This window comes from Kitasatospora sp. NPDC041917, from assembly GCF_055589745.1.
In genome coordinates, this window is record NZ_JBVJBI010000043.1 from 1 (window position 1) to 55,817 (window position 55,817).

At 72.7% G+C, this 55,817-nt stretch carries 57 protein-coding genes and 2 pseudogenes (1 of these 59 running past the window's edge); 21 read left to right on the forward strand and 38 right to left on the reverse strand.

The features are described 5' to 3' along the window. The coding region (locus ACZ6EM_RS33625; RefSeq protein ID WP_465774056.1) for an amidohydrolase family protein at positions 1–392 on the forward strand (392 nt) is incomplete at its 5' end. A gap of 72 nt (positions 393–464) precedes the next feature. Here the strand turns inward: ACZ6EM_RS33625 and ACZ6EM_RS33630 are convergent. Next, positions 465–1,484 carry a carbohydrate-binding protein gene (locus tag ACZ6EM_RS33630; RefSeq protein ID WP_452181002.1) on the reverse strand — a complete coding sequence of 340 codons (1,020 nt, stop codon included), beginning with the start codon at positions 1,482–1,484 and terminating at the stop codon, positions 465–467. Between the two features lie 157 nt (positions 1,485–1,641). Beyond that, positions 1,642–3,429: a GGDEF domain-containing protein gene (locus ACZ6EM_RS33635; RefSeq protein WP_401053107.1), complete on the reverse strand. Its 1,788-nt coding sequence runs from the start codon at positions 3,427–3,429 to the stop codon at positions 1,642–1,644. Between the two features lie 362 nt (positions 3,430–3,791). Between ACZ6EM_RS33635 and ACZ6EM_RS33640 the strand changes: the two genes are divergently transcribed. Then, complete coding sequence (locus tag ACZ6EM_RS33640; protein WP_387695577.1) at positions 3,792–4,328, forward strand: flavin reductase family protein; 537 nt, start codon at positions 3,792–3,794, stop codon at positions 4,326–4,328. 12 nt (positions 4,329–4,340) lie between these two features. On the opposite strand, the gene arfB is transcribed toward ACZ6EM_RS33640, so the two are convergent. Next, positions 4,341–4,775, reverse strand: coding sequence for an alternative ribosome rescue aminoacyl-tRNA hydrolase ArfB (gene arfB, locus ACZ6EM_RS33645; protein WP_401053109.1), 435 nt, complete (start codon positions 4,773–4,775; stop codon positions 4,341–4,343). 99 nt (positions 4,776–4,874) lie between these two features. On the opposite strand from arfB, the gene ACZ6EM_RS33650 reads away from it, so the two are divergent. Both ACZ6EM_RS33650 and ACZ6EM_RS33655 read left to right on the forward strand, forming a co-directional pair. Further along, on the forward strand, positions 4,875–5,372 hold the full coding sequence (locus ACZ6EM_RS33650; RefSeq protein ID WP_380554233.1) for a hypothetical protein: 498 nt from the start codon (positions 4,875–4,877) through the stop codon (positions 5,370–5,372). Positions 5,373–5,506: 134 nt separating this feature from the next. Further along, positions 5,507–6,082, forward strand: a complete 576-nt coding sequence (locus tag ACZ6EM_RS33655) for a TerD family protein (protein ID WP_359909342.1) — start codon at positions 5,507–5,509, stop codon at positions 6,080–6,082. Between the two features lie 85 nt (positions 6,083–6,167). Here the strand turns inward: ACZ6EM_RS33655 and ACZ6EM_RS33660 are convergent, their stop codons facing one another. The 7 genes from ACZ6EM_RS33660 to ACZ6EM_RS33690 all read right to left on the reverse strand — a co-directional run bounded on the left by ACZ6EM_RS33660 (position 6,168) and on the right by ACZ6EM_RS33690 (position 12,719). After that, positions 6,168–7,313: a hypothetical protein gene (locus ACZ6EM_RS33660; RefSeq protein WP_465774057.1), complete on the reverse strand. Its 1,146-nt coding sequence runs from the start codon at positions 7,311–7,313 to the stop codon at positions 6,168–6,170. 145 nt (positions 7,314–7,458) lie between these two features. Continuing rightward, positions 7,459–7,947: a DUF3180 domain-containing protein gene (locus tag ACZ6EM_RS33665; protein ID WP_401044619.1), complete on the reverse strand. Its 489-nt coding sequence runs from the start codon at positions 7,945–7,947 to the stop codon at positions 7,459–7,461. Positions 7,948–8,154: 207 nt separating this feature from the next. Next, complete coding sequence (gene folK / locus ACZ6EM_RS33670) at positions 8,155–8,754, reverse strand: 2-amino-4-hydroxy-6-hydroxymethyldihydropteridine diphosphokinase (RefSeq protein WP_359909351.1); 600 nt, start codon at positions 8,752–8,754, stop codon at positions 8,155–8,157. Between the two features lie 43 nt (positions 8,755–8,797). Continuing rightward, the gene (gene folB / locus ACZ6EM_RS33675; protein ID WP_359909425.1) at positions 8,798–9,157 is read right to left on the reverse strand and encodes a dihydroneopterin aldolase; all 360 of its coding nucleotides are present in this window, start codon (positions 9,155–9,157) and stop codon (positions 8,798–8,800) included. A gap of 246 nt (positions 9,158–9,403) precedes the next feature. After that, positions 9,404–9,883 carry a nuclear transport factor 2 family protein gene (locus tag ACZ6EM_RS33680; protein ID WP_359909353.1) on the reverse strand — a complete coding sequence of 160 codons (480 nt, stop codon included), beginning with the start codon at positions 9,881–9,883 and terminating at the stop codon, positions 9,404–9,406. Between the two features lie 28 nt (positions 9,884–9,911). After that, a complete protein-coding gene (folP, locus tag ACZ6EM_RS33685) occupies positions 9,912–10,793 on the reverse strand; it encodes a dihydropteroate synthase (RefSeq protein ID WP_401044615.1) in 882 nt (293 codons plus the stop codon). Positions 10,794–10,877: 84 nt separating this feature from the next. Next, a complete protein-coding gene (locus tag ACZ6EM_RS33690; protein ID WP_465774058.1) occupies positions 10,878–12,719 on the reverse strand; it encodes a phosphatidylglycerol lysyltransferase domain-containing protein in 1,842 nt (613 codons plus the stop codon). 353 nt (positions 12,720–13,072) lie between these two features. On the opposite strand from ACZ6EM_RS33690, the gene ACZ6EM_RS33695 reads away from it, so the two are divergent. Next, on the forward strand, positions 13,073–14,251 hold the full coding sequence (locus ACZ6EM_RS33695) for an alpha/beta hydrolase (RefSeq protein WP_401044609.1): 1,179 nt from the start codon (positions 13,073–13,075) through the stop codon (positions 14,249–14,251). Between the two features lie 149 nt (positions 14,252–14,400). Continuing rightward, positions 14,401–15,189 (forward strand): ferritin-like domain-containing protein, encoded by a 789-nt coding sequence (locus ACZ6EM_RS33700; protein WP_465774059.1) that lies wholly within the window; start codon positions 14,401–14,403, stop codon positions 15,187–15,189. A 25-nt stretch (positions 15,190–15,214) separates the two neighbouring features. Here the strand turns inward: ACZ6EM_RS33700 and folE are convergent, their stop codons facing one another. From folE to dacB, 6 genes are all read right to left on the reverse strand, one after another. Continuing rightward, the gene (gene folE / locus ACZ6EM_RS33705; RefSeq protein WP_359909368.1) at positions 15,215–15,820 is read right to left on the reverse strand and encodes a GTP cyclohydrolase I FolE; all 606 of its coding nucleotides are present in this window, start codon (positions 15,818–15,820) and stop codon (positions 15,215–15,217) included. 106 nt (positions 15,821–15,926) lie between these two features. Continuing rightward, complete coding sequence (ftsH, locus tag ACZ6EM_RS33710; protein WP_401044602.1) at positions 15,927–17,981, reverse strand: ATP-dependent zinc metalloprotease FtsH; 2,055 nt, start codon at positions 17,979–17,981, stop codon at positions 15,927–15,929. Between the two features lie 226 nt (positions 17,982–18,207). Then, complete coding sequence (gene hpt / locus ACZ6EM_RS33715; RefSeq protein WP_280685463.1) at positions 18,208–18,762, reverse strand: hypoxanthine phosphoribosyltransferase; 555 nt, start codon at positions 18,760–18,762, stop codon at positions 18,208–18,210. A 71-nt stretch (positions 18,763–18,833) separates the two neighbouring features. Then, a complete protein-coding gene (tilS, locus tag ACZ6EM_RS33720; RefSeq protein WP_452178477.1) occupies positions 18,834–19,961 on the reverse strand; it encodes a tRNA lysidine(34) synthetase TilS in 1,128 nt (375 codons plus the stop codon). Positions 19,962–20,244: 283 nt separating this feature from the next. After that, on the reverse strand, positions 20,245–21,417 hold the full coding sequence (locus ACZ6EM_RS33725; protein ID WP_401044596.1) for a zinc-dependent metalloprotease: 1,173 nt from the start codon (positions 21,415–21,417) through the stop codon (positions 20,245–20,247). A 108-nt stretch (positions 21,418–21,525) separates the two neighbouring features. Then, positions 21,526–23,163 carry a D-alanyl-D-alanine carboxypeptidase/D-alanyl-D-alanine endopeptidase gene (gene dacB / locus ACZ6EM_RS33730; protein ID WP_465774060.1) on the reverse strand — a complete coding sequence of 546 codons (1,638 nt, stop codon included), beginning with the start codon at positions 23,161–23,163 and terminating at the stop codon, positions 21,526–21,528. A gap of 76 nt (positions 23,164–23,239) precedes the next feature. On the opposite strand from dacB, the gene ACZ6EM_RS33735 reads away from it, so the two are divergent. Further along, the gene (locus ACZ6EM_RS33735; RefSeq protein WP_188300447.1) at positions 23,240–23,731 is read left to right on the forward strand and encodes an inorganic diphosphatase; all 492 of its coding nucleotides are present in this window, start codon (positions 23,240–23,242) and stop codon (positions 23,729–23,731) included. A 240-nt stretch (positions 23,732–23,971) separates the two neighbouring features. Continuing rightward, positions 23,972–24,124, forward strand: a pseudogene (locus ACZ6EM_RS33740) (hemin ABC transporter ATP-binding protein); the annotation flags it as partial. 91 nt (positions 24,125–24,215) lie between these two features. Here the strand turns inward: ACZ6EM_RS33740 and ACZ6EM_RS33745 are convergent. From ACZ6EM_RS33745 to ACZ6EM_RS33755, 3 genes are all read right to left on the reverse strand, one after another. Further along, positions 24,216–24,425 (reverse strand): dodecin, encoded by a 210-nt coding sequence (locus tag ACZ6EM_RS33745; RefSeq protein ID WP_359909395.1) that lies wholly within the window; start codon positions 24,423–24,425, stop codon positions 24,216–24,218. A gap of 140 nt (positions 24,426–24,565) precedes the next feature. Beyond that, on the reverse strand, positions 24,566–25,525 hold the full coding sequence (locus ACZ6EM_RS33750; protein WP_401054190.1) for an asparaginase: 960 nt from the start codon (positions 25,523–25,525) through the stop codon (positions 24,566–24,568). Between the two features lie 72 nt (positions 25,526–25,597). Then, positions 25,598–26,218, reverse strand: coding sequence for an RsiG family protein (locus ACZ6EM_RS33755; protein ID WP_380546920.1), 621 nt, complete (start codon positions 26,216–26,218; stop codon positions 25,598–25,600). A gap of 630 nt (positions 26,219–26,848) precedes the next feature. On the opposite strand from ACZ6EM_RS33755, the gene dtd reads away from it, so the two are divergent. Further along, positions 26,849–27,289, forward strand: a complete 441-nt coding sequence (gene dtd, locus ACZ6EM_RS33760) for a D-aminoacyl-tRNA deacylase (RefSeq protein ID WP_224283110.1) — start codon at positions 26,849–26,851, stop codon at positions 27,287–27,289. 7 nt (positions 27,290–27,296) lie between these two features. On the opposite strand, the gene ygfZ is transcribed toward dtd, so the two are convergent. From ygfZ to ACZ6EM_RS33775, 3 genes are all read right to left on the reverse strand, one after another. After that, positions 27,297–28,259: a CAF17-like 4Fe-4S cluster assembly/insertion protein YgfZ gene (gene ygfZ, locus ACZ6EM_RS33765; protein WP_359909431.1), complete on the reverse strand. Its 963-nt coding sequence runs from the start codon at positions 28,257–28,259 to the stop codon at positions 27,297–27,299. Between the two features lie 19 nt (positions 28,260–28,278). Beyond that, positions 28,279–28,743: a Fur family transcriptional regulator gene (locus ACZ6EM_RS33770; protein ID WP_359909404.1), complete on the reverse strand. Its 465-nt coding sequence runs from the start codon at positions 28,741–28,743 to the stop codon at positions 28,279–28,281. 116 nt (positions 28,744–28,859) lie between these two features. After that, the gene (locus ACZ6EM_RS33775; RefSeq protein WP_359909407.1) at positions 28,860–29,462 is read right to left on the reverse strand and encodes a heme-binding beta-barrel domain-containing protein; all 603 of its coding nucleotides are present in this window, start codon (positions 29,460–29,462) and stop codon (positions 28,860–28,862) included. 347 nt (positions 29,463–29,809) lie between these two features. Between ACZ6EM_RS33775 and ACZ6EM_RS33780 the strand changes: the two genes are divergently transcribed. Next, a complete protein-coding gene (locus ACZ6EM_RS33780) occupies positions 29,810–30,172 on the forward strand; it encodes a DsrE family protein (RefSeq protein ID WP_359909410.1) in 363 nt (120 codons plus the stop codon). A 15-nt stretch (positions 30,173–30,187) separates the two neighbouring features. Here the strand turns inward: ACZ6EM_RS33780 and ACZ6EM_RS33785 are convergent, their stop codons facing one another. The 7 genes from ACZ6EM_RS33785 to ACZ6EM_RS33815 form a co-directional block, all read right to left on the reverse strand. Next, on the reverse strand, positions 30,188–30,460 hold the full coding sequence (locus ACZ6EM_RS33785; protein WP_359909413.1) for a DUF3099 domain-containing protein: 273 nt from the start codon (positions 30,458–30,460) through the stop codon (positions 30,188–30,190). Between the two features lie 73 nt (positions 30,461–30,533). Further along, positions 30,534–30,824 carry a DUF1416 domain-containing protein gene (locus ACZ6EM_RS33790; protein ID WP_030059605.1) on the reverse strand — a complete coding sequence of 97 codons (291 nt, stop codon included), beginning with the start codon at positions 30,822–30,824 and terminating at the stop codon, positions 30,534–30,536. Between the two features lie 53 nt (positions 30,825–30,877). After that, positions 30,878–31,711, reverse strand: coding sequence for a sulfurtransferase (locus tag ACZ6EM_RS33795; RefSeq protein ID WP_380354414.1), 834 nt, complete (start codon positions 31,709–31,711; stop codon positions 30,878–30,880). A gap of 233 nt (positions 31,712–31,944) precedes the next feature. After that, a complete protein-coding gene (locus tag ACZ6EM_RS33800; RefSeq protein WP_353652343.1) occupies positions 31,945–32,025 on the reverse strand; it encodes an Ms5788A family Cys-rich leader peptide in 81 nt (26 codons plus the stop codon). A 265-nt stretch (positions 32,026–32,290) separates the two neighbouring features. After that, a complete protein-coding gene (locus ACZ6EM_RS33805; protein WP_359909419.1) occupies positions 32,291–33,022 on the reverse strand; it encodes an LmeA family phospholipid-binding protein in 732 nt (243 codons plus the stop codon). Between the two features lie 193 nt (positions 33,023–33,215). Then, positions 33,216–34,739 (reverse strand): hypothetical protein, encoded by a 1,524-nt coding sequence (locus tag ACZ6EM_RS33810; RefSeq protein ID WP_465774061.1) that lies wholly within the window; start codon positions 34,737–34,739, stop codon positions 33,216–33,218. Positions 34,740–34,744: 5 nt separating this feature from the next. Then, positions 34,745–35,038, reverse strand: a complete 294-nt coding sequence (locus tag ACZ6EM_RS33815) for a MoaD/ThiS family protein (protein ID WP_401052647.1) — start codon at positions 35,036–35,038, stop codon at positions 34,745–34,747. 718 nt (positions 35,039–35,756) lie between these two features. Between ACZ6EM_RS33815 and ACZ6EM_RS33820 the strand changes: the two genes are divergently transcribed. The 5 genes from ACZ6EM_RS33820 (at position 35,757) to ACZ6EM_RS33840 (ending at position 41,405) form a co-directional block, all read left to right on the forward strand. Then, positions 35,757–36,488, forward strand: coding sequence for a response regulator transcription factor (locus ACZ6EM_RS33820; protein ID WP_380546926.1), 732 nt, complete (start codon positions 35,757–35,759; stop codon positions 36,486–36,488). 148 nt (positions 36,489–36,636) lie between these two features. After that, complete coding sequence (locus ACZ6EM_RS33825; protein ID WP_387695514.1) at positions 36,637–37,695, forward strand: LacI family DNA-binding transcriptional regulator; 1,059 nt, start codon at positions 36,637–36,639, stop codon at positions 37,693–37,695. A gap of 115 nt (positions 37,696–37,810) precedes the next feature. Continuing rightward, a complete protein-coding gene (locus ACZ6EM_RS33830) occupies positions 37,811–39,076 on the forward strand; it encodes a S1C family serine protease (RefSeq protein WP_465774062.1) in 1,266 nt (421 codons plus the stop codon). Positions 39,077–39,144: 68 nt separating this feature from the next. Beyond that, positions 39,145–39,915, forward strand: a complete 771-nt coding sequence (locus tag ACZ6EM_RS33835; RefSeq protein WP_359915066.1) for a response regulator transcription factor — start codon at positions 39,145–39,147, stop codon at positions 39,913–39,915. Next, on the forward strand, positions 39,912–41,405 hold the full coding sequence (locus ACZ6EM_RS33840; RefSeq protein ID WP_465774063.1) for a HAMP domain-containing sensor histidine kinase: 1,494 nt from the start codon (positions 39,912–39,914) through the stop codon (positions 41,403–41,405). Before ACZ6EM_RS33835 ends, ACZ6EM_RS33840 begins: the two co-directional genes overlap by 4 nt. 62 nt (positions 41,406–41,467) lie before the next feature. On the opposite strand, the gene ACZ6EM_RS33845 is transcribed toward ACZ6EM_RS33840, so the two are convergent. The 6 genes from ACZ6EM_RS33845 to ACZ6EM_RS33870 all read right to left on the reverse strand — a co-directional run bounded on the left by ACZ6EM_RS33845 (position 41,468) and on the right by ACZ6EM_RS33870 (position 49,098). Continuing rightward, on the reverse strand, positions 41,468–43,267 hold the full coding sequence (locus tag ACZ6EM_RS33845) for a bifunctional metallophosphatase/5'-nucleotidase (RefSeq protein ID WP_465774064.1): 1,800 nt from the start codon (positions 43,265–43,267) through the stop codon (positions 41,468–41,470). Positions 43,268–43,462: 195 nt separating this feature from the next. Continuing rightward, on the reverse strand, positions 43,463–44,812 hold the full coding sequence (locus ACZ6EM_RS33850) for an ATP-binding protein (RefSeq protein ID WP_359915075.1): 1,350 nt from the start codon (positions 44,810–44,812) through the stop codon (positions 43,463–43,465). A gap of 94 nt (positions 44,813–44,906) precedes the next feature. After that, positions 44,907–46,481, reverse strand: coding sequence for an SCO6880 family protein (locus ACZ6EM_RS33855; protein ID WP_401049720.1), 1,575 nt, complete (start codon positions 46,479–46,481; stop codon positions 44,907–44,909). Between the two features lie 7 nt (positions 46,482–46,488). After that, on the reverse strand, positions 46,489–47,763 hold the full coding sequence (locus ACZ6EM_RS33860; protein ID WP_465774065.1) for a hypothetical protein: 1,275 nt from the start codon (positions 47,761–47,763) through the stop codon (positions 46,489–46,491). Further along, positions 47,753–48,568, reverse strand: a complete 816-nt coding sequence (locus ACZ6EM_RS33865) for a hypothetical protein (RefSeq protein ID WP_465774066.1) — start codon at positions 48,566–48,568, stop codon at positions 47,753–47,755. Before ACZ6EM_RS33865 ends, ACZ6EM_RS33860 begins: the two co-directional genes overlap by 11 nt. Before the next feature lie 179 nt (positions 48,569–48,747). Then, positions 48,748–49,098: a hypothetical protein gene (locus tag ACZ6EM_RS33870; RefSeq protein WP_359914191.1), complete on the reverse strand. Its 351-nt coding sequence runs from the start codon at positions 49,096–49,098 to the stop codon at positions 48,748–48,750. Positions 49,099–49,346: 248 nt separating this feature from the next. Between ACZ6EM_RS33870 and ACZ6EM_RS33875 the strand changes: the two are divergent. Both ACZ6EM_RS33875 and ACZ6EM_RS33880 read left to right on the forward strand, forming a co-directional pair. After that, a pseudogene (locus ACZ6EM_RS33875) lies at positions 49,347–50,354 on the forward strand (C40 family peptidase); the annotation flags it as partial. A 385-nt stretch (positions 50,355–50,739) separates the two neighbouring features. Further along, positions 50,740–51,462, forward strand: coding sequence for a phosphatase PAP2 family protein (locus tag ACZ6EM_RS33880; protein WP_359914186.1), 723 nt, complete (start codon positions 50,740–50,742; stop codon positions 51,460–51,462). Between the two features lie 49 nt (positions 51,463–51,511). Here ACZ6EM_RS33880 and ACZ6EM_RS33885 read toward each other — a convergent pair whose 3' ends face one another. After that, positions 51,512–51,703 carry a hypothetical protein gene (locus ACZ6EM_RS33885; protein ID WP_380546947.1) on the reverse strand — a complete coding sequence of 64 codons (192 nt, stop codon included), beginning with the start codon at positions 51,701–51,703 and terminating at the stop codon, positions 51,512–51,514. 133 nt (positions 51,704–51,836) lie between these two features. Here ACZ6EM_RS33885 and ACZ6EM_RS33890 point away from each other — a divergent pair, with 133 nt between their 5' ends. After that, entirely contained in the window at positions 51,837–52,736 is a 900-nt protein-coding gene (locus ACZ6EM_RS33890; RefSeq protein ID WP_401047811.1) for an SCO4651 family lipoprotein, read from the forward strand. A 217-nt stretch (positions 52,737–52,953) separates the two neighbouring features. Next, positions 52,954–53,142, forward strand: a complete 189-nt coding sequence (locus ACZ6EM_RS33895; RefSeq protein ID WP_359914178.1) for a hypothetical protein — start codon at positions 52,954–52,956, stop codon at positions 53,140–53,142. Between the two features lie 93 nt (positions 53,143–53,235). Here the strand turns inward: ACZ6EM_RS33895 and ACZ6EM_RS33900 are convergent, their stop codons facing one another. Further along, positions 53,236–53,604, reverse strand: coding sequence for a metal-sensitive transcriptional regulator (locus ACZ6EM_RS33900; RefSeq protein WP_401047808.1), 369 nt, complete (start codon positions 53,602–53,604; stop codon positions 53,236–53,238). Positions 53,605–53,963: 359 nt separating this feature from the next. On the opposite strand from ACZ6EM_RS33900, the gene ACZ6EM_RS33905 reads away from it, so the two are divergent. Continuing rightward, the gene (locus tag ACZ6EM_RS33905) at positions 53,964–54,584 is read left to right on the forward strand and encodes a DUF47 domain-containing protein (protein WP_359914173.1); all 621 of its coding nucleotides are present in this window, start codon (positions 53,964–53,966) and stop codon (positions 54,582–54,584) included. A 5-nt stretch (positions 54,585–54,589) separates the two neighbouring features. Beyond that, positions 54,590–55,585: an inorganic phosphate transporter gene (locus ACZ6EM_RS33910; RefSeq protein WP_401047805.1), complete on the forward strand. Its 996-nt coding sequence runs from the start codon at positions 54,590–54,592 to the stop codon at positions 55,583–55,585. 159 nt (positions 55,586–55,744) lie between these two features. Here ACZ6EM_RS33910 and pstB read toward each other — a convergent pair whose 3' ends face one another. Further along, positions 55,745–55,817 carry the 3' end of a phosphate ABC transporter ATP-binding protein PstB gene (gene pstB / locus ACZ6EM_RS33915; protein ID WP_359914169.1) on the reverse strand. Its footprint extends 704 nt past the window's final position, so only the last 73 of its 777 coding nucleotides appear in the window; its start codon lies off the right edge, out of view — the gene reads right to left on this strand; the stop codon is at positions 55,745–55,747.

A 55,817-nucleotide genomic window follows, 5' to 3' on the forward strand; every position in this document is an offset into this window, starting at 1 on the left:
GCGCGAACCGGGTCGCCCTGATCACCGACGCGATGGGCGCCGCCGGCATGGGCGACGGCCTCTACCCCCTCGGCCCCCTCCAGGTCCAGGTCAAGGACGGCGTGGCCCGGCTGGTCGAGGGCGGCGCGATCGCCGGGTCCACCCTCACCCTGGACGTGGCGTTCAAGCGCTCGGTCACCGTCAACGGGCTGAGCCTGAACCAGACCGTCGAGTCGCTGTCCGCCACCCCGGCCCGGCTGCTCGGCCTGAGCGACTCGATCGGCTCGCTGGAGACCGGCAAGCTCGCCGACCTGGTCGTGGTCGACTCCGGGAGCTACGACCTGGTCGCCGTCATGCGCCGCGGCCGCTGGGTGCTCGGCGGCGAGACGTTCCGGCCCGTGAAGGCCGACTGAGCGACGCCCGGAACGCGACGCGGCCGCCCGTCCCCCTCGGGGGCGGGCGGCCGCGTCGCGTCCGCGGTGGCGTCAGCCGCTCGGCTCGATGGTGATCTGGTCGATCAGGATCGGCCCGGAGGGCACCGTGAAGGTCACCGAGTTCGGCCCGGCCTGGAACTGCGGGAGTATCCAGGTGGAGAACCAGGCGGCGGTCTGGTCCTTGGGGGGCGCCCCGTAGACCTTGTAGGTCACCCCGCTCGGCCAGTCCTTGCCGTTCACCGCGGCCCCGCCCTTGATGTCCGCGCCCGAGTAGTTGTAGTGCACGCTCAGCTTGTACGTCCCGGCCGTGGCGATGTCGCCGGTCCAGGTCACCGAACCGCCCGGCTGGAGCGTCAGGTAGCTGCCGTCGGCGGACTTGGCGCCCTTGACGCTGTTGCCGGACGGCGCGTTCTGCGCCTGGAGCTGGCCCGCGTCCACGCTCGTCGGCCCGGAGATGGCGGTGGCGCTCGACGTGGGGCCGGCGCTCGCGTTCGTGGCCGTCGGCGCCGGGCTGTTGGGGGCCGGCGGGGCGGTGGTCGCGGTGCCGCCCTTGGTGTTCTTGGTGTCGTCCGGGTCCCCGGTGGAGAGCGCTATGCCGGCGCCGATCGCTATCGCAGCGACCACGGCGACCGCGCCGATCACCGCGCCCTTGCTCCGGCCGCTGCTGCGCGGCTCCTCCCCCGGCTGCGGCCGGGAGTGCTCCGCGTAGCGGGTCTGCTGGGTGGGCGCGGCACCGTACTCGGGCTGCTGCGGCGATCCGGGCTGACCGCCGTACGGGGCCTGCGGCTGACCGCCCGGGTACCCCTGCGGCGGCATGCCCTGCTGGCCGTACGGCTGCTGCTGCTGTTGCTGCGCCCGCTGCGGATAGCCGTACTGCGCGCGCCCGACCTCCATCGGGCGGCTGTACGACGTGCGCGGGACCCCCTGCTGCGGCTCGGCCGGCTGCCCGGTGGAACCGTCGGCCGGGCGGTAGAGGTAGCCGAACGGGTCGTCGTCCTGCGGGGCACCGCCCCCCTGGCCCTCGGGCACTCCGTTGCTGCCGGCGGTCGTCACGGTGGTCTGCTCCCCCATCCGGTGCGCCGCCTGCTGCGGGCGGCGCAGATCATGGACGCTGTCGTACCGGGAACCCTACCTGTCGTATGTGACGGCGGGAAAAGACCCCTTGACAACTCGCGGGTAACCCGGGCCGACCTGGGCGGACCCGAGCCCGCACCGGCCGTCCGCCGGCTCAGCCCGCGCGCCGGTGCGAGCGCTCGCCGCGCGCACCGCGCACCGCCCCGCCCCGGGCCCGCTTCTCGTCGTACATCCGCTCGTCGGCGGTGTGCAGCACCTCCTCGATGCTCATCCCGCAGCCGGCCCAGCCGACCCCGAGGCTCACCCCCACCCGCATCGCCCGTCCGTCGATCCGCATCGGCGGGATGATGGCGCCCCGCAGCCGGTGGGCGAGGTCCTTGGCCTCCTCACGGCCGATCCCGTCGGCCAGCACCACGAACTCGTCACCGCCGAGCCGGGCCACCGTGTCACCGTCCCGGACGGCCTGGCTCAGCCGCCGGGCCACCTCGACCAGCACCGCGTCGCCCGCGTTGTGACCGAACCGGTCGTTGATCGACTTGAATCCGTCCAGGTCGCAGAAGAGCACCGCGAGCCCCTTGTCCACCGCCGCCGCGCCGCCTGAGCGGAACGGCGCCGACCAGGCTTCGCCGCCCGGCCCGTACTCGGCCGGGACCACCGCGTGGACGTGCTCCCCGTAGCCCGGGCCGAGCCCGCTCGGCAGGCCCTCGGGCAGTCCGTAGCCGTGCACCGGCCCGGCGTACGGGTCCGCGCCCTCCAGCCGCCCGTGCGCCGTGTGCGCGCTGTAGGAGTCGGCCGGGTAGCCGTACGGCTGCGGGTAGGCCGCCTCGACCTGGCCGGCCGCGGCGCCGACCGGCTGCGGCTGGGCGCAGAGCCGGCGGGCCAGCCGGGTCTTGAGCTCGGCGCCGTTCGGCAGCCCGGTGAGCGCGTCGTGGCTGGCCCGGTGGGCGAGCTGGAACTCGTGCCGCTTGCGGTCCTCGATGTCCTCGACGTGGGTGAGCAGGAAGCTCGGGCCCTCGGCCGCGTCCGCGACGATCGAGTTGCGCAGGCAGACCCACTGGTAGCCGCCGTCCCGCCGGGACAGCCGCAGCTCCGCGCGGCCGCTCTCGGCGCTGGTGCGCTCCAGCAGCGCCCGGTCCTCGGGGTGCACGAGGTCGGCGAAGCTCTGCTGCCGCAGCACCGCCCGGGGCCGGCCGAGCAGCCGGCAGAGCGCGTCGTTGACCCTGGTCAGCTGGCCGCGCCCGACGCCGTGCAGCTCGGTGATCGCCATCCCGCTGGGCGCGTACTCGAAGGCCTGGCGGAAGCTCTCCTCGCTGGCCCGCAGCGCCTGCTGCTCCTTCTCCAGGCGGGCCAGCGCGCGTTGCATCTCGGCCCGCAGCCGGGCGTTGCCGATCGCGATGGAGGCCTGCAGGGAGAACATCTCCAGCGCCTCGCGGGTCCACGCCCCGGGCCGCTTGCCGCTGCGCGGGCGGTCCACCGAGAGGACGCCGAGGAGGTCGCCGCCTGCGCTGTACATCGGGGCGAGCAGCCCGTCTGCGGGGTGCCAGTCGTTGGCGTACACCGGCAGCGGGCTGTCCCCGATCCAGCGCGGGATGTCGCTGGCGACGGCCCAGCCGCGGTCGTACGGCAGGAAGCGCAGGGTGCCCCAGTGGTCGCTGACGCCGAGCAGCCGGTCCCAGGACTCCCGGGAGCCGACCTGGCCGAGCAGCACGGAGGGGCCGCCCATCGGGCTCTCCTCCAGCTCCCAGACGGCCGCCACCACGAGGTCGCCGTCCGGCCGGACCAGGCTGACGGCGGCGGCGTCGAAGCCGAGCCCGTGCACCGCGCCTTCGACAACGGCCTGGAGCGTGCCAGCGAGGCTGCGGGCAGCGTTGAGGTCCGCCACGACCCGGTGCAAGGTGCGGAGGGTCGCGAGACGGACGTACGGCTCCGACTCGGCTTCCATGCGGGGGCTCCCCGGCTGCTTCGGATAGTTCTTGATTGGTTATCGTCCGATTGCCAGAAGAACTGAATCACAGGGAGCACAGCGCTCGGCACGCTCGGTCAGCAATAGGCCATCACTTGTGACTTAAATCACACGACACTAATGCGCCCTTAATCAGTTCATCTGTCCCATAGCGGGACATAAAGCGCTATCGGCACATTTCTGGTGGTCGACCGCATGGGCCCCGGACTGAAGCCGACTGGGCCCGCCGGTCCGGCCGCTTCACTCCTGAGGGTGAGTTCGGCCACCGGGCGCAACCCTTCGGCCGGAGCGCCGGTCCTACGACCAAGGCCCGATGCCGTTCCTCCCGGGTGACGACTACCGTGCGGTACGTGTACCCGTCCCCGCAGCCCGAAGCTGCCCCCCACGCCACGCCCGACGAGTTCCGGGCTGCCCTCTCCCAGCTCGCCGCCGGCGTGAGCCTGGTGACCGTCCACGACCCGGAGGACGGCGAGGACGTCGGCATGACCGCCACGTCCTTCCTCTCGGTGTCACTGGAGCCGCCGCTGGTACTGATCTCGGTCCGCGAGGACTCCCGGATGGACGAGGTGCTCTCCCGGACGGACACCTGGGCGGTCTCGGTGCTGACCGAGGGACAGAAGACGCTCGGCTCCCGGTTCGCCATGAAGGGCCGGCTCAGCGACCGGCTGCTGTTCGCGGACACCCCGCACCGACGCGGCCCGCGCACCGGCGCACCGCTGATCGACGGCGCGCTGGCCACCGTCGAGTGCCGCACCGAGCAGCGGATACCCGCCGGCGACCACACCCTGCTGCTCGGCCGCGTCCTGGAGGCCGTGGTCCCCGACCCGGCCGGCCGCCCGCTGCTCTACTTCCGCGGCGGCTACCGCACCCTCGGCTGAACCGCCCGCCGGCTACTCGCCGCCGCGCGGCGCCCGGCGGCCCTGCTTCAGTTCGGAGCGGAGCCGCTTGTTGGTCAGCCGCCGCTCGACCGTCCCCCGGCTCGGCCTGGTCGCCCGCCGGGCCTTCGGCGGCGGTGCGCACGCCTCGCTCAGCAGCGCCGACAGCCGGGCCGCGGCCGCCTCCCGGTTGCGCCACTGCGAGCGGAACTCCGAGGCCTGGACGACCAGCACCCGGCCGTCCACCAGCCGGCCGGCCAGCCGCTCCAGCGCACGCTCGCGCCACACCTCGGGCAGCGCCCCGGTCGATGCCAGGTCGAAGCGCAGCTCGGCCTTGGAGTCGGAGGTGTTGACGTGCTGGCCGCCGGGGCCGGAGGAACGCGAGAAGCGCCAGACGAGCTCGGCGTCGGGGACGACCACCGACCCCCGTACGCGGATGGGCTCGGACATGCGTCCATCATCCCGCGCCCGGCCCGCCCGGTCACCCGGTTATCGGTACGCCCCCGCGCCCGCGCACCCGGTTACCCCGATCCGCCCCGAGCCCCGACAATGGCGTACGTGATCGAGCTCGGCTACTCCCTCTCCAACCGTTTCCCCGACCCCCCGCAGACGGACTACCGCACCGCGTCGGTGCACGCCCTGCGCTACGACCTGTTCTGCGGCGACGTCTACCTGGACGGCGAGGGCTCGGACCTGTCCACCGCCTGGGGCTGGGTTCCGGTGCTCGACTTCGCCTGGGCGCTGTGCGACGTCGCCGAGCTCCTGGACCGCGACCCGGACGGCGGCCGGGCCGCCCGGGTGCAGACCGCCGACCTCGACTTCACCCAGAACACCGAGCTGCTGCGCTTCGCCCGCCGCTTCAACTGGGTCGAGGTCACCGCCACCTGGCTGCCGGACGAGCCGCCGGTGGTGGTCCGCCACGGCGAACTGCGGCGCGAGGCCCGGGACTTCCTCCAGGACACCCTGGCCGACCTCTTCGACATGCACCCCGGCCTGGCCGACAATCCGAACATCTGGACTCTGCAGGGCCGGTTCCGGCGGATCTGACACCGGCTTTGCCCGGGCTTTGCCCTCCGATTGGCGCCCGCGAAGAATTCACGCTTCCTGCGGAACCAAGCCGCCGGAGTATTGCGTTGTCCCGGGAAAAAGCGCACGAAGCGAACGAAGGGACTGCAATCGTCATGCCAGTGAGCCTCTCCAAGGGTGGCAACGTCTCGCTGACCAAGGAGGCCCCCGGTCTGTCCGCGGTCACCGTCGGCCTGGGTTGGGACGTCCGCACCACGACCGGCGCCGAGTTCGACCTCGACGCCAGCGCGATCGTCCTGAACGCGGACGGCAAGGTGCTGTCCAACGCCCATTTCGTGTTCTTCAACAACACCAGCACGCCGGACAACACCGTCGTGCACACCGGTGACAACCGCACCGGTGAGGGCGCGGGCGACGACGAGGCGCTCAACATCAGCCTGTCCGGCCTGCCGGCCGAGGCCGTCAAGATCACCTTCCCGGTCACCATCTACGACGGCGTCGCCCGCGGCCAGAACTTCGGCCAGGTCCGCAACGCCTACATCCGCGTGGTGAACGCGGCCGGCGGCGCCGAGATCGCCCGCTACGACCTCTCCGAGGACGCCGCCACCGAGACCGCGATGATCTTCGGCGAGCTCTACCGCAACGGCGCGGAGTGGAAGTTCCGCGCCGTCGGCCAGGGCTACGCCTCCGGCCTGGCCGGCATCGCCCAGGACTTCGGCGTGCAGATCTGACGCACCCGCGGGAAACACCGCGGCGCGGGAAGTCGGTCCGTCCGACTTCCCGCGCCGCGGTTCTCGTTTCCGGGGCCCGGTCGCCTCAGCGCGAGGCGCGCAGCTCCGGCAGCTCGATCAGCTCGGTCTCGTCCTCCGGCGTCAGGTCCACCACGGTCGGCTCGCCCTGTTCGGGCCGCTCGGCCGGCTCCGCCGCCCGGGCCTCGGCCTCGGCCTTCGCGGCCACCGCCTCGTCGCCCACCACGTCCGCCAGGTCGGCGCGCTCCCCCAGCTCGGCGACGCTGCCCACCGCCGGCGCCGGGGCCGCCGGGCGCGCCGGAACGGCCGAGCCGCGGCCGAAGAAGCTGAAGCCCTGCCCGCGCGTCTGCCCGGACTGCGCCGGCCGCGGCCGCTGCCGCTCCCCCGGCGCGGGCGCCGCGGCGGGCACGGCCGGAGTCCCGCCGAGCTGACCGACCGTCGCGGTCAGCGCCGGACGCACCGGCTCGGGGCGCACCGGCTCGGGGCGCACCGGCGACTGGGCGACCGGGGCCTGCCCCGGAGTGGGCACCGAGGGCGCCACCGGAGCCGGTACGGCCACCGGTGCGGGCACCGCGACCGCCGGAACCGCCGGGACGGCCGTGCCGACCGCCGGCTCCGCCGCACGCGCCCGCAGGGCGAGCTCCGCACCCGCCGTACGCGCCCGCTGCGCCTCCTGCTCCGCCGCGCGGCGCTCCAGGTGCCGCAGCACCGACGCCGCCCGCACGTACGCGGCCGGGCTGGCCGGGTGCTTCGGACGGCTCGCGGCGAGCGCCCGCTGGGCCGCCTCGGCCTCCTTGAGCGCCTGCTCGGCGACGGTCACGGCCCGCTCGCGCAGCAGCCGGGCGATCTCGGTCTCGGCCTTCGCCAGCCGTGACTTCTCCGCCGTCAGCCGCCGCCCGAACCGGGTGGCCCGCTCCTCGGCGACCTCCGCCGCGTACTCGGCCTCGGCCAACTGCTCCTCGAACCGCTCCTCGGCGCGCATCCGCTGGGCCGCGGACATCTCGGCGGCCGCCCGGGCCGCCTTGTCCCGCTGGCGCAGCAGCAGCGCGAAGCCGAGCGTCGCGATCACCGCCGCGACGCCCACCGAGCGCACCAGGATGGTGTCCTGACTGAAAAGCAGAGCGGCCAGTGCGGCGACCAGCAGTACGCCGGTGGCGGTGGGGGGGAAGGCCCGGCCGAGGACGGAGGAATGACGGTGGCGTCCGCGAGACATGTCCAAGAAACTAGCGTGCGAATTGGGGCCGTGTCAGCCCAGGGTCCCCTTCCGCCCTTGACAGGGTTCGGTTCTTACCGCACGTGCCCGGATTCTCACCCAAGATCACGAGGAAAGGGCCGCTCAGCGACGCCTCAGCGACACCTCAGCGGTGCGAGGCCGCCTGACCGCCCGGGTCGTCGTGGTTCTCCGGCAACTTGCACACGTGCTGGATCCAGAGCGCCGCCGCTATCACCGCGGCCCCCGCCAGCACCGCGAGCCCGGCCGTCACGGCCTGGTCCTTGCGGGCCGACACGTCCAGCTCGCCCAGCAGGTAGATCCCGGCCCCCGCGTAGACGCCGGTGACCACCGCCGAGACCAGCGCGCTGGCCTGCCCCAGCACCACCGCCCGGGCCGCCAGCAGCGGGTCGACCCCCTTCGCCCCGGGCTGTCGCTCGCGCACCGCCTTCAGCCGGGCCCGCAGCGACAGCGCGGTCGCCAGCAGGATCACCGCCACCGCCGCCAGCACCACCGGCGCCGCGGCGGGCACGGCCGGCAGCGTGTCCACGGAGGCCCACAGCTTGGCGCCGGCCCAGGACAGCGCCGTCGTGGCGGCGGTGATGCCGATCAGCAGGCGGAGGCGAAGCAGCTTCACTCGGAGGAGGTCCTTCCCGGGTACCAGAACCGGCCGCCCGCCCGGTGGCCCGGCGCGGCGACGCCAAGCCACCGTACCGGGCCCGGCCGGGCGGACACCCGCGCGAACGACGGACACCTACTCGTACGGCCGGGCCCCCGGTCGAGTTCCCCGGGCGACGGCTGGGCCGTCGGCCCGGCTGTCGGCCCTCCGAGCCCGGCCCCGGGCCTACTCCGGCAGCGTCAGCCGGATGTCCTCGCGGCGCTTCACGCCCTGCGCGTCCGGGCCGCCCAGCGCGGTCAGCAACGCGTCCACCCGCCCGTGCCCGGGCACCTCGGCCTCCGGCTGGGCGTCCAGCCAGGGAGCGAGCACGAAGGCCCGCTCGTGCGAGCGCGGGTGCGGCAGCAGCAGCTGCGGGTCGTCGCTCAGCACGCCCTCGTAGGCCAGGATGTCGACGTCCAGGGTGCGCGGGCCCCAGTGGACGGTCCGCACCCGCCCGAAGGCGTCCTCGATGGCGTTACCGCGCTCCAGCAGGTCCCGCGGGGGCAGCGAGGTGCGCAGCACCACGACCGCGTTGTAGTAGTTCGGCTGCTCCTCCGGCCCGCCGACGGCCTCCGTCTCGTACACCGCGGAGACGGCCTTGATCCTCAGCCCCGGGGTGTCGGCGAGCGCGTCGACGGCGCCCTGGAGGGTGTCCAGCCGGTTGCCCAGGTTGCTGCCGAGCGCGACGACCGCGCAGCGCTGGCTGTGCAGCGTGGTGTCGACGGAGTCCACCCGGTCCTCCAGGTCGAACGCGTTCGGCGTAGCGGTCTGGTCGCTGGTGCTCATCGGAAAACGTCCTCTACATCGGATACCGGGCGCGCGGTGGGGGTCATGCGCGGCCCCGGTGGATGGTCACGGTCACGTCGTCGAACGGCACGGTGATCGGGGCGTCCGGCTTGTGCACGGTGACCTCGACCTCCTCGACCGCTTCGTGCTTGAGGCACTGGTCGGCGATGCGCTGGGCCAGCGTCTCGATCAGGTCGACCGGCTCCCCGGAGATGATCGCGGTGACCTCCTCCGCCACCAGCCCGTAGTGCGCGGTGCGGGTGAGGTCGTCTCCGGCCGCGGCGGGGCGGGTGTCCAGGTACAGCACCAGGTCGACCACGAAGGTCTGCCCCTCGACGCGCTCACGCTCGAAGACGCCGTGGTGGCCCCGGGCTCGCAGCCCCCGCAGGGTGACGCGGTCCAGCAAACGAATCACTGCTCCCAGTCGGACGGGCCCCACCCGGCGAAAGGCACGGACGGGCAGGGCGAAGGCGGGCAGCACGCCCGCCACTCCGTTTCGAATCTACCCGCGAGCACGGACAACGCCTGACCGTCCTACCCGGCACGAACCGACGCCACGCGCACCGATATGGCGATTGACGTGAACGTTCGGTGACCACTCGGAAATTCCCGGCGACTTTTCGGCACGGCATTTCCGCGGCCGCCGGAATCAGCTCTCCTCGTCGTCGTCCCCGCTGGTCAGAACGGGTGAACCGTGATGCGACCAGAGCTTCCACCCGGCCGGGGTACGGCGGAACAGATTCGTCGACACGACCTTTCCGCCGACCAGCGGTCCGAGCTCCCCCTCCTCCTCCGACTCGCCGCCGGACAGGATGTTCTCGGTGCACGTGACAAGGGCCACATCACCGTGCACCTCGGCCTCGACATCGGTCAGGAAGAACTGGATGTACTCCGTGTTCATCATGATCAGCATGTACGACCTGGTCACCTGCGCCCGGCCGCGGAGCACCGGCCAGCCCGGGTGCACGCACACCACGCCGCCCTTGTCGTCGGCGTCGGCGGCACCCAGCCAGGCCTCCTCGACCGCTTCCAGGTCCCCCCGTTCCAGCGCCTCGTAGAGCCCCCTGTTCGCCGCGAGCACGGCCTCCAGGTCCGCCTCGCGCGCCCGCCCGGCCGTGCCGCCGCTCAACCTGCCGTCACCTGTCACAGACCCTCCCTCACCCCAACCGCGCCGCGTGCTGCCAGGCCGCGACCACCCGGACGGCGTCCGCCGTGCCGGACACGTCGTGCACCCGCACCGCCCAGGCTCCGGCCCGGGCTGACAGCACCGACACCGCGGCCGTCGCGTCGTCGCGCTCCCGGGCCGGGCGCAGTTCCCCGGTTGCCGGGTCGGCGAGCAGCGTACCCAGGAACCGCTTGCGCGAAGCCGCCACGAGCACGGGACGGCCGAGCGCGGTGAGCGCGTCCAGCCGGCCGAGCAGCGCCCAGTTGTGCTCGGAGGTCTTGGCGAAGCCGAGCCCCGGGTCGAGGATCAGCTGGTCCTCCTTGACCCCGGCCGCCAGCAGCGCGTCCACCCGGTCGGTCAGCTCGGCGACCACGTCCCGCACCACGTCGTCGTAGACCGCCGTCGCGTACATGTCGGCGGACTGCCCGCGCCAGTGCATCACCACGAAGGGCGCGCCGGTCTCGGCGACCACCCGGGCCATCGCCGGGTCGGCGAGGCCGCCGGAGACGTCGTTGACGATCGCGGCACCGGCCTCGACGGCGCGCTCGGCGACCGTGGCGCGCATGGTGTCCACGGAGACCATCACCCCGGCGTCGGAGAGCTCGCGCACCACCGGGAGCACCCGGCGCAGCTCCTCCTCCTCGGACACCCGCTGCGAGCCCGGCCGGGTGGACTCGCCGCCGACGTCCACCAGGTCCGCGCCGCGGGCCCGCAGCGCGAGGCCGTGCGCGATCGCCTTGGCGGGGTCGTGCCACATCCCGCCGTCCGAGAAGGAGTCGGGCGTGACGTTGACCACGCCCATCACGGCGCAGCGCTCCAGCCGCGGCAGACCGGCCGGCAGGGAGAAGGACGGCGAATCGTTCATGTTTCCCATTATCGAACGGGGCCCCCGCCGAGGATGCTCGGCGGGGGCCCCGTTCCGTGTCGGCGGGCCGGCCCCGGGGGGCGGTGACGGGCCTCAGGCGGCCTCGGTGACCTCGCGGGTCGACGGGACCGGCATCAGCCCCTCGCGCTGGCGCCGGCGGCCGAAGCGCGGCATGCCGAGTGTGATGAAGGCCTCCGCCTGCATCGCGGCGAAGCCGATCCGCGGCAGGTCACGGGTGCTCGGGAAGACCAGGAAGCGCGGCTCCCACTCGGGCTGGAACTTGGCGTTGAACTTGTACAGCGACTCGATCTGGAACCAGCGCGACAGGAAGACCAGCAGCCCGCGCCAGGCGCGCAGCACCGGGCCGGCGCCGATCCGCTCGCCGCGGGCGAGCGCCGAGCGGAACATCGCGAAGTTGAGCGACACCCGGCGCACGCCCATCGCGGGCACCGCCTGCAGCGCGGCGACGATCAGCAGCTCGTTCAGGCCCGGGTCGGCGGCGCGGTCGCGGCGCATCAGCTCCAGCGAGATGCCGTCCGGCCTCCAGGGCACGAAGTGCAGCACGGCCTTCAGGTCGTCGCCCTCCTCGCCCTCCTCCGGGGCCTTGTGGGCGGTGACCACCACGCAGTCGTCGTCCAGCGGGTCGCCGAAGCGGCCGAGGGCCATCGAGAAGCCGCGCTCGGTGTCGGTGCCGCGCCAGCGGGCGGCGGCGTCGGCGATCCGGTACTTCTCCTCCGCGGTGAGCTCGGAGACCCGGCGCACCTGGCAGGAGTAGCCGTTGCGCTCGATCCGCTTGACCATCTGGCGCACGTTGCGCATGGCCCGGCCGGAGAGCGAGAAGGAGGCGGTGTCCACGATCGCCTCGTCGCCCAGCTCCAGCGCGTCCAGGCCCGCCTCGCGGGTCCAGACCTCGCCGCCGACCTCACTGCACCCCATCACGGCCGGCACCCAGGCGTGCTCGCGGGCCTCGGCCATGAACACCTTGATCGCGCCGGGCCAGGCCTCGACGTCGCCGACCGGGTCGCCGGAGGCCAGCATCACGCCGGAGACCACCCGGTAGGAGATCGCGGCCTTGCCGGTGGGCGAGAACAGCACGCTCTTGTCGCGGCGCAGCGCGAAGTAGCCGAGCGAGTCCCGCTCGCCGTGCCGCCCGAGCAGCTCGCGGACCTTCTCCTCGTCCTCCGCGGTCAGCTCGGGCTTCGGCTTGCCCGGGCGCAGCGCCAGGTAGGCGGTGGTGAAGGCGGTCAGCAGGCCGAGCCCGCCGAGCAGGTAGGCGACCAGGTCGGACATCCGGACGTTGTTGTACCGGACCGGGCCCTCGAAGCCGAACAGCCCGTACCCGACGTGCTGCAGGCGCTCGGCCAGGCCGGGGTGGCCGATCTCGTACTTGGTCCGGGTGCTCACGATCAGCAGGCCGAGCAGCACGCTGAGGACGCCCATGACGACCAGGTTGACCAGCGCCCGCCAGCGGGTGCGCGGGTCGGCCTTGGCGTAGAACTCACGCTGGTGGACCAGCATCACGACGAGGAGCACCAGCGAGACGACCGCCGGGCCGATCTGGTGCCAGCGCACGATGTGCAGTCCGGCGCTGACCGGCAGCAGCACGCAGACCGCCCGCCAGGCCCGCCGCTTGCGGCGGCGCAGCGCGTGCGCCAGCGGCACCAGCAGGATGCCGACCATCAGCGCGCCGACCGCCGCCAGGCTGGTGGTGCCGCCCGGCAGCTGCCCCGCGAAGGTGTGCACCTTGGTGTGCCGGAGCTTGGGGAACACCGCGCTGGCGATGTCCACGAGCCCGATCAGGAGACAGGCGTAGCCGACCGCTCCGGGGAGCCAGGCCCTCGGGACGGCGGACGCCTGGTTGCGCAGCGTCTGCAGGCCGCGGCGACGGCGCGGCGGCTGCTCGGGGCTCGGCTCAACGGACACGGGAACGCTCATGGAAGCTCAGCGTAGAGGCTGCGGTGCGGTGTCCTGTCACTCCGGGGGAGGACGCGTGATGGACCTTCATGCCTATTCCTTCATCAGGCAATGCGCATACCAAGGACCCGGAAACGATCGGTAAACCGGGTCCGTGGTCGCGCTGCGGGTTGAGCCGGCGGTGGGAGCCGGGGGCCCGCCGCAGCGTGGCGCGGCAGGACCCTCCGGGACGCGTTACGTACGGTGGACGCCGCATTCTAGGGCGCCGGTTGCCTGTGGTTCCCCCCGCCCTTCCCAGCCCGCCGGGCGTCCGGACGGCCTAGCCGCGGTGGCCCGGCCTGACGGACCGCCAGACCATGAAGCCTGCACCGCCCGTGTCCCACCGGAAGGCCGACGGCATGGAACTGACCAGCGACGCGCTGGTGAACTCGCTGCTCGCACTCGGCGTCGCGGCAGTCGTCGCGACCCTGTGGGTCTGGCCGCGGCTGGCGCCCCAGCGGCCGCTGCCGGTGCTCGGCCGGATCGGACTGCTGACGGTCGTTCAGGCCTCGGTCCTGGCCGTGCTCGCGCTGTCGGTGAACAACTCCTTCGGGTTCTACACCTCCTGGGACGACCTGCTCAGTCCGGGCGGCGCCAAGCTCGCGCTGACCGGCAGCGCGAACCACAAGGGCGGCGCCCCGGTCTCCGACGCGCTGGTCCAGCCCACCACCGAGGGCGGCCTGGAGACCATCACCAACCTGCCGAAGGGCCCGCCCGAGGAGGTCGGCAGGATCGAGTCGGTCCGGGTCAGCGGCAAGGAGACCGGCTTCTCCGACCAGATGTTCGTCTACCTGCCGCCCGCGTACTTCGACCAGAAGCTCGCCCTGGTCCGCTTCCCCGTCCTGCTGGCCATCGCCGGCTACCCGGGCACCACGCTGAACCTGCTGCACGAGCTCCCGTTCGCCCAGACCGCGATCGACCTGCAGCGCTCCGGCAGGATGCCGCCGACCGTCCTGGTGATGGCCCGCCCGGCCGTCGTCCCGTCCCGGGACACCGAGTGCGTGGACGTCCCCGACGGGCCGCGCACCGAGACCTGGTTCGTCAAGGACGTGCCCGAGGCCATCCGCAGCAGCTACCGGGTCGGCCGCACGGCCGGCTCCTGGGGCACCCTCGGCTACTCCACCGGCGGCAGCTGCGCGCTGCGCCTGGCGATGCGCTTCCCGAACGTCTACGGCAACGCGGCGAGCCTGCACGGCGACTTCACCGTGCGCCAGGACAACTACACCGGCGGGGACCTCTTCAACGGCGACAAGGCGCTGACCCAGCAGCACGACCTCGGCTGGCGGCTGCAGAACCTGCCCGTCCCGGCGCTCAACCTGCTGGCGGTCTCCACCCGCACCGAGGGCGACTACCCCCAGACCGTCCAGTTCGTCGACCAGGCCACCCGGGCCGCGGCGGCCAACCCGCAGTTCACGATCGACTCGCTCTACCTGGACGACGGCGGGCACAACTTCGACAGCTGGACCAGGGAGCTCCCGGCCACCCTCGAATGGCTGGGCTCGCACCTGGGCTAGGACCCGGCCAGGCCCCGGCGAGGACCCGGCTGGGACAGGTGAGTGATTACCCGCCGGTCGGCCCGGACGGCCGGCGGCCCGGGGGGAACGTATCGCGACCGCCCGTCGGCCACCGCCGGGCACCGCCCCGGACCCGCGCAGGAGGCACCGTGCTGAGCACCCGCTCGCTCTTCGACGAGATCTACCGGAACGACCAGGCGTACCAGCTGTTCTGCAGCATCGCGGCCGACGGCGAGGACCAGGGCGGCTGGGAGAACGAGCGGATCACCACGCTCACCCGGGACCCGGTCCTCGCCCCGAAGGTGGCCCGGCACGGTGCCGACGAGCGCAAGCACGGCCGGATCTTCACCCAGCTGCTGCACAAGCGCGGCCTGCCCAAGGTGCCGGTGCCGGACGAGGCCGACTACTGCATGCTGCTGGAGCGCCAGGGCGTCGGCCTCTCGCACGAGCGGCTGAACAGCGACGTCCCGCTGACCGACCGCGAGATCATCACCTACCTCGTGCACAGCCGGGTCACCGAACAGCGCGCCGCCGAGCAGATGCGCCGGCTGGTGAAGGTGTACCAGGGCAACCCCGACCTCGGCCGGGCGATGCGGATGATCTCCGCCGACGAGGACAACCACCTCGCCTACTGCCACGAGGAGCTGCTGCGGCTGCTCTCCGAGGGCCACGGCCCGTACATCCGGCACGCCCTGGAGACCAGCGCCCGCGGCGAGATCCGCACCCACCGGGACGTCGGCCTCGCCGTCACCTCCCGGATGGCCCGGATCCTGCGCTGGCCGCGCTGGCAGCTCGCCCTGGTCACCCTCGGGGTGTGGGCGCTCTACCTGTACGACCGCGCCTACGGCTGGCGCCGGATGGTCACGCTGCGGATGCCGGAGCGCCGCAACGCGCTGGGCACCCCGGCCCCGCCGCACGCGGAGCACGAGGTGCTCTGAGCACCGCCCGGCCGGCCGCTGGCCCCTACCGGCCGATGATGAGGCTCATCGCCTCGGCCCGGGTGGCCGGGTCGCGCAGCTGGCCGCGCACGCAGGAGGTGATGGTCTTGGCGCCGGGCTTGCGGATGCCGCGCATCGACATGCACATGTGCTCGCACTCGACCACGACGATCGCCCCGCGCGGCTCCAGGATCCGCATCAGCGCGTCGGCCACCTGGCTGGTCAGCCGCTCCTGCACCTGCGGCCGGCGGGCGTAGACATCGACCAGCCGGGCGAGCTTGGACAGCCCGGTGATCTTGCCGCTGGTGGACGGGATGTACCCGACGTGGGCCACGCCGCGGAACGGCACCAGGTGGTGCTCGCAGACCGAGGTCAGCTCGATGTCCTTGACCAGCACCATCTCGTCGTGGCCGAGGTCGAAGGTGGTGGTGAGGACGTCCTCGGGCTCCTGCCACAGGCCCGCGAATATCTCCTTGTACGCCCGCGCGACCCGGGCCGGGGTCTCCCGCAGACCCTCGCGGTCCGGGTCCTCCCCGACGGCGAGCAGCAGCTCGCGGATGGCGTCCTCGGCCCGCTTCTGGTCGAAGGTACCGACGGCGGGCGGACCGTCGAACGTCACCGGGTCGATCATGCGGGCCTCGCTTATGTATCGGAAGACTCTGGCTGAACAGCACGGATGCCGCGCCTCCAGGGTACAAACCCTGGTGACGCGGCATCCATTCCCTACGGAGCGGGGGTCAGCCCTCGGTCGGCGGCTCGGCCGTCGGCAGCGGCGGGAGCTTCACGACGTCCACCGGAGCGCTCTCGACGGAGGCGGCGCCGTTGGTGAGCGCCAGCTCCTTCGGGGACTGCACCGGCGGCCGGGTGGACGGCGTGCGACGGGAGGAACCCGTCCAGGCCGGCCGGGCCGGGCGCTTGACGATCGGGGCGAAGACCTCGGCGATCTGCTCCTTGTTCAGGGTCTCCTTCTCCAGGAGCTCCAGGACCAGGTTGTCGAGCACGTCGCGGTTCTCGACCAGGATCTCCCAGGCCTCGTTGTGCGCCGTGTCGATGAGCTTCTTGACCTCCTCGTCGACCAGCCCGGCGACCTCTTCCGAGTAGTCGCGCTGGTGGCCCATCTCACGGCCCAGGAACGGCTCCGAGCTGTCGTTGCCGAACTTGATCGCACCCAGGCGCTCGGTCATGCCGTACTGGGTGACCATGGCCCGGGCCGTCGCGGTGGCCTTCTCGATGTCGTTCGAGGCGCCCGTGGTCGGGTCGTGGAAGACCAGCTCCTCCGCCGCGCGACCGCCCATCATGTAGGCGAGCTGGTCGAGCATCTCGTTGCGGGTGGTGGAGTACTTGTCCTCCTCCGGCAGCACCATGGTGTAGCCGAGGGCCCTGCCGCGGGACAGGATGGTGATCTTGTGCACCGGGTCGCTGTACTGGCAGGCCGCCGCGACCAGGGCGTGGCCGCCCTCGTGGTACGCGGTGATCTTCTTCTCCTTGTCGGACATGATCCGCGTGCGCTTCTGCGGACCGGCCACGACGCGGTCGATCGCCTCGTCCAGGATGCCGTTGTCGATCAGCTTCTTGTCCGAACGGGCGGTCAGCAGCGCCGCCTCGTTGAGGACGTTCGACAGGTCGGCACCGGTGAAGCCGGGGGTGCGCTTGGCGACGGCCGACAGGTCGACGTCGGGCGCGATCGGCTTGCCCTTCTGGTGCACCTTGAGGATGTCCAGCCGGCCCTGGAGGTCGGGGCGCTCCACCGCGATCTGGCGGTCGAAGCGGCCCGGGCGCAGCAGCGCCGGGTCCAGGATGTCGGGGCGGTTGGTCGCGGCGATCAGGATCACGCCGCCCTTGACGTCGAAGCCGTCCATCTCGACCAGCAGCTGGTTGAGGGTCTGCTCGCGCTCGTCGTGGCCGCCGCCGAGGCCCGCGCCGCGGTGCCGGCCGACGGCGTCGATCTCATCGACGAAGACGATCGCCGGGGCGTTCGCCTTGGCCTGCTCGAAGAGGTCGCGGACGCGGCTGGCACCGACGCCGACGAACATCTCGACGAAGTCCGAGCCGGAGATGGAGTAGAACGGCACCCCGGCCTCGCCCGCGACGGCGCGCGCCAGCAGGGTCTTACCGGTACCGGGCGGGCCGTAGAGCAGCACGCCCTTGGGGATCTTGGCGCCGACGGCCTGGAACTTGGCCGGCTCCTGGAGGAACTCCTTGATCTCGTGGAGCTCCTCGACCGCCTCGTCCGCGCCGGCGACGTCGGCGAAGGTGGTCTTCGGGGTGTCCTTGGTGAGCAGCTTGGCCTTGGACTTGCCGAACTGCATGACCCGGGAGCCGCCGCCCTGCATCTGGTTCATCAGGAACAGGAAGACCAGGACGATGATCACGATCGGGAGCATCGACAGCAGCAGGCTGACGAAGGTGCTCTGCTTCTCGGGGCTGATCGTGTAGCCCTCGGCGAGCGTGCTCTGGTCCTTGTCGTTGACCTGCGCCTGCAGCTTGTCGGCGATGGCGACGCCCTGGTCGCCGATGTACGAGGCCTGGAACTTGGTGCCGGACGGGGCCTTGCCCGTACCGGCGCTGGGCAGTGTGGCGCCGTCCTTCAGCTGGATCTTGATCGTGTTCGAGTCACCGGTGGTGATCTGCGCCGACTTGACGTTGTGCGCGTCGATCGCCGCGACGACCTGACCGGTGTCCACCGTCTTGTAGCCGTTCGAGTCCGAAACGACCTGCATCAGTACGATGACGGCGAGGACGGCCAGCACGATCCACATGATCGGCGCACGGAAGTATCGCTTGACGTCCATCCATGCGGGGCGTTGCCGCCCCGTCCCTCCTGCCACTCAACGGCGCCGAGGACTGTTGACCGCGGCGCGTCCGAATTGATGCTCATGTGAAGAGCGGTTTATTGGACCGTACCGCAGTCCGACCCACCCATGGTGGGAGCACGGCGACACGGCTTTGGTTCTCTGTCTCCCGGGTGCAACGGGCGGGAACGGCCCACTGTTCCCGCCCGTCGCCCGAACGGGGACCTCAGCCGCCGTAGACGTGCGGCGCGAGGGTGCCGATGAAGGGGAGGTTGCGCAGCTTCTCCGCGTAGTCCAGGCCGTAGCCGACCACGAACTCGTTGGGGATGTCGAAACCGACGTACTTCACGTCGATCTCGACCTTGGCCGCGTCCGGCTTGCGGAGCAGGGTGCAGACCTCCAGCGAGGCCGGACCGCGCGAACCCAGGTTGCCCAGCAGCCAGGACAGCGTCAGACCGGAGTCGATGATGTCCTCGACGATCAGGACGTCACGGCCGGCGATGTCGGTGTCCAGGTCCTTCAGGATCCGCACCACGCCGGAGGACTTGGTGCCCATGCCGTACGAGGAGACGGCCATCCAGTCCATGGTGACCTGCGAGTGCAGGGTCCGGGCCAGGTCGGCCATGACCATCACGGCCCCCTTGAGGACGCCGACGATCAGCAGGTCCTTCCCTGCGTAGTCCCGGTCGATGCGCTCGGCCAGCTCAAGGAGCTTGGCGTCGATCTCGTCCTTGCTGATGAGCACCTTCGCGAGGTCAGCGCCCATGTCGTTCTGGTCCACCGGGGATACGTCCTCAAACGTTCGGGGTATGTGTGGCCGGCGGTCGGCTCCCCCGGGGCATGCCTCGCCCGTCAGTCGCCCTGCCGCCGAAAGACCAGCGTGCCACACCTGCGGGTGGCCTCGACTCCCCCGGGTAGGTGCAGCGGGCCCTGTCCGCGCCATCCGGTGACCAGCAGGTCGATCGTCTCCAGGTGCCGGGCGAACAGGTCCCCGGCCGGACAGCCCGCCCGCAGCGCGGCCCGGCGCAGCACCCGGCGGCGCACCGCGGGCGGCAGTTCGGCCAGTTTCACGGCGTCCAGGGCGCCGTCGCCCGTACGGAGGTCGCGTTCGGCCAAAGAGGCCCACTGGTCGAGGGCGTCGGCGTCGTCGCGGAACAGCCGGGCGGTCCGGGCCAGCGCCTCGACCACGCCACCGCCCAGGTGCTTCTCCAGGACCGGCAGCACCTCGTGGCGGACCCTTGAGCGGGTGTAGGCGGGATCACAGTTGTGCGGGTCGTCCCAGACCGGGATCGACTGGGCGGCGCAGGCCTGCCGGGTGGCGGCCCGGTCCAGCTCCAGCAGCGGGCGGCGGTAGCGGCCCTTGTGGGCGGGCATCCCGGCCAGCGAACGGGCGCCGGAGCCGCGGGCCAGGCCCAGCAGCACGGTCTCGGCCTGGTCGTCCCGGGTGTGGCCGAGCAGCACCGCGATCGCTCCGTGGCGGTCGGCGGCCGCGTCCAGGGCGGCGTAGCGGGCGTCCCGGGCGGCGGCCTCCGGGCCCCCGGCGCGGCCGACCCGCACCGGGACGGCCTCCACCGGGTCGAGGCCGAGCGTGCGCAGCCGGTCGGCCACCTGGGCGGCGCGCTCGGCGGAACCGGCCTGGAGCCCGTGGTCGACGGTGACGGCGCCGACCCGCAGGCCGATCTTGGGCGCCTCGAAGGCGGCGGCGATGGCCAGCGCCATCGAGTCCGCGCCGCCGCTGACCGCGACCAGGATCAGCGGTGAACCGGGAGCGGCCGGGGTGCGGGGCAGCCCGGAGGGGTGGCGCGCGGCGTTGCCGATCAGGGTGGTGCCGACCGCGGCACCCACCAGCGGCGCCCCGGCCGAGCGCTCGCGGGGCTCGCGCACGGGCGCGGTGAAGGTGGTACCGGCCTCGGCGGCGAGGTCGGTGAGCGTACGGCGAACGGCCAGGCGTATCGCGGCGACAGCGGGGTGAGGGCCCACGGCGGAAGACTCCTCGTCGGAGGGGACAGGACTCGCGGCGGACGCGGCGGGGACCGCGCACCGCATGAGCGCCCTGTTACCGGGCGCTCACAGATGGTGGCAGAAAGGAGCGACCCGCTACGCCACCCGCGCCACCGGTACGACCACCGTCCCACGTACGGGTGAATGAAGAAACGCTTCTTCACCCGTCGTCTGGCCGATTGGACCACTCGTACGAGCGGGTTTGACCGACGCGCGCCGCTTGCCGCCCGGCTCACGGCGCGCCCGCGTCAGGAGCACCCGCTCAGCGGGCCACCCGGGCCACCCAGGCGGCCGGATCGTGGATCTCGTCCTTGGTCGGCAGGGTGTTCGGGGAGGTCCACACCCGGTTGAACCCCTCCATGCCGACCTGCTCCACCACACCGCGCACGAACACCGCGCCGTCCTGGTACTGGCGCAGCTTCGCGTCCATGCCGAGCAGCCGGCGCAGCAGCAGGTCGAGCCGGTTGGCGCCGCGGTCCCGGCGCTGCTGGAACTTCTCCCGGATCTCGGCGACCGTCGGCACCACGGCCGGGCCGACGCCGTCCATCACCACGTCCGCGTGGCCCTCCAGCAGCGACATCACGGCCGTCAGCCGACCGAGGATCTCGCGCTGCGCGGGCGACTGGACGATCTCCAGCAGGTTCCCGGAGGAGGCGCTCTCCCGGTTGCCGCCGCCCGGCAGGCCGCCGAACGAACCGGCCGCGCCCCGCAGCCGCTCCAGCAGGGCGCCCGGGTCGACGTCCGTCTCGGAGAGGAAGGACTGCACCTCGGACTGGATGTGGTCGCGCAGCCACGGCACCGCGGTGAACTGCGTCCGGTGCGTCTCCTCGTGCAGACAGACCCAGAGCCGGAAGTCGGACGGGTCGACGTCCAGCTCCCGCTCGACGTGCACGATGTTCGGCGCCACCAGCAGCAGCCGGCCCGGCCCGGGGCCGTCCGGCCCCAGCCGCGGTTTGTCGAACAGCGCCGCCGGGCTGTCCGGCGCCTCCAGCGGCGGCTCCGCCGGGGCGAAGGTCTCGTACTGGCCCAGCACCTTGGTGGACAGGAACGCCAGCAGCGCCCCGACCTCGATCCCGGTGGCCTTCTCGCCCACCGCGCCGAACACCCCGGCCGTCGCGCTGTTCGCCCGACGCGCCTGGAGCTTCTCCACCAGCGGCTGGACGACCGTGCGGAAACCCGCCACGTTGGCCCGGATCCAGCCGGGTCGGTCCACCACCAGCACCGGCGTCGCCGCGGCCCGGGACAGGCTGGACGAACGCATGCCGGTGAACGCCCGCACGTGCTCCTCCGCCTCCAGGGCGTGCCGGCGGAGCTCGGCGACCACCGCCGCCGCTTCCTCCCGGCTCACTTCCGGCCCCGGCCGCACCAACCTGGTCGCGGTTGCGACCGCGAGGTTCCAGTCGACCATGTCAGCACCGCCACTCGCGCTCGTCATGCCCTCACCGTACGTGCTCCCCACCACCGACGGCAGCCACCCGCCGCCAAGACCTCTCCCCCGACGGCCGATCGGCACGGCCGGCGCGACGGGACGGGCGGGGCCGGGTCAGTGGCAGCCGCAGCCGCCGAGGCGGCCGGCGACCCGGTCCATGGCGGCGCGGGCGGTGTCGGCGGGGGCGGTGGTGCGGGTCATGACGGCGAAGGCGAGGAGGCGGCCGTCGGCGTCGACGACGGTGCCCGCGAGGGTGTTGACGCCGTTGAGGGTGCCGGTCTTGGCACGGATCAGCCCGGCCGCGTCGGCGGCGCCGGACCCGGAGCCGTAGCGCTTGTTGAGGGTGCCGGTGAAGCCGGCGACCGGGAGGCCGGTGAGCACCGGGCGCAGGGTGGGGTGCTGCTCGGAGGCGGCCAGCGCGAGGAGCCGGGTCAGGACGGCGGGCGGGATCGCGTTGCCCGGGTGCAGGCCGCTGCCGTCGTTGAGCACCACGCCGCCCATCGGCACCCCGAGCCGGGTGAGCTCCTGGGTGACGGCCGCCGCGGCGCCCTCGAAGCTCGCCGGCTGGTGGGCGGCGACGGCGACCTGACGGGCCATCGCCTCGGCGAGCTGGTTGTCCGAGGTGGTCAGCAGGCGCTCCACCAGCCGGGCGACCGTCGGCGAGAAGACGTCGCCGAGCGGGGCCTGACCGGAGGCGGTCGGGGCGGGGGCGGGCGCCGCGGCGGGGGCGGCCTTGCCCGTCACGGTGATGCCGCGGGCCCTGAGCAGGGCGGCGAAGGCCTCGGCGGCCGCGGCCGCCGGGTCGGCGACCCGGTCCGGCGCGTCCTCCCGGCTCTTCGGGTCCACCCTGCCCTCGTCCACCATCAACGGGACCACCAGGGCGATGTTCTGCCCGTCGTGGTTCCGGTGCTGCGGGCTGCCCGCGTACAGCGACAGGTCGTAGTCCAGCCGGACCGTCGTGGTGCCGAGGCTCTTGAGGGTGTCCGCGGTCTGCCGGGCGAGGAGGTCCAGCGAGGCGGGGGCGGTGTCGGCGTCGGCCGGCTGCCCGCCGATCTGCACCTGGTCGGCGGGCAGCGCGGTGAGCGTCGGATCGCCGCCGCCGACCAGGGTGATCGTGCCCGGGTCCGCACCCCGGACCACCCGGGTGTGCAGCCGGGTGTCCCCCGGGATGAGGGACAGGGCCGCGATCGCGGTGGCCAGCTTGGTGGTGGAGGCGGGGGTGGCCGGGGTGTTCTCCCCGGAGCCGTACAGGAGTTGGCCGGTGCCGGCGTCCGCGACGGCGAAGGTGACCTCGCCGAGGCTCTTGTCGGCGAGGGCCGCGGCGAGCGCCTGCTGGAGGCCCTGCGCGGTGGGGACGGCGGCGCCCGTGGCGCCGTCCACGGCGGCCAGGACGGCGCCCGGCGCGGGCGCCGGGCGTGCGCCGGGCGCGTCGCTGCCGCCGGCGGCGGTGGGGGCGGCGGGCCCGGAGGCGACGGGCAGCGCGGCCCGACGGGTGGGCTCGGCACCCGGACCGTCGTTCGACCGGGGTCCGGCGCCGCCCTTCCCGTGGTCGCCCTTCCTCCCGTCGCGGCCGCCCTTCCCGTCGTGGTCCTCGTCCTCGCCATGCCCGGCACTGTGCCCACCCGGCGGCGGGGACGGCTGCGCGTACGCACCACCCGAGGTCAGGACCGTACCGACGACCAGCAGCGCCGCTCCGACCAGCCCCGCGGCCGTCCCCCCGCGACGGCGCGCCGCCCCTCCCCCTGCTCCCACCGACCGGCCCCTTTCCCGAGCACTCGCTCCCGTAGGAGACACTTGGATTCTGTCAGTCCCTACCTTGGAGGAACCGTTGGAGTTCGACGTCCTTATCGAAATCCCGAAGGGCTCTCGTAACAAGTACGAGGTCGACCACGAGACCGGCCGTCTGCGGCTCGACCGGATGCTCTTCACCTCGACCCGCTACCCGGCCGACTACGGCTACGTCGAGGGCACGCTCGGCGAGGACGGCGACCCGCTGGACGCCCTGGTCATCCTGGACGAGCCGACCTTCCCGGGCTGCCTGATCAAGTGCCGCGCCATCGGCATGTTCCACATGACCGACGAGGCCGGCGGCGACGACAAGCTGCTCTGCGTCCCGGCGACCGACCCGCGCTGGGAGCACCTGCGCGACATCCACCACGTGTCGGAGTTCGACCGCCTGGAGATCCAGCACTTCTTCGAGGTCTACAAGGACCTGGAGCCCGGCAAGTCCGTCGAGGGCGCCGACTGGGTCGGCCGCGCCGAGGCCGAGGCCGAGGTCACCGCTTCGATCAAGCGTCTGGCGGAGCAGGGCGGCCACTGAGCCGTCGTTCCGATCTCATTCGATCGAGAGCGGTTCGAGGCAGGTCGGGACAGCCCGGGGCCGGGGTTCGCGGATTTCTTCCGCGGGCCCCGGCCTCTGTCGTTCCCGGGGACGGGACGGTTTGCCGACACCCTGTCGGCATGATGTGAAGTTAGGTTAGGCTAACCAAAATATTCGGTCCGACTCCGAACGGCCGACCCGAACGGCAGACCCGAACGGCCGACCCGAACCCTGGAGGCCGACGAGGTGGTCCGGACAGGCCGCGCGCCGTGGGCGGGCACTGCGGCGGCAGCCGAGGACGCGGCGGCCGTGGCCGAGGCGATGGCCGCCACCGAGCCCACCGCCTTCGCAGGGCAGCGAGGTGTACGGGCACCCCGTGGAGGTGCTGGCGCACCCGCGCACCGGGGTGCCGCCGGTGCTGCCGGAACGCGGCTGAACCGGGCCGGTCCTACCGGGCCGGGCCTGGTCGGGCTTCCGGGCCCGGTCAGTCCTCCAGCCGGAAGCCGACCTTGATGCACACCTGGTAGTGCTTGATCCGGCCCTCCTCCAGGTGGCCCCGGACCTGCGAGACCTCGAACCAGTCGAGGTTGCGCAGCGTCCGGGAGGCGCGCTCCACCCCGTTGCGGATCGCGGCGTCGACGCTCTCGGTCGAGGACCCGACGATCTCGGTCACCCGGTACACATGGTCGGTCATGGCGGACTCCTCAGCTGTGCGACGGCCCCCGGTCCACCGTGCACCGGCCCGGGTCCGCCCGCACCCGGACGAGCGGCCGCCGACCACCGACCACCGACCACCGGCCGCCGACCGCCGACCGCCGACCGCCCGGAAACGTCCTAGAACGCCGCCCGCACCTCGCCGACCGGCACGCCGCCGCCGAGCAGCGGGGCGGCGCCGATCCGCTCGACGGTCCCGTCCGCCCCCGTCACCCCGAGCCGGCGCAGCGCCGCCGCCAGCACCGGGCCGCGGGCCCGCTCGCCGCCGTCCTCGATCTTGAAGGCCAGCGCCCGCCCGTCCGGCAGCGCGACCACCTGGACGGCCTCGGCGCCCATCTTGGACAGCGCTCCCGGCACCGCCCGCATCAGCCGGGTGTCGGCCCGGCGGGTGCCGGCCACGTACTCGGGGTGGGCGCGCATCGCGTCGGCGACGCGACGCGGCTCGGTGCCCTCGGCGGCCAGCACCAGGCCGCGGTAGCCACGGGCCAGCCCGGTCAGCGACACGGCCAGCAGCGGCGCGCCGCAGCCGTCCACCCCGGCGTGCGCGGCGGTCTCGCCGGTGGCCTCCTCCAGGGCCTCACGGGCCAGCCGCTGGATCGGGTGGGCCGGGTCGAGGTAGCTCGCGGTGTCCCAGCCGTTGGCCGTGCAGGCGGCCAGCCAGCCGGCGTGCTTGCCGGAGCAGTCCATCAGGATCGGGGCGCGTCCGCCGCCGGCGGCGAGCAGCAGCTCCGCCTCGGTCTCGTCCAGCGGCAGGTCGGCCGGGGTGCGCAGGGCCGACTCGTCGAGCCCGGCGGAGCCGAGGATGCTCCGCACACCATCGAGGTGAAACGATTCTGCGGAGTGGCTGGAGGCCGCCAGCGCCAGCAGCTCGCCCTCGATCGCCAGCCCGGCCCGCAGCGTGGCCACCGCCTGGAACGGCTTGGCGGTCGACCGCGGGAAGACCGGGGCATCCGGGTCGCCGAGCGCGAACTCGACCGAGCCGTCGGCCGCGAGCAGCACCAGGGAGCCGCGGTGGCGGCCCTCGACGAAACCGGAGCGCACGACCTCGGCGAGAACGGGCGTGGTGGCGGGCAGGGACATGGCGGGTGAGCCTTCCGGGGCGAGGGTGGGCCGGGCGGGAGCCGGGCCCACCGCCCGCGGCGACTCACCCGGTCAGAGCGGCCCCCCTGCGAGCAGGTCGTCGACCCGTGCTTCCCCATCACGGTACCTGCGGGTGATCTCGGCATTGCAACCGTCGGCCGTGCGCAGCAGCCGCTGGCGCCGTCCGGACACCTCCCGCTCGTGCGCCCGCAGCCGCTCCAGCGCGGCCAGCAGTTCCTCGGCCGGGTGCGCGGCCAGGTCGGCGAGCTGGACGTCGCCCATCAGGGCGTCCGCCTCCAGCCCGGACTCCCGGGTGCGCGGCGGGCCGAGGGTGACGTGCCGGGCCGAGCGCCGCACGGTGGAGGGCGCGTCGGTCAGGATGGCCGGCAGCCGGTCCAGCAGGTCGCCGGGGGCCGGCTCGGGGCCGGACGGGCCGGCGGTACGGACCGGGCCCGCGCCGGGCCGCCGGTCGAGCTCGGCGCGCAGGATGTCCATCCGCCCGTGCAGCAGCCGCCGCAGGTACGACAGGTCGGCCTCCTGCTCCAGGGTCTCCCGGCGCAGCACCCGCAGCTGCTCCAGGCCCAGTCGCTCCAGGTCGGGTTCGTCCCCCGCGCCCGCCGCCGGGCCGTACGGGCCCCCGGGGGGCCGCACCACCGGCCCGGACCGGTCCCGCGCCGCGCTGCTCGCGTCCATCACCCAACCACCTGACGTCGTCCGATCCCGCCCGCTCGCGGCACCCCGTCCCTGCCGCCGGTCCGGCCCGTCCCCCGACGGGCCGCACGTCCCGTCCACCGGCACGCCCGGGAACCCCCGGAGGCTCCGGTCCCCGGCCGCGACCGCCCACCGGGGCGGCACCGCCAGACGCCTGACCTACCGGCTCGACCGCCAGGCCGAACCCGGCCCGGCGCGGCGGACCTCCTGGCGCCCCGGACCCTTCGTACGGTCCACCAGCGTGCCACCCCGCCCGGCGCACGCGCACCGCCCGTGCACCCGAACGGCCCCCTGGCGAACAGGGGTGGCTGATATGACCGGTCCTTTCCGCAGGAAGAGCAGCGCCCGATTCGGCGCAGGCGCGCACCCAGGGGCGCGCAGAGCCGCTTCACGCGCCCCTGGTGTGCGCCCTGGGGAGGCAGCCGGGGCGCACGGGAGGGTGCGGCGCGGGCCCGGAGGCACGACGGGGGCGCGGGGGCGCCGGGGCGGTGGGGCGGTGGACGCACAACGTCCGACGCGGCGGCAACGGGCGCACGGGCCGATGCGCGGGGAGGCCCCCACGGCTGCCGGGGGCCCTCCGGGGGCCGTACGGCGCTCCGGCACAATGGCGGCATGCGAGCAGTGGTGCAGCGAGTGACCGAGGCCCGGGTGACCGTGGCCGGTGAGACCGTCGGCGCGATCGAGGGACCGGGGCTCTGCGTCCTGGTCGGCGTCACCCACGACGACACCCCCGCGAAAGCCGCCCAGCTGGCCCGCAAGCTCTGGACACTGCGACTGCTGCCCGCGAACGACGAGGGCGTCGAGCAGAGCTGCTCGGACCTCGGCGCCCCGCTGCTGGTGATCAGCCAGTTCACGCTCTACGGCGACGCCCGCAAGGGCCGCCGCCCCACCTGGAACGCCGCCGCCCCCGGCCCGGTCGCCGAACCGCTGGTGGACGAGGTGGTGGCGCAGCTGCGGGCGCTGGGCGCCAAGGTGGAGACGGGCCGGTTCGGCGCCGACATGCAGGTGGCGCTGGTGAACGACGGCCCGTTCACCGTCCTCGTCGAGGTCTGAGCGGCCCCTACTGCGGGACGATCACGTCCTGGGTGCCGGGCACCGTCCCGGCCAGCAGCACGGCGTCCACCGGGACGTTCCGCTTGACGATCGCCAGCGCGATCGGCCCCAGCTCGTGGTGCCGGGCCGAGGAGGTCACGAAGCCCAGCGCCCGCCCGTCCGGGTCGGTGGCCAGCCGCACCTCGGTGCCGTGCGGGGGCAGCGACTCCTCGGTGCCGTCCAGGTGCAGGAAGACCAGCCGGCGCGGCGGCCGGCCCAGGTTGTGCACCCGGGCGACGGTCTCCTGGCCGCGGTAGCAGCCCTTCTGCAGGTGGACGGCGGTGCGCAGCCAGTCCACCTCGTGCGGGATGGTCCGGTGGTCGGTCTCGAAGCCCAGCCGGGGCCGGTGGCCCTCGATCCGCAGCGCCTCGTACGCCCAGACCCCGGCCGCCGGGCCGTACCCGGCGGTGAGCCGCCCCAGCTCGCCGCGCGGCACGAACAGGTCACGCCCGTACGGGAGTTCGCGGACGGCGGCGGCGCCCTCCACGGAGGCGGTGGAGCCCGCCGGCAGGTGGACCACGGCGTACTCGGCGGTCGCGTCGGCGACCTCCACCCGGTAGAAGAAGCGCATGCCGTCCAGGTAGGCGACCAGCGCCTCCTGAGTGCCCGGCTCGACGTGCGCCCAGGTGGTGGTGCCGTCGTCCACCAGGTAGAGCGCGTGCTCGACGTGCCCGTTCGGGGAGAGCACCAGCGCCTCGGCGGCCTGCTGCGGCGGCAGCTCGCTGACGTGCTGGGTAAGCAGCAGGTGCAGCCAGGAGAGCCGGTCCGGGCCGGTCACGGTGACCACGCCGCGGTGCGAGAGGTCGACGAAGCCGGCGCCCTGCGACAGGTTGCGTTGCTCGCGGAAGATGTCGCCGTAGTGGGCGGCGACACCCTCGTCGGCCCCCTCGGCGGGGACGGCTCCGGGCAGGGAAAGCAGCGGGCTCTTCACACCGGTCATACCGGCCAGCTTACGGCTGCTCCCCGGCGACCTTGGCGGTGCAGTCGGCGCAGCGGCCGAAGATGGCGAAGTGCTTGAGGTCGGTGTCGAAGCCGTGCCGCTCGCGCAGGCTGTCGATCAGCGGCTGGGCGATCTCGGTACTGGTCTCGGTGACCTGCTCGCAGTCCCGGCAGACCAGGTGCAGGTGGTGGTGGCGGCCGGCCAGGTGGTAGGTCGGGGCGCCGTGGCCGAGGTGGGCGTGCGACACCAGCCCCAGCTCCTCCAGCAGCTCCAGGGTCCGGTAGACGGTGGAGATGTTGACGCCGCTGGCGGTCCGGCGGACGTGGCAGAGGATGTCGTCGGGGGTGGCGTGGTCGAGTTCGTCGACGGCCTCCAGCACGAGCTGGCGCTGCGGGGTGAGCCGGTACCCGCGTTCGCGCAGGTCGGCCTTCCAGTCGCCGGAGAGCTGCCAGTCGGTGGTGCCGGTGTCCGCCACGGTACTCGTCCCTGCCAATGGTCGGGGGTCCTGGGGCAAGTGTAGGGACCGGCCGCGGGCCGGTCCCTACCTCGTGCACGGAAGTGCCGGTCGTGCGACCGGCCTGCGTCATCGGCCTACTTGAAGAACGCGATGCCGTCGTCCGGCAGGTCGTTGATGTCCTTGATCAGCTGGGCCGGGCTGAGCACCTTCTTCAGCTGCGCGGACATGTACGGGCGCAGCGGCACGTTCGGGGCGGCCTTCTCGCCGACCCAGAGCAGCTCGCCGTTGACGAAGCCGTACAGCCGCTTGCCGCCCGAGTACTCCGGGGAGCCCTCGATCCGGGCGACCGCGTCGGTGGAGACGTCGACCTGCGGCTTGCCGTCGGCCAGCTCGCCGTACCAGATCTCGACCGTGCCGTCGTCGCGCACGGAGGAGATCTCGATCCCCCGGGCGCCGCTGGTGCCGTCGTGGTTGCTGGTGATGCGCCAGAACGCGTGCTCGTTCTCCAGCGGACGGACCTTCTCGCCCTCCTCGTTCAGCACCCAGGTGCGGGAGCGGAACTCCAGGAAGGGGCGGCCGTCGTGGCGGATCACGATCTCCTGGCCGAAGTTGCACTTCTCCGCGCCCGGGCCCCCGTCACCCGGCAGAGGGGCATAGACGCCCGCGCCCTCCCAGGTGCCGAGGAGGAAGGCGAGCGGGACGACGTCCTTGTGGAGGTCGGAAGGGATCTCGATCATGTTCCTGGTCGCTGTTCTCGTCGGTGTGGGCCTGCCTCAACCGTACGGCAGGCTCAGCGCTGGCCCTGGTACAGCTTCATCACCGAGAAGATGGCGAACCAGGTGATCAGCACGGCCATGAGGGCCAGCAGACCGTCGAAGAAGATTTCCAGACCGGACACGGGTGGCTCCCAGGCGGCGACAGTGTGGTGGATTGTGCTCGGCTCACTCTATCCGCCGGGTTCCGGCCGGTCGCGGTGAGCCCCACCACGTCGCGGTTCGCGCCGCCTTCCCGCGGCTGCCCAAGCTTTGCCCAAGGGTTCCGGGATGCCGGACGGCGGGGGCGGCCCGACCTCTATGGTGGCGCCATGTCGAAGAAACTGGTCATCAAGGTCACCGCAGGGGCGGACGCGCCGGAGCGGTGCTCGCAGGCGTTCACGGTCGCGGCGGTGGCCGTCGCCAGCGGGATCGACGTCTCGCTCTGGCTGACCGGGGAGTCCTCCTGGTTCGCGCTGCCGGACCGGGCGGCGGAGTTCGAACTGCCGCACGCGGCACCGCTGCCGGACCTGCTGGAGTCGATCCTGGCGGCCGGCTCGGTGACGCTGTGCACCCAGTGCGCGGCCCGGCGCGGGATCGAGCAGAAGGACACCGTCGAGGGTGTCCGCATCGCGGGCGCCCAGGTCTTCGTCAGCGAGATCATGGCGGACGGCGTCCAGGCGCTCGTGTACTGACGCCTCCCCCGGGCCCTACGGGTGCTCCTCGTGGTCGGGGCGGTCCCGGTCGTGGCCGGGCTCGTCCCACTTCGGGTCGTCCCAGCGCGGGTCGTCCCACCAGTCGTCGTCCGGGTCCCGCTTGTTGGCGAACACCGCGGCGGCGGGCGGGATGACCATCGCGACCACGCACATGCCGATCGCCGCGCCGACCGAGAAGAACCGCACCACGCCCCAGGCCATGACGAACAAACCGAGGCACACGCCCATCATGGCGAAGTAGTAGCGACGCCGCCGCCTTGCCTGCACCCCTCCACGGTACGACCGAGGGCCCCTGCACGGCAGGGGCCCTCGGGGTGATCCGGGAACGTCGCGGCTCCGGTCAGACCGCGATCGCGACCTCGACGGCGGTGCCCTGGGAGGCCACCACCTGGCGGTCCACGGTCTGGCCCGGCACCAGCGCGCGCAGGGTCCACTTGCCCGGGCGGGCGAAGAACCGGAACTGGCCGGTCGCCGAGGTGGGCACCTCGGCCGTGAACTCACCGCCCTCGTCCAGCAGCCGGACGTAGCCGTTGACCGGCTCACCGTCGCGGGTCACCGAACCCTGGATGATCGTCTCGTTCGCCACGTCAACTCCTGCCAGGTCCGGGCCGCCGGCCTTCGCACCGCACATGTCTGCCTACCTTCTGACTTACTGGCCTTCTGACTTACGGGTCGGGCCTGGGCTCAGTTGCCGAGCTCGATCGGCACGCCGACCAGGCTGCCGTACTCGGTCCACGAGCCGTCGTAGTTCTTGACGTTCTCCTGGCCGAGCAGCTCGTGCAGCACGAACCAGGTGAGCGCGGAGCGCTCGCCGATGCGGCAGTAGGCGATGGTGTCCTTGGCCAGGTCGATGCCCTCGGCCTCGTACAGCGCCTTGAGCTCGTCGTCGCTCTTGAAGGTGCCGTCGTCGTTGGCGTTCTTGGCCCACGGGATGTTGCGGGCGCTCGGCACGTGGCCGGGGCGCTGCGACTGCTCCTGCGGGAGGTGGGCCGGGGCCAGCAGCTTGCCGGAGAACTCGTCGGGCGAGCGGACGTCGACCAGGTTCAGGGTGCCGATGGCGGCGAGCACGTCGTCGCGGAAGGCGCGGATCGAGGAGTCGACGGCCTGCGCCGTGTACTCGGTGGCGGGGCGGGCCGGCACCTCGGCGACCAGGTCGCGGGAGTCCAGCTCCCACTTCTTGCGGCCGCCGTCCAGCAGGCGGACGTCGCCGTGGCCGTACAGCTTGAAGTACCAGTAGGCGTACGAGGCGAACCAGTTGTTGTTGCCGCCGTACAGGACGACGGTGTCGTCGTTGGCGATGCCCTTGGCGCTGAGCAGCGCCTCGAAGCCGGCCTGGTCGATGAAGTCGCGGCGGACCGGGTCCTGGAGGTCCTGCTTCCAGTCGATCCGGACGGCGTTGCGGATGTGGTTCTTGTCGTACGCGGAGGTGTCCTCGTCGACCTCGACGATCACGACCTTCGGGTCGTCCAGGCGGGCCTGGACCCAGTCGGCGTCGACCAGGACGTCGCTGCGGCTCATGGTGGGGTTCTCCATCCGAGGGCGGTTGTACGGAAGGTGCTGCTCAGGAGGGTGCTGCAGGGTGCCCGAGTGGGCGCGGTCCGAATTCCTGTCCGAATACCGGGACGAGGGGGCGGACCGGCGCGGCCGGGCAGTGAACTGCGGAGTACCTCGGCGACCGCCCGCTCACAGAGCCGGACGCGGTCACCGGAAAGATCGGCGGCGGGCTTCAACTGCCCAGCCGGAGCGCCGAATCAGCGCATTCGACACAGACAGGCGGACACGCGGCACAGGTCTACCGCCCGCCGCTTCGTGAGGTCCGTCTGTCGCTTCATGCCGACGATGCTAGGGACACCGGAGGCCCGCTGTCACCAGCGTATCGAATGGTGGGATCGAAACGACCGCATGATGGGATTTCGCCCCCGACCGGCCCGCGGGAGCCCGTACCGAAGCCGTCCGAACGCATGCGCGGGGCGGAAACGGCACCGCTCCACGGTCCGCGCTGGACAGCGCGTCTCGCGGAGCGGAACGATTCGGCGGCCCGGGAACGAGACCGGGAACGGGAACGGGAACGGGACTGAACCAGGACCGGGCCGGGGATCAGCCCAGCAGCTTGACGCCCTTGCCGTCGAAGGTCAGCTGGAGGCCCTCCGGCAACGGCGTCACCCCGCTGCCACCGTCCTTGTCGGCCAGCTTCAGCCCGGCCGGCAGCGAGTCCAGGGTGAAGCTCATCGGCTCCAGCTGCTGATTGGTGGCACCGGCCACCAACCCCGCCAGCGAGCTCAGCCGGAAGCCGTCCACCGTGACGGTGTTCCCCTTGTTGTGCACGGTGCCCTCGCCGATCGCGATCGGCCCCAGCGAGGCCTTGACCTTGCCCGGACCGGCGTAGGACAGCGTCAGCCGCGAGTTGCCGCCCACCGGCAGCTTGGCCCCGTGCAGCAGCTGGGAAGCCGGCGGCAGCAGCTGCGCGAGGTCCGGGTACGAGATCACCCCGCTGCCGGTGCCGCTGTCCACCGTGGCACTGCTCATGCTGTCGCTGACCTTGACGCCGGAGAGCTGCGCCTTGAACGAGTGCAGCGCCACCTGGTGACTGCCGTCCCCGACGGTCAGGCCGTCGGAGGAGATCCGGACGTCGTCCAGCTTCATCGACACCACCTGGGTGAGGAACGGGAAGCCCTCGATCGAGACGTCCGGGCGCTGGCTCATCCGGCCGCTCTTCACGATCCGGTCGGCGGCCTCGTCCTCGGCCACGCCCACCGCGATCCGGTCGGCCCCCAGCAGCAGGCCGGAGAGCACCGCCAGGCCGATCGTGGCCTTCAGCCATCCGCGCATCGTGTCCCCCGTCGTCGCCGCTCGCTGTGGTCGTTCGTCGCTGAAATCGTTCGCAGTGGGTCGTTCGCAGTGGGTCGTTCGTCGTTCCGCGGCGGACGCGGGACACGTCCGCCCTCGCACGACCGTACGACGTCCGGCTCCGGAACATGGTTCCGGAGCCGGAATCCGACCCAGCGCGCAGCGGACGGGAGGATCAGGCCAGCAGCTCGGTGGCGATCCAGATCAGCGGCGCGGCCACCGCCAGCGGCAGCGCCACCCCCGCCGTCATGTGCACGAAGCGGGACGGGAAGTCGTACGCCGCGACCCGGCGGCCGACCAGCGCACCCAACCCGGCCAGCGCACCCAGCGCCACCGGCGCCCCGACCAGCAGGCCCAGCACCACCGCCGCGGCCAGACCCAGCACCGGGCCCAGCTGCTTCGGTCCGGGCAACGGCGCCGCGGCCAGCAGGGTGGCCAGCGCCACCGCACCCACCGCGGCCGGCACCCAGTCGGCCAGCAGCAGCATGGTGCACAGCGCGGTCACCACGGTGGCCGAACCGAGCACGGTCAGCGCGTAGAACCGCTCCTTCGGGTCCGACGGACGGAACGTCTGCAGCACCAGGACGAGCAGGAAGAACCCGCCCAGGGTGCCCACCACCGCCGCCGCGCCGCCGTCGGAGTCCGCCAGCAGCACCGCCACGTCCGCCGTCAAACCGGCCAGCGCGGCGAGCAGGATGCCCTGCCGGGCCGGCCACATGCCGTTCAGCCGGAACCAGCCGGCCGCCGTCAGCAGCTGGAGCAGCGCGACCACCAGGGCCAGCGCGACCTGCCCGAGCGCCGCACCGCCGGCCAGCAGCGCGGCCGCACCGGCGGTGATCAGGGCCGGCTGCAGGCCCGGGTCGATGATCGGCGAGCCGGTCCGGCCGCGCGGGCCCGCGGACGGCGCGGACGGCGGCGGGACGGCCGGGAACGGCGCCGCGGCGGGGACGCCCAGCGGGCCGGGGGCTCCGGCCGGACCCGGGACGCCGGGGGCGGTCGGGCGCTTGAGCGTCATGGTCGGCGGATCGAAGGCCTCCGCCGCCTGCGGCGCGGGAGCCGGCTGCGCCGCAGGGGCCGCGTGCCGGGCCCGCGGCCTCGACGGCTGCTGGAGCTGGAGCTGGATCGTCGGGTCCGGCTGGGGCTGCACCGGCTGCTCCGACTGCCGACGCCGCTGCTGCCTCGACTGCGGCTGCGGCTGCGGCTGCGGCTGCGGCTGCTGGAACTGGTGGGGCTGGTGGGGCTGCGGCTGCGGCTGCTGGAACTGGTGGGGCTGCGGCTGCTGGTAAGGCTGCGGCTGGTGGGGCCGGGGCTGCGGCTGGAACTGCGGCTGGTGGGGCTGGTGCGACCGGGGCGGCGCGACCGGCAGCGAACCGGACACCACCACCGGCGGAAGCAGCGCCGTCACCTCGGCGTCGTCCACGGCCGGCACCGGCGGCATCAGGGTGGTCGCGGCCGCGTCGTCGAACGCGGGCACCGGCGGCATCACCGTGGTCGCCGCCGCGTCGTCCACCGGGAAACCGTACGGCGACGGGTGGCCCGGCTGCTGCGGCGGGACGTGCGACTGCTGCGGGTGCGGGTGCTGCTGTGGGTGCTGCTGCTGCGCCCGGGGCGGGTACGGCTGCTGCGGCTGGTGGGGCTGCTGCGGCCATCCGCCGTAGCCGCCGCGGTTCGGGTCGTTCGGGTTGTTCATGTCCGTCACGCCGCTCAGCCTCCCGCGAACGGGGGGAGGACCTCCACCGTCCCGCCCTCGGTCAGGGCGACGGTCGCGTGGTCGCGGCCGCCCACCTGGGCCCCGTCGACCAGGTACGAGCAGTGCCCGAGCAGCCGGACGAGCTTCGGCCGGTCGGCGTGCCGTTCCCTGGCCGCCGCCAGCGCCTCCGCCAGGGTCGCCGCCTCGTACGGCTCCTCGGCCAGCCCGGCCTCGGACTTCGCCGCCGCCCAGTAGCGGATCGTCCCGCGCACCCGGGCGCCGCTCGCGGGCTCGGTGGTCACGCCCATCGGGCCACCCCTTCTCGTCGTCCTCGCCCGGTGCCGGTGTCCCGGTCCGGCTCGACACCTCAACGACCGCCCGACCACCCGAACGATGGACCCGAACAGCGCCTTCGATGTGCGTCCCATGATGGCGTGTCCGCCGCCACGAGCGGCAATCGCCCTGGCCGGGCCGACACGGAGAAACGCACCGGAGCGCCACCGAGGCGCGCCGGACCGGCGCTCGAAGCTGTGTCCAGCCTCACCCGGCGCACGCCCGAATTGGGCGAACCGCCGGATTCCCGCACTCCCGGTGGAGGGGGCGGTCGGCTATCCTCGACCACCAAGAGGGATCCGGGCAGAGTCGCCCCCGGGTCCTTTTGTGCTTTCAGGACGCCAGTACGGACGTTCTTGCGATTCGTCGGCCCACCCCCGGCGCGCAGCAGGAACCGCCCCGCCTGACGCGGCACAACGACGTGCCCCGGCCGGCCGGGGCACCGCCACCGGCACCGGGCCGCCACCCGGCACCGGACCAGACCGGAGGGTTCGCGGTGATGAACAGGGCAGAAACGGTGCGCCAGGGGTTGCGGGACCCCCGGCCGACCCGCCGTCGCGCCCTGCTCGCCGTCCGCTCCCCCGGTTCGCCGCGGCCGACCGTCGTCCTGCCCTCCCCCTCAGCACGTGCGCCATCCGGCTGTGGCGGCAGCCGTAACGCGACCGCGACGACCCGGAAAGGGGACCACCGGGCATGAGTTCTCTCCTCCTCCTCACCAATGCGCTGCAACCCTCCGCCGAGGTGCTGCCCGCCCTCGGACTGCTGCTCCACAACGTCCGGGTGGCGCCCGCCGAGGGCGCGGCCCTGGTGGACACCCCCAGCGCGGACGTCATCCTGGTCGACGGCCGGCGTGACCTCCCGCAGATCCGCAGCCTCTGCCAGCTGCTGCGCTCCACCGGCATCGGCTGCCCGCTGATCCTGGTGGTGACCGAGGGCGGCCTGGCCGCCGTCACCGCCGAGTGGGGCATCGACGACGTCCTGCTGGACACCGCCGGCCCGGCCGAGGTCGAGGCCCGGCTGCGGCTCGCCCTCGGCCGCCTCCAGGTCGTCACCGACGACAGCCCGATGGAGATCCGCAACGGCGACCTCTCGGTCGACGAGGCCACCTACTCCGCCAAGCTCAAGGGCCGGGCGCTCGACCTCACCTTCAAGGAGTTCGAGCTGATCAAGTACCTCGCGCAGCACCCCGGCCGGGTCTTCACCCGGGCGCAGTTGCTCCAGGAGGTCTGGGGCTACGACTACTTCGGCGGCACCCGGACCGTGGACGTGCACGTCCGGCGGCTGCGCGCCAAGCTCGGCGTGGAGCACGAGCAACTGATCGGCACCGTGCGCAACGTCGGCTACCGCTTCGTCGTCCCGGAGAAACCCGAGAAGGGCGAGCGGCCTGAGCTCGCCCAGCGCCCCGCCACCCCCCTGGACGCCTGAGCCGGGGCCCGCCCGGACACCGCTCCGGAGCCGGGCGGGCCGCGCCCCGCCCGGCTTGCCCGGTTCCTCCCGGAGGGGCCCGTCGGCCTGCCGAACAAGGCCCCGGACCCCACTGCCGCCCCGGAGGCCACACGCGTAGACTCCCCCCGTGGCCAAAGTGACGCGCGACGATGTAGCCCGGCTGGCTGGTACCTCGACCGCGGTCGTCAGCTACGTCATCAACAACGGGCCGCGCCCGGTCGCGCCCGCGACCCGGGAGAAGGTCCTCGCGGCGATCGAGCAGCTCGGCTACCGGCCGAACAGCGTCGCCCAGGCGATGGCCTCCCGCCGCACCAACCTGATCGGCATGGTCGTCCCGGACGCCCGCCAGCCCTTCTTCGCCGAGATGGCGCACGCCGTGGAACGGGCCGCCTCCGACCGCGGCAAGCTCGTGCTGATCGGCAACTCCGACTACGTGGACGACCGCGAGGTGCACTACGTCCGCGCGTTCCTCGGGATGCGCGTCTCCGGCCTGATCCTGGTCAGCCAGGGCCCCTCGCAGCGCGCCGCCGAGGAGTTCGCCGCGATGGAGGGCGCCAAGGTGGTGCTGCTGCACCGCCGGCCCGAGGCGATCGACGACGTCGCGGTGGTCACCGACGACGTGGCGGGCGCCGAGGCCGTGGTGCGCCACCTGCTGGAGGTGCACGGGCACCCGTACGTGGCCTGCTTCGGCGGCCCGGTCGAGTCCCCCGCCCCCGGCGACCCGGTCATCGACCACGTCGAGGGCTGGCAGCGCGCCATGGACGCGCACGGCATCCCCACCGAGCCCCACCTGATCGACGCGCCCTTCCACCGCTACGGCGCCTACGACGTCGCGCTCGGCCTGCTCCGCTCGCCGGACCGGCCGCGAGCGATCTTCTGCTCCACCGACGACCAGGCGATCGGCGTGCTGCGGGCCGCCCGCGAGGTCGGCCTGCGGGTCCCGGAGGACCTCGCGGTGGCCGGCTTCGACGACGTGCCGGAGGCCGCGCTCGCCGACCCGCCGCTGACCACCGTCGCCTCCGACCGCGACGCGATGGCCCGGGCCGCCGTGGACCTGGTGCTGGACGACTCGCTGATGGTGCCCGGCTCGGACACCGAGCGGGTCCGCACCTTCCCGTCCCGGCTGGTCATCCGCCGCTCCTGCGGCTGCGGCGGCTCCGCCCCGGACCGATCCGTACCGGAGTAGCCGGTTCCGCTCGGCAGGCCGCCTGACCAGGCTTTATGAGAACCCAACGGGCTTCTCTCCCCGTTCTGAGCCGGTTCTCATGCACTCCTCATGCAGCGGGACGAGCTTGGTCGGCATGAGCGAACAGCAGCGGTACCCCGGCAAGCAGTACGGCCCGTACGAGCCCCACGCGTCCCACCCGCAGCACGAGCAGCACGAGCAGTACGACCAGTACGAGCAGTACGGCCCGTACGGCCAGTACGAGCAGCAGGGCCCGGACCGGGCCCCGGAGCCCCGGGTGATCGAGGGCACCGTGCTCGGCGCCGGCCGGACCGCCGACGCCCACGGCACCACCGGCCCGGCCGGGTACGGCTACCGCGAGGACCACTCCGGCGGCGTCTTCGACGGCCCGCCGCCGCCCCCGCCGACCCCGCCCGAGCCGCCCACGATCCTCGGGCCGGGCTCCCCCGAGGGCCCCGGCGACCACGGCAACCGGGCCCGGCGCGGACTGCTGCGCGGGCGGCTCGCCCTGGTCACCGCCGTCGCCGCGATCGCCGCCGTCCTCGGCGGGGTCACCGGCGGCCTGGTCGCCGCCGACCGGCAGGGCGCCGACAACCGCGTCGGCACCATCGCCAGCCCGGTCTCCGCCCGCTCCGACGGCAGCGCCGACGTGGCCGCCATCGCCGCCGCCGTCTCGCCCAGCACCGTCCAGATCACCGTCAAGAACGGCAACGGCACCGCCACCGGCACCGGCGTCGTCCTCAACACCGACGGCCGGATCCTCACCAACTACCACGTGATCGACACCGCGACCGCCGGCGGCCGGATCACCGTCACCTTCAAGGACGGCTCCACCGCCCAGGCCAGCGTCACCGGCACCGACAAGGCCCTCGACGTCGCCGTGATCACCGCGACCGGCGCCAAGAACCTCACCCCCGCCGTCCTCGGCGACTCCTCCGCCGTGGCCGTCGGCGACCCGGTCGTCGCCATCGGCAACCCCGACGGACTCACCGGCACCGTCACCTCCGGCATCATCAGCGCCGAGAACCGCGACGTCACCGTCCAGCTCGACGAGGGCAGCACCAGCAACAACGGCGGCTTCGGCCTCCCCTTCCTCCCCGGCGTCCCCGGCCTGCGCGGCACCACCCCGCAGCCCACCGGCGGCAGCAGCACCACCTACAAGGCCTTCCAGACCGACGCCGCGCTCAACCCCGGAAACTCCGGCGGCCCGCTGATCAACGCCAGCGGCCAGGTCATCGCCGTCAACTCGGCGATGTACGCGCCCGGCGGCTCCGGCTCCTCCGGCGGCGGCTCGGCCGGCAGCGTCGGCCTCGGCTTCGCCATCCCGATCAACGACATCAAGCAGGTCCTGCCGAAACTCGAAGCCGGCCAGAACCTGTGAGCCACACTCGCTGAGACGGACAATTGCTCCCAGCAGGCCCTCCACCCGACGAGAAAGGGCACCCGCCCATGACCCCGTCCGCCGACGACCGCACCACCGCCGAGGCCGGCCACCCCTCCGCCCGGCTCCTCGTGGTCGACGACGAACCCGCCCTCCGGGACGCCCTGGAGAGCAGCCTCGCCTTCGAGGGGTACGAGGTCGCCACCGCCACCGACGGCTACGAGGCCCTGGAATCCGTCGAACGCGACCGGCCCGACCTCGTCCTGCTGGACATCATGATGCCCCGGATGGACGGCCTCACCGCCGTCCGCCGGATGCGTTCGCGCGGCGACACCGTCCCGGTCCTGATGCTGACCGCCCGCGACGCCGTCGGCGACCGTGTCACCGGCCTCGACGTCGGCGCCGACGACTACCTCGCCAAGCCCTTCGAACTCGACGAACTGCTCGCCCGCGTCCGCGCCCTGCTGCGCCGCAACGCCCTCGCCGCCGAGGCCGCCGCCCGCGCCGCCGTCGAGGACGAGAGCGAGGTCCTCTCCTTCGCCGACCTGCGGATGAACACCGCCACCCGCGAGGTCACCCGGGCCGGCAAGCCGATCGAGCTCACCCGCACCGAGTTCATGCTGCTGGAGATGTTCCTCGCCCACCCCCGCCAGGTCCTCACCCGCGAACAGATCCTCAAGGCGGTCTGGGGCTTCGACTTCGAGCCCTCCTCCAACTCCCTGGACGTGTACGTGATGTACCTGCGCCGCAAGACCGAGCAGGGCGGCATGCCCCGCCTGATCCAGACCGTACGCGGCGTCGGCTACGCCCTGCGCCAGGCCGCCGGCACGAGCGCGTGAACAACGTTCCGCCCCCTCCGCTGACCCCTCCGCAGGCCCGGCCCCGCACGCCCGACCGCCGACAGCGCCTCCTCCACTGGTTCCGCTCCCGCTCCCTGCGCAGCCGCCTCATCTTCCTGAGCGCGGCGGCGGTGGCGGTGGCGATCGCGCTGTCGGCACTGGCGTGCTGGTTCATCGTGGAGAAGCAGCTGTACGGGCAGGTGCGGGCCGACCTGGCGAGCGCGCCCCCGGGCATGGTCGGCAGGAACCTCACCTGCTACGACACCCCGGAACACGCGCTGGAACGCCAACCCGTCAGCGGACTGCCGGAGACTAGCGGAGCCGCCACTCGGGACACCCAGTTCCTCGCGCTCGGCAAGGGGGTCTGTCTGCCTCCCACCGCGACCAAGGCGATCGTGACCGAGCCCAAGGACTCAGTAGCGTTCACACTCAAACCCGGCCAGTCGATCATCCGGGAAGGCCGGTACACCAACGGGGATCCCGCGCTGGTCCGGCTGACGGTGGACCCCAGGTACACGGTGCCGGTCGTCGTCATGGTGGCCACCTCCACCCAGCCCGTCGAGGACTCCCTCCAGGGCCTCGCCATCCTCCTCGCCTCGGTCTCCGTCGGCGGCATCCTGCTCGCCGCGGTCGCCGGCCGCCTGGTCGCCCGCTCCGCCCTGAAGCCCGTCGACCAGCTCACCGACGCCGTCGAGCACATCGCCCGGACCGAGGAGGTCGGCACCACCATCCCGGTCCACGGGGACGACGAGATCGCCCGGCTCTCCACCTCCTTCAACTCGATGAGCACCGCCCTCGCCAACTCCCGCGAGCGGCAGACCCGGCTGATAGCCGACGCCGGGCACGAGCTCCGCACCCCGCTGACCTCCCTGCGCACCAACGTCGACCTGCTGATCCGCAGCAACGACACCGGCCGCCCGCTGCCCGCCGCGACCAAGACCAAGCTGCTCGGCAACATGAAGTCGCAGATGCAGGAGCTCACCCTGCTGATCGGCGACCTGCTCCAGCTCTCCCGCCCGGACACCCCGAAGAGCGGCCCGGCCCTCACCGTGGTCGCCCTGCACGAGATCGCCGGACGGGCCGTCGAGCGGGCCGAGCTGCGCGGCCCGGGGCTGGTGTTCGAGACCGACACCGAGCCCTGGTACGTGCACGGCGACGCGGCCGGGCTGGAACGCGCGGTGATCAACCTGCTGGACAACGCGGTCAAGTACAGCCCGCCCGGCGGCACCATCGAGGTCCGGCTGCACCAGGGCGTGCTGACCGTCCGCGACCACGGCCCCGGGATCCCTCCGGACGAGCTCCAGTACGTCTTCGACCGGTTCTGGCGCTCGCCCTCCTCGCGCCAGCTGCCCGGCTCCGGCCTCGGGCTGTCGATCGTCGCGCAGAGCGTCCGGGAGGCGGGCGGCGAGGTCACCCTCGGTCCGGCGGCCGACGGCGGCCCGGGCGCGCTGGCCACCGTCCGGCTGCCCGGCGGACCCGCCCCGGAATGACGGGAGGGGCGGGTGGGGCGCCCCGACAGCGCCCCACCCGCCCCTCCCGGGCCGGCTCACGGTCAGTCGATGTCGCTGCCCGGGCCGATGATCTTGATCCGGTCCTGCGCCGGGGCCTGGAGCGGCGAGGCCGCCGAGCTGTGGGCGCTCAGGTAGGTCGCGAAGACGTCCAGGTCCGAGGCGCCGACCAGCTTGTCGGTGCCGGCCGCGAAGGCCGGGAAGCCGTCGCCGCCGCCGGCCAGGAACTCGTTGGCCGCGACCCGGTAGGTGGCGGCCGGGTCGACCGGGGCGCCGTTCAGCCGGACCGAGTCCAGGACCACCCGGTCCGCGCCGGTCTTGCGCATGTCCAGGGTGTAGTGCAGGTTCGAGGACACCTGGAGGACCTTCGGCGCGGCGGCGTTGGAGCCGCTCACCTGCTGCTGGAGCAGCTGGATCAGCTGGGCGCCGGTCAGCGTCTTGACCTGCATCATGTTGGTGAACGGCTGGACGGTGAACGCCTCGCCGTAGGTCACCACGCCGTCGCCCTCGCCGCCGGAGGCCTTGTGGACCAGGTCGGAGCGGATGCCGCCGGGGTTCATGAAGGCGACCTGCGCGCCGCCCTTGTCGGCCGGGGCGAGCCCGGCGAGCTGCGCGTCGGCGATCACGTCACCGAGCGGCTTCTCCAGGTCGCTGTTGCCGCGGCCGTTGATGTCCGAGGCGATGTAGCCGATCGGACGGTTGGCGATCGGGGCGGCCAGCTTGGAGTAGCGGTCGACCAGCGCCGTCATGTCGGGCGCCTTCTCGACCGTACGGCGCACCACGTGGTTCTCGGCCTTGACCGAGGGGCGCACGATCTCGCCGGTGGTCTTGTCCAGCTTCATGTCGATCTCGGTGAAGAGCCGGCCGAAGGAGGCGGCACTGGTCACCGAACGCGGGACGCCGTTGGGGTCGGGGATGCTGCAGGCGTACGCGTTGTGGGTGTGGCCGGTGACGATGGCGCCGACCGCCGGGTCGATCTTCTTGGCGATGTCGACGATCGGGCCGGAGATGCCCTGGCCGGCCGCGCCGCAGTCGTAGTTGTAGACGCTGCTGGCCGGGTACCCGCCCTCGTGGATCAGCGCGACGATCGAGTTGACGCCCTTGGCCTTGAGCTCGGCGGCGTACTTGTTGATCGTGGTGACCTCGTTGGCGAACTTCAGGCCCTTGACGCCCTCGGCGGTCACGATGTTCGGCGTGCCCTCCAGGGTGACGCCGATGAAGCCGACCTTCACGCCCTGGGACTTGGTGATCCAGTACGGGGCCAGCAGCGGCTTGCCGGTCTTCTCGTCGGTGACGTTGGCCGACAGGTAGTTGAAGTTGGCGCCCTTGAAGGTGCGGCCGGGCTCGTAGCAGCCGTCGGTCGGGTGGCAGCCGCCGTCCTGCATGCGGCGCAGCTCCTGCGCGCCCTCGTCGAACTCGTGGTTGCCCACGGAGGTGACGTCCAGGCCGAGCTTGTCCATCGCCTCGATGGTCGGCTCGTCGTGGAAGAGCGCCGAGGTGAGCGGGCTGGCGCCGATGATGTCGCCGGCCGCGACGGTGATCGAGTCGTCGGCCGGGATGCGCGCCTTGCGCAGCTCGGTGGCCAGGTACTCGACGCCGCCGGCCGGGGTGGCGACCTCCTTGCCGGTGGCCGGGTCGATCTCCTTGATCGTGCCGGACGAACCGGCCGGGGGCTCCAGGTTGCCGTGGAAGTCGTTGATCGCCAGCAGCTGGAGGTTGACGGTCTTGTGGCGCTTGGCGTTGGCGTCGGCGGCCTGGGCGGCCGTCGGCACGACCACCGTGCCGAACAGACCTGCGGCGGCGACGACGGCGAGCGCCGTCCGTCGGGATCTGACGGTGAGCATGAAGGGTTCCCCTGCACTTGGAAGGAGCACCGGCTGTGGACAGCATCGGCGTTCGAACATGTGTTGCGACTGCGAAGCCTAGGGTCAACGCGCGTAGCTGTCAGGACGTCGAACGTAACGAGAGGATTACCTACTGACGAACCGTCGCCGTCCGCCGGATGCGGAGAGCGTGCGGAAGAGCCCCGACGACCCCGTTCAGACGCCCGGTTCGGAAGCCAACTGCCGTTCCGCACGCACCCGTTCGGCCACCGCGTCCTCGGTCATCGCGCGGTCGGTGTAGACCAGCGGGCGCTCGGCCTCGGTGATGATGTGCTTGACCACCTGGACGTTGCCGTTGACGTCCCAGACCGCGATGCCCGGCGACAGGGTGGGGATGATCTCCACCGCCCAGCGCGGCAGGCCCAGCACCCGGCCGGTGGCCCGCGCCTCCTCGGCCTTCTGCATGTAGATCGTCCGGGTGGAGGCCATCTTCAGGATCGCCGAGGCCTCCTTCGCGGCCGCGCCGTCCACCACGTCGGACAGGTGGTGCACCACCGCCACGAAGGACAGGCCGAGCCGGCGGCCGAACTTCAGCAGCCGCTGGAACAGCTGGGCCACGAACGGGCTGTTGATGATGTGCCAGGCCTCCTCGACCAGGAAGATGCGCTTCTTCCGGTCCGGCCGGATCCAGGTGTGCTCCAGCCACACCCCGACGATCGCCATCAGGATCGGCATCGCGATCGAGTTGCGGTCGATGTGCGAGAGGTCGAAGACGATCAGCGGCGCGTCCAGGTCGATGCCGTCGGTGGTCGACCCGTCGAACATGCCGCGCAGGTCACCGTCGACCAGCCGGTCCAGCACCAGCGCCACGTCCAGGCCCCAGGACTGCACCTCGTCCACCGCCACGCCCAGCGACTCCACCGAGGACAGCTCGGGGCTGCGCAGGGTGTCGATGATGTCGTTCAGCACCGGCTGGCGGTCCTGCACCGAGGCCACCACATGGGCGTGCGCGGCCTTCAGCGCGAAGCCGGCCCGCTCCTCCAGCCCGCGCCCCATCGCCACCTCGACGATGGTGCGCAGCAGCGACAGCTGGCCGGTCTGGGTGATCGCCGGGTCCAGCGGGTTGAGCTTCACCCCGCCGTCCCGGGCCGCCATCGGGTCCAGCCGGACCGGCTTTATGCCCAGCGCGTTGGCGATCAGGTTCCACTCGCCCACGCCGTCCTCGCCCTGCGCGTCCAGCACCACGACCTGGCGGTCACGGAACCTCAGCTGCCGCAGCACGTACGTCTTCTCCAGCGCCGACTTGCCGTTGCCGGACTCCCCGAGCACCAGCCAGTGCGGGGCGGGCAGCTGCTGCCCGTACAGCTGGAAGGGGTCGTACACGTACCCCTTGCCGCTGTACACCTCGCGGCCGATGATCACACCCGAGTCCCCCAGCCCCGGGGCGGCGGTGGGCAGGTAGACGGCCTGCGCCTGGCCGGTGGAGGTGCGCACCGGCAGGCGGGTGGTCTCCACCTTGCCGAACATCAGGCTGGTGAACGCATCGGTGAGGTTGCCGAGCGCCATGGGCGGTCTCCTGACGGGTCAGCGGTGGACGGACGTGCGGGTGCGCGGGTGCGCGGGTGCGCGGGTGCGCGGGTGCGCGGGTCGGCCGGTGCGCTCAGCGGCGGATGCCGGTGGCGAACGGAAGGGTGTTGACGAAGGCGCGGTGGTGCTCGCGGTCGCACCACTCCAGCTTGAGGTAGCTCTTGCCGGCCGAGGCCCGGATGGTCCGCTTGTCGCGGGCCAGCGCGTCGGGGTTGCGCGAGGAGACCGTGATGTAGCCGACCAGGTTCACCCCGGCCGCGCCGGAGGCCAGGTCGTCACCGCGCTGGTCCACCCGGCCGGTGTGGGCCAGGTCGCGCGGGTCCACCGTGCGGTTCATCTTGGCCGCACGGCTGGCCTCGGCCTCGTCGTTGGTCTTCTCGGTCAGCATCCGCTCGATCGCGACGTCGGTGGGCTCCAGGTCCATCGTCACCGCCACCGTCCGGATCACGTCCGGGGTGTGCACCAGCAGCGGCGCCAGGAAGTTGACGCCCACCGGGGTGAGCGGCCACTCCTTGATCCACGCGGTGGCGTGGCACCACGGCTCCCGGGTCGCCGACTCCCGGGTCTTCGCCTGCAGGTACTGCGGCTGGGTCGCGTCCAGCTCGGCCGGCCAGGCGTTGCGCCGGGACATCGCCTGGATGTGGTCGATCGGGTGGTCCGGGTCGTACATCGAGTGCAGCAGCGAGGACAGCCGGGCCTGGCCCAGCGGCTGGCGCACCCGGATGTCCGCCTCGGCCAGCCGGGCGCAGATGTCCGTCAGCTCGCGCGCCATCACGGCCGCCAGCCCCTCGTCGTCCCGCGCCCGCCGCCCGGTGGCCGTCCGGCCCATCGCGTGCGCCTCGGCCGCCAGGTCACGGGTGTAGTGCATGCAGGCCACCAGGTACGCCCGGTGCTGCTCCGAAGAGGTCGACACCATCGACTGGAGCTGGTCGTACGAGTCCTGCAGCCAGCGCGGCGAGGACGAGTCACCGCGCCGCTCGACGTCCTTGGCGTGCGCGTCCGGGTCCGCCGGCAGGGTACGGGCCAGGATCTGCAACCGGGTCACGAAACCGTCCCCGTTGGCGACGTGCTTCAGCAGCGTCCCGAACCGGTCGACCAGGGCCTCCTGGTCCTCCGAGTCGCGCAGACCGACGCCCGGACCCTCGATCTCGATCGCGGCCGTCACCGTACGCCGCTCCAGGTGCATCAGCACCCCGACCTCGTCCGGCCCGAACGGCGCCGCCAGCCAGCGCAGCCGCCCCACCCCGGGCGGCGGGCCCACCTCCACCTCCCGGCCGTCCAGCCGGGTGCCGGCGTCCATCACGTCCGAACGCCACACCGCCCGACCGCTGCGGACCGTCCGACGGTAGGTGCGGTTGATCTCCACCCACTTGTAGAACGTCCGCTTGCGGTACGGCACGTACACCGCCGCGATGGCGAGCGCCGGCAGACCGACCAGACCGCCGATCCGCAGCGGCAGGACCGGCATCAGCAGGCCCCAGAGCATGCCGAGGAAGGCCCCGAAGATGATCAGCACGATCTCGCCGGACTCCCGGTTCCGGCCGATCGGCGCGTTCGGGCGGGCCTTGCCGATCAGGTAGGTGCGGCGCTGGTGCACGTACGGCTGGGCGTACTGGGCACCGTACTGGCCGAGCGGTTCACTGCTCACTTACCCGTCACCCTCCCTTCGCTGGATTGCTGTCGCGGATCGGAACCGGGGCCTGCGGCGGCCCGCCCTGCGGCGGCGGGGCCGGTGTCCGGCCCGCGTGGGCGGCGATGCCCGGCGCGACCGAACCGCCGCCCGCACCCCCGCCACCCGTGCCGGCCCCCTGCGGACCGCGGTCGCCGTGAGTGGTGATGCCCTGCTTCATCAGGTTCGCGGTGCCGTTGATCATCGCCGAACCGGCCTGCACGGCGTTGGCCCGGGCCCCGCGCATGTTCAGCAGCTCGTCGCCGAAACCCGGCACGAAGCGGTACACCGCGGCACTCGCGAAGATCGACAGGAACAGGATCGCCAACCCGGACAGCACCCGGGCGAAATCGTCGTCGGCCCCGGACCCCGTCGCCACCGCCCCCGCCAGGCCCAGGATGACCACGATGATCGGCTTCGCCAGATCCACCGCCAGCATCACGCCCGCCCAGCGCCGCACGTGCTTCCACAGCTGCCGGTCCACCAGCCCCGCGTACACCGCCGTCCCCAGCAGCGCGCCGACGTACAGCATCGCCGCCCGGATCAGCAGCTCGATCCAGAGCACCGCCGCCGCCAGCACCGCGACCAGCGACACGATCACCAGGATCAGCGGACCGCCGCCCACGTCACCCTTCTCCAGCGTGTCGGCGAACCCGCCCAGGTACGACCCGGTGTCCGTCTTCGTCCCGACCGCTATCGCCTTGGTCAGCCCGTCCGTCACGCTCACCACGGTGAACAGGATCAACGGCGTGAACGCGGACGCCACCACCGTCAGCCACAGGAAGCCGATCGCCTCCGAGAACGCCGTCGTCAACGGCGCCCCCCGCACCGCCCGCTTCGCCACCGCCAGCAGCCACAGCACCAGCGTGATCACCGTCGACACGGCGAACACCACGGCGTACTGCTGCAGGAACGACACATTGGTGAAGTCCACCTGCGTCGTCCCGTCGATCGCCCCCGACAACTTCCGCACCACCCACGCCGCGGCCTGCGCACAGCTCTTGGCCAACGACCCGAGGGGGTCGGTAACCGTCCCGACGGTGCCACCGCCGGGAATCGAGCCTCCAGGCTTGGACGCACAGTAGACGTCGCTACCGGGCAACGGCAGGACATCGCAGTTGTTGCTGGCCGAAGGACTCGGGCTCGGCTCCGCGATGGCCCGGGACGCCATGCCGACGGCTACGGCCTGGATCGCGGCACAGGCCGTCACGACCCGGCCGAGCCGAGAAAGCAGTTTTCCGGTCGCACCGTCAACGCGCATAGCGGAACCCTCCGAACTGCTCTGCTGATCCGGCGATCTCATCCGCCGTGGCCGCCTGCTGGTCGCCCGGCAGCGGGGCCGGGCCAGACTTTCGGGTGTAGTCGGTGAGCTTCCAGTCGCGGCCCGTCCAGTGCAGCGCGAGCGTGAGGGTGAACCAGTTGGTGGTCACCGGCTGGACGGAGCGTTCGCCGGCGAGGCCGGTGAGGCCGGTGCACCACACCTCGACCTTGGCGTCGCCTTCGCTGTAGCCCGTCGATTTGGTGCCGACCGGGACGGTGCGGCTGACGAAGGTGAGGCCCTTGGGCGCTCGGCCCTGGGTGTCGAGGCCGTAGCGGGTGGCGGTGTCGCCGCCGAAGCCCTGGTCCAGCCGGCTCTGGAGCCCGGCCAGGGCGCCCGGGTCGGCGATGGTGGCGACGATGCCGTGCCGGCTGTCAGTGCGGAACATGTCCGCGGAGCCGATCGCCACCGCGTAGTTGGTGGCGGCCGACTGGGCGCCCGGTTCGGTGTGCGGGTAGCCGGTCGGGATGCCGTTGACGGTGGTGCCGACGGGCTGGTCGCCGCTGGGGGCGGGGCCGGCGCCGGTGCCGGGTCCGGCGCGGTCGGCGGAGGAGCCGTCGCTGCCGGTACTGGTGCCGGGTGCGACGCGGTTGGCGACGGCGATGGCCACCACGAGCAGGGTGACGACGGCCAGGACGGCCAGCAGGGCGCGCAGCGGGCGGGTCTGACGGTGGTTCGACGGGGGGGAGGACTGTTCGCCGACCGGCAGGCGCGTACGGGTGCGCGGCTGGTCGTCGGACAACGGCACGGCGGCCCTCCTGGTGCGGGGAGCCGGGGCGGCTCCGGGGGCCCTCCGTCCGGGGGCGGGCGCGGACGGGGGGTGGGAACGGGGGTGGGAACGGGGGTGGATTCCTGGCGGGTCGGCTGTAGGAGGGGGTCCGGGCGGGGACCCGGTCTCAGGCAGGTCGGACTACTGCTGTCCGATCGTCAGATCGCCATGCCGTAGACAATGGTGAACAGGGTGCCCAGTGATCCGATGATGAACACGCCGGTCAGTCCGGCGACGATCAGTCCCTTGCCCTGTTCGGCGCCGAAGCTGTCGCGCATCGCGGTCGCACCGATCCGCTGCTTGGCCGCGCCCCAGACCGCGATGCCGAGGCAGAGGAGGATGGCGACGGCCATGATGACCTCGACCATCACCCGTGCCTCCGACCCGAGGGTCGCGAACGGCCCCCAGTCCGGGGCGATTCCGCCGATGATGGTGTCGATGTTCGGCTTCTTGGGGGGGTCCTCGGCCAGGTGGCCGACCGCATTGGTGTGCACGCTGCTCAGGTTCATTTCCATCTCACCGCCCGATCAGGCAAATTCAAGGGCCCGGACCCGGCCCGCGCGAAGGGTCGGTACCTATTCTTGGCCAGATCTGATGTCGACTTGGCTACTTCTCGCGAATCGGTCGTGAGGCATCGGACACGTACGCGAGGATGTACACCGTACGAAGGATAGCGCTCACTGTTCGTATCTCTGATGATTGCGGTGAGCAACGCCTTCCGGGACACTTCGACTGACGATTCGTCGGGATGGTGCTGATGGTACTCCGGAAGGCCGGTACGGCCGCCGCCACTGCGGGAGTTGTTGCGTTCGGGTTCATCGGGCTGGTGACGATGGGGACTTATGCGGCAAGTGGGACGCCGCAACAGGCGGCGAATCGTTCCGCCCTCTCCCCCGGAACGGTCCCCGCGGCCTACCAGGATCCGATCCAGAAGTGGGGCGCGCTCTGCGCGGAGATCTCCCCGCCGATGCTCGCGGCGCAGCTGTACCAGGAGAGCGGTTTCGACCCCAGGGCGCGCTCCGGGGTCGGGGCGCAGGGCATGGCACAGTTCATGCCGGGCACCTGGTCCGAGTACGCCACCGACGGCAGCGGGGACGGCAGGGCGGACGTCTGGGACCCGCTGGACGCGATCGCCTCGGCGGCGACCTACGACTGCGCGATCGCCAAGCGGGTCGCGAAGGTCCCGGGCGACCCCCAGGCCAACCTGCTGGCGGCCTACAACGCCGGCGAGGGCGCGGTGGAGAAGTACAACGGGGTGCCGCCGTACAGGGAGACCCAGGGCTACGTGCGGAACATCCAGGCGATGGCCCGCAGCTTCACGGCGCCCGCCTCGCCGACCGCGCCGCTGGAGGTGTCCCCGCAGTCGTCGGCCGCGATCTACTTCGCGCAGACCAAGCTCGGCACCCCGTACCTGTGGGGCGGTGAGGGCCTGCCCTCGCAGAGCGGGCGGTTCGACTGTTCGGGCCTGACCCAGGCCGCGTTCGCCAGTGTGGGCATCACCCTGCCCCGGGTGGCCAACGACCAGTGGTACGCCGGGCCGCACCCGTCGCGCGATCAGCTGCGGCCGGGCGACCTGGTGTTCTGGGCGACGGACCTGAGCGATCCGCGGAGCATCCACCACGTCGGGATCTACGTGGGCGGCGGGTACATGATCAACGCCCCGCACACCGGCGCGGTGATCCGCTACGACAAGATCGACACCCGGGAGTACATCGGCGCGACCCGGGTCACCTCGGACGGGGCCCAGGCTCTGCCGACCCGCAACAACGACGGCGCGGTCAACGCTCCGTCCCGCCCGGGCGGGACGGAGCCCACCGCCCCCGCGGGGAGCCAGGGCGGCACCCAGGGCCTCCCCCAGGGCGGCGCGCCGGGAAGCGCCCCGGCGACCCCCGCCCGGTCGGCCGTCGCCGCCCCGCCCGCACCGGCCGGGCCGGCTCCCGCCGGGGCGGGTCGGTAGGTGCGGTGGGGCCGGGGCGGCGGGGAGCTGTGTGCGCGCTGTGGACGCTGAGTCAAGTTTCCATAACCGCGCGTTTCCGTGGAACGCTGTGTCCCGGTGATGACGTTGGGTCCGGTGGTCCCTCGTCAGCTTTCGGCGCCGGGCGGGCCCCGGCGGGAACGTACAGGTGCAGCGGACCAGAAGGAGGTGCGGCGTGTCGACGCCGCTTGCCGACACGACCAACCCCGACCTCGACCTGCTCTACGCCGTCAACGGTCTGGCCAAGCGCTCCCCGCAGTGGCTGGACCACCTGGTCTCGTGGATCGGCGAGTACGGCATCCTGATCGGCCTGGCGATGCTCGGCCTGGTGGCCTGGCTCCAGGCCAGACGCCGGCCGGACGCGCCGGTGGCGGTGGCCGGGCTGCTCTGGGTGCCGCTCTCGGTGGCCGTCGCCGAGCTGGCCAACCTGCCGATCGCCGCGATCGTGAACCGCCCGCGTCCCTTCGTCGACCATCCCGGGCTGCTGGTGCTGGTGGACGGCAAGGCCGGCACCCACTCCTTCGTCAGCGACCACTCGACCATGACCATGGGTGTCGCGGTGGCGCTGTTCCTGGTGAACCGCAGGCTGGGCTGGATCGCCGGCGGGCTGGCCCTCCTCCAGGGCTTCTGCCGGATGTTCATGGGCGTCCACTACCCGACCGACGTGATCGGCGGCTTCGCGCTCGCCGTCGCCGTGGTGCTGCTGCTGGCGCCGATCGCGATGGCGGTGCTGGTGCCGTTCTGCCACGCGCTGAGCCGCACGGCGGTCGCCCCGCTGATCCGGGCGCCCGAGCGCGGCGGTGCGGCCCGCGTCGGGGCCGGTCCGCGCGGCCGTCGCCGCGGGCGCGGGGCGGTGCGGGCCGGGGAGCAGCCGCCGGAGTCCGACCTCGCGGCCTGACGCCGTCTCCCGGGCCCGGCGCCGCGCAGGTGTCCTGGGCCCGGTGGGATCAGTCCGGTCCGGCGCCGTTCTCGGCGAGGTGGTCGGCCCCCTCGCGGCGGGCCAGTTCGCGCGAGCGGCGGGCCGGGGAGTACCAGCCGCAGCTGCAGGTCGCGAAGGCGAAGGATCCGCGCTCGCCGACCGCGAGGCGGTGTTCGGGCATCCGGGCGGTGCCGGGTGCCGTCGGCAGCTCACTGTGCACGTGGTTCACGGTAGCGCCCGCACCGGCCCCCGTAACTCTTGGCGTCCCAACTCGTTTGCCCGGAAAGAGCTCTGCCCGCCCGGTGGTGGCCGGCGGGGCAGTCGGGCCCGAGGGGGTTGTCGCGAGGATGAAGATGACCGACCAGCAGCGCACCGGACGGTCGGCACGCCGTCCGGGTCCGCACCTGCGCTCGGCGGCCGGGGCCGCCCTGCTCGCCGCCGTCCTGGCGGCGGGGGCCGCCGGCTGCTCCGGCGGCCCCGTCGACGGCTCCTCCGACCAGCAGTCGGGCGCCCCCGACCAACTCGCCGCGGACGCGCTGACGGCGGTGCGCAACGCCCCCGACATCACCGGCCGTACCGGCTCCGCGCACGCCGCGACCGAGCTGGTCACCGAGTCGACCGAGAAGAAGGCCTCGTTCAGCGGCACCGGCGGCTACGACTACGTCAAGCGGATCGGCCGGCTGGAGGTCCAGGTGCCGCCGGGTGCGGCGACCACCGGGAAGATCGTCGAGGTGGTCCTGCCGGGCACCGTCTACCTCCAGAACAGCGGTGCCAAGGTCCCCGCGGGCAAGTGGGTCAAGCTGGACGTGCGCCAGCTGCCGGACGGCAACCTGGTCAGCAGCGGGGCCACCGACCCGGCCTCGGCGGCGGGGGCGCTGCGCGGGGCGCAGAAGGCGGAGGCGGTGGGCACCGAGACCGTCGACGGGGTGGCGCTGCACCACTTCCGGGGCACCCTGGACCTGGTGAAGGCGGCCGACGCGACGGGCGGCAGGGGCGGGGACGGCCTGCGGACGGGCGCGCAGACCTTCACCGTCAAGGAGGTCCCGTACGACGCCTGGCTGGACGACCAGGGCCGGCTGCGCAAGGTGGTCGAGGTGTTCACCTTCGCCGGGGTGGCCGGGTCGAAGGAGCCCAGGGACCAGGTGAAGGTGACGTCGACGACCTCGCTGTCGGACTTCGGCAAGCCGGTGGAGGCGGCCGAGCCCTCGGCCTCGGACATCTACCGGATGAAGCCCACGGAGAGCCCGAAGTAGGGCTGGTCCGACACGCCCCGGGCCGCCGGGGCAGCGCTCCGGCGCCGGGGCGAGACGGGGTGCCGCCGGGGCGGGTGGCCGTCCGGGGAGCGACTGCCACCCGTTTCGGCGGCGCCGAGATGGCCCGTCCGTGCCATGTGGACGGGCCCCGAAGTGCCTAGGCTGGACTCCGGGTGGCTGCCGCCCGGGCTGGCGAGGCACTGAAGGGGTGGTGCAGGTGGTGTCGTCCACGGGCGGCCGCAGCGGCGGCCACGACGACGCGGCCCTCGACGAGATCGATCTGGCCGGCGAGCTGATGATCGCCGCGACGGCCAGCTCCGGCGACCGGCTGCCGACCGAGCGGATCGACGAGGTGCTGCTGGACCGGTCCGAACCCGGGCAGTGCGACCGGGAGGCCGACGGCTAGCGGGCTCCGGACGCGACGCGGCCCGGGTGCGCCGCGGGCAAGGTCCGCTCCGGGAGCGACGCGCCCCCGGAGCGAAGCGGTCGGCCCGGCGGCTCAGCTGCGCAGCAGGCGGCTGATCGCGGCGGTGGCCTCCGCCACCTTGGCGTCCAGTTCGGCGCCGCCCTCCTCGGCGGCCGCGGCGACGCAGTGCCGCAGGTGCTCCTCCAGCAGGGAGAGCGCGAAGGACTGCAGCGCCTTGGTGCCGGCCGAGACCTGGGTGAGCACGTCGATGCAGTAGACGTCCTCGTCGACCATGCGCTGGAGGCCGCGGATCTGGCCCTCGATCCGGCGCAGCCGCTTGAGGTGGGCGTCCTTCTGCGCGCTGTAGCCGTGCGGGCCGTGGTGCCCGGCCGGGGCCGGGCCGGCGGGCGGCTCGGTCCCCTGCGCGTGCTCCGGCTCGCTGCGCGCTTGCGTCGTGGTCATCGGCCCCGCCTTCGTCTCAGTGCCTGGTGGCTGCGTCGGCCACAAGTGTCCAACACCGGGGCCCTCCGTGGTGTTCCGACGGCCGTCCCGGCATGTGCCGCAGGGGCTCTGGAGGGGGCTCCCGGCGGTTCACCCGTCTGAGCGGCGCCCCGTTCTCCGGTGCGCACGACGGGGACAATCCGGGCGAGGTTCCGTCAGACTGGGGCTCGCGTCCACGTGTGGTGGTGCGCCCGGATCAGCCGGTGCGGCGGCCGAACGGAAGGGGAGGTTCCGGCTCCTTCCCCGACACCCCGTTTGCGTGATTGCGTTCGGTTGCACCTAGCATCGTTCAGTCCCTACCCCGCACATCGGAGATTTCCGTGCGTTTTAGCCTGACCCCGAAGGAGACGAGCTTCTACGACATGTTCGCCGCCGCGGCGGAGAACCTCGTCGTCGGATCGAAGCTCCTTTTGGAGCTGCTGGGATCAGACGTGTCGGCCCGTGCGGAGATCGTCGAGCGCATGCGCGCCGCCGAGCACGCCGGGGACGACACCACCCATGCCGTCTTCCACCAGCTGAACTCGTCCTTCATCACGCCCTTCGACCGCGAGGACATCTACAGCCTCGCCTCGTCGCTGGACGACATCATGGACTTCATGGAGGAAGCCGTCGACCTGGTCGTCCTCTACGACATCCAGACCCTGCCGAAGGGCGTCGAGCAGCAGATCGAGGTACTGGCGCGCGCCGCGGAGCTCACCGCCGAGGCGATGCCGAACCTGCGCAGCATGTCCAACCTCACCGAGTACTGGATCGAGGTCAACCGTCTGGAGAACCAGGCCGACCAGATCCACCGCAAGCTGCTCGCCCACCTGTTCTCCGGTCAGTACGACGCCATCGAGGTCCTCAAGCTCAAGCAGGTCGTGGACGTCCTTGAGGAGGCGGCGGACGCGTTCGAGCACGTCGCCAACACGGTGGAGACCATCGCCGTCAAGGAGTCCTGACTCCCGTGGACATGGCAGCACTCATCGCCGTCATCGGCGTTGCGTTCTTCTTCACGTACACCAACGGCTTCCACGACTCGGCGAACGCGATCGCCACGTCGGTCTCCACCCGGGCGCTCACCCCCCGGGCGGCGCTGGCGATGGCCGCGGTGATGAACCTGGCGGGCGCGTTCCTCGGCAGCGGCGTGGCGCACACCGTCTCCCAGGGGATCATCGAGACCCCCACCGGCAACCAGGGGATGGCGATCCTGTTCGCGGCCCTGGTCGGGGCGATCGCCTGGAACCTGGTCACCTGGTACTTCGGCCTTCCGTCCTCCTCCTCGCACGCGCTGTTCGGCGGCATGGTGGGCGCGGCCCTGGCCGGCGGCACCGAGGTGATCTGGAGCGGGGTCCTCGACAAGATCGTCATCCCGATGTTCGTCTCGCCCGTGGTCGGCCTGGTCGGCGGCTTCCTGGTGATGCTGGCGATCCTGTGGATCTTCCGCCGGGCCAACCCGCACCGGGCCAAGCGCAACTTCCGGGTCGCCCAGACCGCCTCGGCCGCCGCGATGGCCCTGGCGCACGGCCTCCAGGACGCCCAGAAGACCATGGGCATCGTGGTCATGGCACTGACCATCTCCGGCCACCAGTCCGGCAACGGCATTCCGGTCTGGGTGAAGATCTCCTGCGCGACGATGCTCTCGCTGGGCACCTACGCGGGCGGCTGGCGGATCATGCGGACGCTCGGCCGAAAGATCATCGAGCTGGACCCGCCGCAGGGCTTCGCCGCCGAGGCCACCTCCGCGACGGTCATGTACATCTCGTCGTTCGTCTTCAAGGCGCCGATCTCCACCACCCACGTGATCACCGCGGCGATCATGGGCGTGGGGGCCACCAAGCGGATCCGCGCGGTGCGCTGGGGCGTCGCGAAGAACATCGTGCTCGGCTGGTTCATCACGATGCCGGCGGCCGCCGTCGTCGCAGCGCTGATGTACTGGTTCGTCCACCTGTTCTGGGGCTGACGGCCCCGCAGGACGCACGGACGGACAGGGCCCGCCCCCACATCTCGGGGGCGGGCCCTTTTCCATGTCCCGCGGCGGCACCGCCATGCAGCACCGCGGGACAGCTCGCGATCCGTCACGCGTCCCGGCGCCTCGGCGCCGCCCGTGACGGGCTCCGGTCTAGCCGAAGCGGCCGGAGATGTAGTCCTCGGTGGCCTGGACCTGCGGGTTGGAGAAGATCCGCTGGGTGTCG

Coding starts and splice junctions, on each gene's coding strand:
- ACZ6EM_RS33630 (WP_452181002.1), bottom strand. CDS start 1,484: ATGGGGGAGCAGACCACCGTGACGACCGCCGGCAGCAACGGAGTGCCC.
- ACZ6EM_RS33635 (WP_401053107.1), bottom strand. CDS start 3,429: ATGGAAGCCGAGTCGGAGCCGTACGTCCGTCTCGCGACCCTCCGCACC.
- arfB (WP_401053109.1), bottom strand. CDS start 4,775: ATGTCCGAGCCCATCCGCGTACGGGGGTCGGTGGTCGTCCCCGACGCC.
- ACZ6EM_RS33650 (WP_380554233.1), top strand. CDS start 4,875: ATGGCGTACGTGATCGAGCTCGGCTACTCCCTCTCCAACCGTTTCCCC.
- ACZ6EM_RS33655 (WP_359909342.1), top strand. CDS start 5,507: ATGCCAGTGAGCCTCTCCAAGGGTGGCAACGTCTCGCTGACCAAGGAG.
- ACZ6EM_RS33660 (WP_465774057.1), bottom strand. CDS start 7,313: ATGTCTCGCGGACGCCACCGTCATTCCTCCGTCCTCGGCCGGGCCTTC.
- folK (WP_359909351.1), bottom strand. CDS start 8,754: ATGAGCACCAGCGACCAGACCGCTACGCCGAACGCGTTCGACCTGGAG.
- folP (WP_401044615.1), bottom strand. CDS start 10,793: ATGGGAAACATGAACGATTCGCCGTCCTTCTCCCTGCCGGCCGGTCTG.
- ACZ6EM_RS33690 (WP_465774058.1), bottom strand. CDS start 12,719: ATGAGCGTTCCCGTGTCCGTTGAGCCGAGCCCCGAGCAGCCGCCGCGC.
- folE (WP_359909368.1), bottom strand. CDS start 15,820: ATGATCGACCCGGTGACGTTCGACGGTCCGCCCGCCGTCGGTACCTTC.
- ftsH (WP_401044602.1), bottom strand. CDS start 17,981: ATGGACGTCAAGCGATACTTCCGTGCGCCGATCATGTGGATCGTGCTG.
- ACZ6EM_RS33725 (WP_401044596.1), bottom strand. CDS start 21,417: ATGACGAGCGCGAGTGGCGGTGCTGACATGGTCGACTGGAACCTCGCG.
- ACZ6EM_RS33745 (WP_359909395.1), bottom strand. CDS start 24,425: ATGACCGACCATGTGTACCGGGTGACCGAGATCGTCGGGTCCTCGACC.
- ACZ6EM_RS33750 (WP_401054190.1), bottom strand. CDS start 25,525: ATGTCCCTGCCCGCCACCACGCCCGTTCTCGCCGAGGTCGTGCGCTCC.
- ACZ6EM_RS33755 (WP_380546920.1), bottom strand. CDS start 26,218: ATGGACGCGAGCAGCGCGGCGCGGGACCGGTCCGGGCCGGTGGTGCGG.
- dtd (WP_224283110.1), top strand. CDS start 26,849: ATGCGAGCAGTGGTGCAGCGAGTGACCGAGGCCCGGGTGACCGTGGCC.
- ACZ6EM_RS33775 (WP_359909407.1), bottom strand. CDS start 29,462: ATGATCGAGATCCCTTCCGACCTCCACAAGGACGTCGTCCCGCTCGCC.
- ACZ6EM_RS33780 (WP_359909410.1), top strand. CDS start 29,810: ATGTCGAAGAAACTGGTCATCAAGGTCACCGCAGGGGCGGACGCGCCG.
- ACZ6EM_RS33790 (WP_030059605.1), bottom strand. CDS start 30,824: ATGTGCGGTGCGAAGGCCGGCGGCCCGGACCTGGCAGGAGTTGACGTG.
- ACZ6EM_RS33795 (WP_380354414.1), bottom strand. CDS start 31,711: ATGAGCCGCAGCGACGTCCTGGTCGACGCCGACTGGGTCCAGGCCCGC.
- ACZ6EM_RS33800 (WP_353652343.1), bottom strand. CDS start 32,025: ATGAAGCGACAGACGGACCTCACGAAGCGGCGGGCGGTAGACCTGTGC.
- ACZ6EM_RS33805 (WP_359909419.1), bottom strand. CDS start 33,022: ATGCGCGGATGGCTGAAGGCCACGATCGGCCTGGCGGTGCTCTCCGGC.
- ACZ6EM_RS33815 (WP_401052647.1), bottom strand. CDS start 35,038: ATGGGCGTGACCACCGAGCCCGCGAGCGGCGCCCGGGTGCGCGGGACG.
- ACZ6EM_RS33820 (WP_380546926.1), top strand. CDS start 35,757: ATGAGTTCTCTCCTCCTCCTCACCAATGCGCTGCAACCCTCCGCCGAG.
- ACZ6EM_RS33830 (WP_465774062.1), top strand. CDS start 37,811: ATGAGCGAACAGCAGCGGTACCCCGGCAAGCAGTACGGCCCGTACGAG.
- ACZ6EM_RS33835 (WP_359915066.1), top strand. CDS start 39,145: ATGACCCCGTCCGCCGACGACCGCACCACCGCCGAGGCCGGCCACCCC.
- ACZ6EM_RS33845 (WP_465774064.1), bottom strand. CDS start 43,267: ATGCTCACCGTCAGATCCCGACGGACGGCGCTCGCCGTCGTCGCCGCC.
- ACZ6EM_RS33850 (WP_359915075.1), bottom strand. CDS start 44,812: ATGGCGCTCGGCAACCTCACCGATGCGTTCACCAGCCTGATGTTCGGC.
- ACZ6EM_RS33860 (WP_465774065.1), bottom strand. CDS start 47,763: ATGCGCGTTGACGGTGCGACCGGAAAACTGCTTTCTCGGCTCGGCCGG.
- ACZ6EM_RS33870 (WP_359914191.1), bottom strand. CDS start 49,098: ATGAACCTGAGCAGCGTGCACACCAATGCGGTCGGCCACCTGGCCGAG.
- ACZ6EM_RS33890 (WP_401047811.1), top strand. CDS start 51,837: ATGACCGACCAGCAGCGCACCGGACGGTCGGCACGCCGTCCGGGTCCG.
- ACZ6EM_RS33900 (WP_401047808.1), bottom strand. CDS start 53,604: ATGACCACGACGCAAGCGCGCAGCGAGCCGGAGCACGCGCAGGGGACC.